This window comes from Micromonospora humida (genome assembly GCF_016901255.1).
Classification (GTDB): domain Bacteria; phylum Actinomycetota; class Actinomycetes; order Mycobacteriales; family Micromonosporaceae; genus Micromonospora; species Micromonospora wenchangensis.
On the sequence record NZ_JAFEUC010000009.1, the window covers coordinates 228,832 to 285,212 of the forward strand.

The window sequence follows — 56,381 nt, forward strand, 5'->3', positions numbered from 1 at the left end:
TGGCGGTGCAGGTGGCGCGGGCGTTGGGGGCGACCCGGGTGATCGGCACGGCGGGTCCGGCCAATCACGACTTCGTCCGGTCGTTGGGTGCCGAACCGGTCGCCCACGGCGACGGCCTGGTCGACCGGCTCCGCGCGCTCGCGCCCGACGGGGTGGACGTGGCGCTCGATCTGTTCGGCGGGGCGGCGCTGGACGTCTCGGCGGCGCTGTTGTCCCGGCCGTCCCGGCTGGTCTCCGTCGCCGACCCGGAGCACGTCACCCGGCTCGGCGGCAGCTACCTGTTCGTGGAGCCGTCCACGGCGGACCTGGGGTTGCTGGCCGCGCTGGTCGACGCGGGCCGGCTCACCGTCCACGTCGAGCGGGTGCTCCCGCTGGCCCGGGCCGCGGACGCGCACCGGCTGGTCGAGGCCGGGCACGTCCGGGGCAAGGTGGTGCTGGCGGTGTGGTCGGCGGCGGGTACGGCGGCCGACCGGGCACCGGCCTGACCCGCACCGGGGCGCGGCGTCCCGGGCCGGACGGGTGGGGCCGGTACCGGCGGCCGGCGGCGTGGTCAGCGGGTGCGGCGGCGGACCAGCAGGGCGATGCCCGCCAGGCCGAGCGTGATCACCAGCATCACGCCCACGTTGAGCAGCAGCAACCGCTGAAGTTCGGAGATCGCGTCGTCGATGTCGCGACCCGGGTTGAGGGCGTCGTCCGGAAGGGCCCGCTCGCCGCCACCCACGCCGCCGCTGACCGTGTCGAGCTGCGGCTCCAGCGGCACCCCGGCGGCGCGCAGCGTCTCGGACATGGTGAGCCGGCCGAGGAACCAGCCGGCGGTGGTCTTGCGCGCGTCGGGCTGCTTGGCCGGCCGGAAGGCCCGGGGACCGCCCTTGGCCAGCGGGTAGAGGTCGAACGTCTGCGTGGCGGCGTCCCCGGCGAGCACCACGATGGTGTACTTCGGACCGAGGTCGGCGGCCGTGGGGCCCTTGGCCTGGCCGGTGCGGCCGAACCAGCTGACCTGGTCGATGACCGCGACCACGTGGGTCGGGGCGGTGTCGCTGCGCAGGCGCAGCGGTTCGGTCAGCCCCACCCCGGTGATGTCCACCCCGGCGGGTGGCGTCTTCGGTGCCGCCCGGTGCGCCCCGGCCGCCTGCGCCGCCGGCCCGGTGCCGAGCACCACCGCCGTCGCCACGCCCACCGCGACCGCTGCCAGCAGCCGCCTCACCCTGTCGACCATCGCCGCCTCCTCGCCCCGTTCGATGGATGGCTGTGCTGCGGGTCACGCGCGGGCCGGTCGGCATCGGTGCGTGACCGGGCAGCGCCGGCCCCACCGCACAGACTTCCTGGAACATCGCTCGGATGCAGCTCTGGGAACAATATGTGGAACTATCTGCGATCCTGGAACGACCAATTTCTCAGCCGCGTGATCAGCGGGCGGATCGTACCTTTGCGGAGGGCTTCATGGGGGGCAGGGTCCCACGGCTGGTGCGGGCGGTGCCAGTGCTCGTCGGCGTGGCGCTCGGCGTGGCGTTGTTGCCGGCGTCGCCGGCGCTGGCACACAACTCGCTGACCGGGAGCAATCCGGCCAACGGGGCCAAGGTCGCCACCGCGCCGGCTGCCGTCGAGCTGCGTTTCCTGGCCAAACTCGATCCGGACAGGACGAAGATCACAGTGACCGGGCCGGACAACATCCCGGCCGCCGGTGGCGAGCCGACCTTTTCCGGCAGCCGGGTCAGGGTGCCGTTCGCCCCGGGCGCGGCTGGTCTCTACATCGTCGACTATCAATTGCCGTCCAGTGACGGCCACCCCGTCAAGGGGGAGGTGCGGTTCACCCTCACCACCGGCACCGCCGCCACGCCCCCGTCGCCGTCGGTCAGCCCGTCGGCCAGTCCCACCCCGTCGCCGACGCCGAGCAGCGCGGCACCCGGCTCCCCGTCGACCACCCCGGTCGCCGCCGGCACCGACGACAACGGCCGGGGTTGGCTCTGGGCGGCGGCCGGTGGCCTGGTGCTGCTCGCCGCGCTCGCCGCCGGCCTGTTCCTGCGCCGCCGCTCCACCCGGTCCTGACCGGGCACCGACGCGGGGCCCGCCGGTCACCGGCGGGCCCCGCGTCGATGTCGTGGTAGCTAGACCAGGCGGAGCCGGGCGGCGCGCAGCCGGGTCAGGGTGCGCTCCCGACCGAGCACCTCCAGCGACTCGAACAGCGGCAGCCCGACGGTACGGCCGGTGACCGCCACCCGGACCGGGGCCTGCGCCTTGCCCAGCTTGAGGCCGCGCTGGGCACCGACCACCTCCAGTGTCGACTTCAGCGACTCCGCGTCCCAGGACTCCAGCGCCGTGTAGCCGGCGACGGCCGCGTCGAGCAGGTCGGCCGCCCCCTCCTTCATCGCCTTGGCCCAGGCCGCCTCGTCGATCGACGGCTCGGCGAGGAAGAGGAAGTCGACGTTGGGCACGATCTCGCTGAGCACCGCGATCCGGGTCTGCGCCAGCGGCGCCACCGCGGCGAACGCGTCGGCGTCGAACTCCTCCGGCAGCCACGGCGGCGGGGCGATGGTGCCGGTGCCGGTCAGCCACGGCTGGCAGGCGGCCACGAACTCGTCGACCGGCAGCGCCCGGATGTACTCGCCGTTGAACGCGCGCAGCTTCTTCTCGTCGAAGAAGGCGGGGGAGGGGTTGACCTCGGTCAACCGGAACTCCTCCTCGATCACCGACCAGGGCACGATCTCCCGGTCGCCCGACGGCGCCCAGCCGAGCAGCATCAGGTAGTTGCGCATCGCGGCGGCGAGGTAACCCTCGTCCCGGTACGCCTCCAGGGCCACCTTGTCGCGGCGCTTGGAGAGCTTCTGCCGCTTCTCGTTGACCACCACCGGCACGTGCGCCCAGATCGGCGGCTTGACCCCCAGGGCGTCCCAGAGGAGCTGCTGCTTCGGGGTGTTCGGCAGGTGCTCCTCGGCCCGGATCACGTGGGTGATGCCCATCGTCATGTCGTCCACGACGTTGGCGAGCAGGAACACCGGGGAGCCGTCGCCGCGGGCGATGACGAAGTCCTCGATCAGCTTGTTCTCGAACGTCGGCTCGCCCCGGATCAGGTCGACCACCACGGTCGCGCCCTCGTCGGGGGTACGGAAGCGCAGCGCCCGCCCCTCGCCCGGTGGCAGGCCCCGGTCCCGGCAGAAGCCGTCGTAGCCCTGGTACTGCGAGCCGGTACGGGCCTGCACCGCCTCCCGGGTGCAGTCGCAGTAGTAGGCCCGGCCGGCGTCGTGCAACCGCTGGGCGGCGGCCCGGTGCTCACCGGCGTACGCCGACTGGAAGTAGGGGCCCTCGTAGGTGTCGCGGGCGATGCCGATCCACTCCAGCGCGGACAGGATGCCCTCGGTCCACTCGGGCTTGTTGCGGGCGGCGTCGGTGTCCTCGACGCGCAGCACGAACACCCCACCCTGCTGCTTGGCGAAGATCCAGTTCTGCAGCGCCGAGCGGGCACCGCCGACGTGGAACATACCGGTCGGGGAGGGGGCGAAGCGCACACGTACCGTCACGCCGTCCAGCCTACGGCCGGCCGCGACCGGCTTTCGCCAGGGGGCCGGGACGCCGCCGCCCGGCCCGCCACCGACGGGCGGCCCCGACCTGCGGGCGGCGGCGACCCGGACCGGACCGGCCGGGTCGCCGCCGGGGGTCAGCGCACGCCCCGGATCTTGAGGACCAGGGCGCTGCCGAGCAGGGTCACCACGGCGGTCACCGCGTACAGCGTGGGGTAGCCGCCCAGGTGGACCACGATCGGGGCGGACAGCGCCGGGCCGAGCACCTGGGGTGCCGAGTTCGCGATGTTGATCACGCCGAGGTCCTTGGCCCGGTCGGTGGCGCGCGGCAGCACCTCGGTGATCAGCGCCGCGTCGACCGACAGGTAGACGCCGTAACCGGCACCGAGCAGCACCGCGGCGACCAGCGCCATCGACCAGGTCGGCGCGACCGCCAGCAGCAGCGCGGCCACCGCCATCACCACCCCGGAGACGATCACGTAGACCTTGCGCCGGCCGGACCGGTCGGACAGCATCCCGGCGACCACGGCGGTGAGCATCATGCCGAGGGTGTAGAGCAGGATCAGCACCAGCAGGCCACCCTCGGGGTCGGGGTAGCGCACCCCGTCGGTGAGGAAGTACAGCAGGTAGAGGGTGCCCAGGGCGTTGCCGATCTGCACCAGGAACCGGGTGATCCAGGCCCAGGCGAAGTCCGGGTGCCGGCGCGGGTCGATCCACATCGAGGCGACCAGCGCGCGCAGCCGCAGCGGTGGGCGGTGTTCCCGGGGCAGCGGGTCGTCGGGGGTGAGGAACGCGAACGGCAGCGACAGCAGCAGCACCACCAACGCCATCGCGGTGTAGCCGGGCACGGTGCCGCTGACCAGGGCGGTGACCAGCACCGCGCCGAGCACCAGGCCCAGCGCCTGCGGGATGCCCACCCAGCCGGAGACCCCGCCGCGCTGCACCACCGGCACCCGGTCGGGGATGCCGGCGGTGAGGCTGGCCAGCATCGCGTTGAAGCAGACCTGGGCGGCGACCCAGCCCAGCGCCACCCCGGCGATGGTCTGCTGCCGGGCCAGCAGCACCAGCGCCAGCGCGCCGAGCACCGCGCCGCCCGCCGTCCAGACGTGCCGGCGGCCGAACTCCCGCCCGCCGACGCGCAGGCAGGTGCGGTCCGACAGCGCCCCGGCGAGCGGGTTGGCCAGCACCGCCGCGAGCGCGCCCAGCCCGGTGACGACGGCCAGCATCGCCTCCTTGTGGTCCGGCGAGATCCGTTCCACCTGCTGTGGCAGCAGCACCTGGATGGGGGTGAAGAAGGCCATCCACACCCCGAGGTTGGCCGCGAAGATCAACGCGATCCAGCTCCGCCGGACCGGGACGACCGGGTCAGCGAGCGCCGCCGGCAGCGAGGCCGGCGTCGGGTCGACGGTGGTCACCCCCGGCCGACCTGGGCCCGGTACCAGGCGTACGAGGACTTGGGCGTGCGGGTGCCGGTGGCGAAGTCGACGTGCACCAGACCGAAGCGCTTGGTGAAGCCCTCGGCCCACTCCCAGTTGTCCAGCAGCGACCAGACGAAGTACCCGGTCACGTCGACACCCTCGTCGATGGCGGCCCGCAGGGCGCGCAGGTGCCCGTCGAGGTAGCCGATCCGGTCCGGGTCGTGCACCAGACCGTCGGCGTCCGGGACGTCGTCGAAGGCGCAGCCGCCCTCGGTGATCTGGATCGGCGGCAGCGCGTCGCCGTACCGGTCGCGCAGGCCGACGAGCAGGGTACGCAGCCCGTCCGGGACCACCGGCCAGTCGAACGCGGTACGTGGGTAGCCCTCCAGCGGGACCAGTTCGAACGGCAGCGGGGAGTCCTCCTCGGGGGCGCGTACCCCGGTCGGGTTGTAGTAGTTGACCCCGAGCACGTCCAGCGGCGCGGCGATCACCGCGAGGTCGCCGTCGCGGACCACGCCCGGGTCGAAGCCGTCGGGGTAGCCCCGGCCCAGCAGCGGGTCGGTGAACAGGTGGTTGTGCAGGGCGTCGTACGCCGCCGCGGCGGCATGGTCGGCGTCGGTGTCGCCGTGCCGGACGACAGGCGAGTAGTTGTTGGCGATGGCCACCGGTGCGGTGCTGTGGGCGCGCAGCGCGCTCACCGCCAGCCCGTGCCCGAGCAGTTGATGGTGCGCGGCGGGGAAGGAGTCGAAGAGCAGGGTCTGGCCGGGGGCGTGTTCCCCGGTGCCGTGGCCGAGGCTCAGGTGGATGAACGGCTCGTTGAGGGTGATCCAGAGTTTCACCCGGTCGCCGAGGCGGGCGGCGGTCACGTCGGCGTACTCGGCGAAGTGGGCGGCGGTGTCCCGGTTGAGCCAGCCGCCGACGTCCTGGAGCGGCTGGGGCAGGTCCCAGTGGAACAGGGTGGCGACCGGGTCGATGCCGGCGGCGAGCAGGTCGTCTATGAGCCGGTCGTAGAAGTCCAGGCCGGCGGCGTTGACCGGGCCGGTGCCGCCGGGCCGCACCCGGGGCCAGGCGATCGAGAACCGGTACGCCGACACCCCGAGCCCGGCCAGCAGCGCGACGTCCTCCCGGTGCCGGTGGTAGTGGTCGCAGGCCACGTCGCCGGTGCTGCCGTCGATGATCCGGCCGGGGGTGTGGGCGAAGGTGTCCCAGATGGACGGTCCCCGGCCGTCGGCGGTGGCGCCCCCCTCGATCTGGTACGCCGAGGTGGACACCCCCCAACGGAAACCGGCGGGGAAACCGGGGATCGGTGCGGTCGTCATCCACCCTCCCAGAACGCGAAACGTGTTCGCACTCTAGGGCGCGAAGTCCGCGAGCGCCATAGGTGCGAGGCAATGCGGGCGCAAGGGTTGTCGGCGTGTCTTTTTCCGAACACGTCCCGGTAAGTCCGATTTAGCGCATAGAGTGCGGAATATCGCGGATGTCCTCAGTGGGGGAAGAACAGAATGATCCTCGTCGAACGCAGTGCGCACGTGACGGCGCCGGTGGAAGCGGTCTGGGAAGTTGTCCAACGGGCCGAGCAGTTGCCCGCCTGGTTGGCCGGGGTCCGGGCCGCCGAGGTCCTCTCGGGGGAAGGCTTCGGCCGTCGACAACTCGTCCAGGCCGGGCGCGGCTCGGCGCACGAGGCCGAGGTGATCGCCTACCAGGAACCCACCCTGATCGGCTGGCGGGAACGCGCCCGGGGTGCCGGGGCCCGCGCCGAGGCGCGCACCGAGATCTACGTGCAGCTCACCGCCGACGAGGAGGAGGGCGGCACCATCGTGCGGCTGATCGTGGTCCGCTGGCCGGCCGGCCCGGTCAAGGGCGCCCTGCTGCGCCTCGGGCTGCGCCGGGTCGGTGCCGACCTGGAGGAGTCGCTGGCCCGGCTCACCGACCTGGCCGCCGTCGGCTGACCCGACCCGGCGACGCGAAAGGGCCCGGCGCACCGCGCCGGGCCCTTCGTCGTACCTCGGGGACTAGCTGTCCCCGCCGGTCTCGCCGACCGGGGCGGCGTTGACGTCGTCGATCGCGTACTTCTTGGCGGCCTCGGCCGGAACACCGGCCGGCACCACGCCGCGCAGGGCGAGCTGCCGCAGCGTCGCCACCGCCACCGACTCGGCGTCGACGTGGAAGTGCCGCCGCAGCGCGTGCCGGGTGTCCGACATGCCGAAGCCGTCGGTGCCGAGCGAGGTGTAGTCGCCGGGTACCCAGCGGGCGATCAGATCCGGTACCGCGCGCATCCAGTCGCTGACCGCGACCTTCGGCCCGTCGGCGTCGGCCAGCTTCTGCTGGATGTACGGCACCCGCTGCTCCGCGCCCGGGTTGAGCAGGTTGTGCTCCTCGCAGAGCACCGCGTCGCGGCGCAGCTCCGTCCAGGAGGTCACCGACCAGACGTCGGCGGCCACCCCCCAGTCCTGGGCGAGGAGCTGCTGTGCCTTGAGCGCCCACTGCATGCCGGTCCCGGAGGCCAGGATGTTCGCCTTCGGGCCGTCGACCTGCGGGGCCGGCGCGTAGCGGTAGATGCCCTTGAGCAGCCCCTCGACGTCCAGCTCGGACGGCTCGACCGGCTGGTGGATCGGCTCGTTGTAGACGGTGAGGTAGTAGAAGACGTTCTCCTGGTCCTCGCCGTACATCCGGTGCAGGCCGCGCTCCACGATGTGCGCCAGCTCGAACCCGAACGCCGCGTCGTAGGCGACCACCGCCGGGTTGGTGGCGGCCAGCAGCAGCGAGTGGCCGTCCTCGTGCTGGAGGCCCTCACCGTTGAGCGTGGTCCGCCCGGCGGTCGCGCCGAGGACGAAGCCCCGGGCCATCTGGTCGGCCGCCGCCCAGAAGCCGTCACCGGTGCGCTGGAACCCGAACATCGAGTAGAAGATGTACATCGGGATCATCGGCTCGTCGTGGGTGGCGTACGCGGTGCCGGCGGCGGTGAACGAGGCGACCGAACCGGCCTCGTTGATCCCCTCGTGAAGGATCTGCCCGGTCGTCGACTCCTTGTAGGACAGGAACAGGTCCCGGTCGACCGAGGTGTACCGCTGGCCGTGCGGCGAGTAGATCTTCGCGGTCGGGAAGATCGAGTCGAGGCCGAAGGTGCGCGCCTCGTCCGGGATGATCGGCACCCAGCGCTTGCCGAACTCCTTGTCCTTCATGATGTCCTTGAGCAGGCGGACGAAGGCCATCGTGGTGGCCACCTTCTGCTTGCCCGAGCCGCGCTTGACGTCGGCGAACCGCTCCGGCCCCGGGATCGCCAGCTTCTTGTGGCTGGTCCGCCGGGACGGCAGGTAACCGCCGAGCTGCTCGCGCCGCTCCCGCAGGTAGGCCATCTCGTCCGAGGACTCACCCGGGGTGTAGTACGGCGGCAGGTAGGGGTTGTCCTCCAGCGCCTTGTCCGGGATGTCCAGGTAGAGGCGGTCGCGGAACAGCTTGAGGTCGTCAAGCGTCAGCTTCTTCATCTGGTGCGTGGCGTTGCGGCCCTCGAAGTGCGAGCCCAGCGTCCAGCCCTTGATGGTCTTGGCCAGGATGACGGTCGGCTGCCCGGTGTGCTCGGTGGCCGCCTTGTAGGCCGCGTAGAGCTTGCGGTAGTCGTGCCCGCCCCGCTTGAGGTTCCAGATCTCGTCGTCGGACAGATGCTCGACCATCTTGCGGGTCCGCTGGTCACGGCCGAAGAAGTGCTCCCGCACGTACGCCCCGGACTCCGCCTTGTAGGTCTGGTAGTCACCGTCAGGGGTGGTGTTCATCAGGTTGACCAGCGCGCCGTCGGTGTCCGCGGCGAGCAGCGGGTCCCACTCCCGGCCCCAGACCACCTTGATCACGTTCCAGCCGGCACCCCGGAAGAACGCCTCCAGCTCCTGCATCACCTTGCCGTTGCCCCGGACCGGGCCGTCCAGCCGCTGGAGGTTGCAGTTGATCACGAAGGTGAGGTTGTCCAGCTCCTCGCGCGCGGCCACGCCGATCGCGCCGAGCGACTCGACCTCGTCCATCTCACCGTCGCCGAGGAACGCCCAGACGTGCTGCTGGGAGGTGTCCTTGATGCCCCGGTGCTGCAGGTAGCGGTTGAACCGGGCCTGGTAGATCGCGTTCAGCGGACCCAGACCCATCGAGACCGTGGGGAACTCCCAGAAGTCCGGCATCAGCCGCGGGTGCGGGTACGACGGCAGCCCGCCGCCCGGGTGCGACAGCTCCTGCCGGAACCCGTCGAGCTGGTCCTCCGAGAGCCGGCCCTCCAGGAACGCCCGCCCGTACATGCCGGGGGAGGCGTGGCCCTGGTAGAAGATGTGGTCGCCGCCGCCCGGGTGGTTCTTGCCCCGGAAGAAGTGGTTGAAGCCCACCTCGTAGAGGGAGGCGGAGCTGGCGAAGGTGGAGATGTGCCCACCGACGCCGATCTCCGGCCGCTGCGCGCGGTGCACCAGCATCGCCGCGTTCCACCTGACGTACGCCCGGATCCGCCGCTCGATGTGCTCGTCGCCCGGGAACCAGGGTTCCTGCTCCGGGGCGATGGTGTTGATGTAGTCGGTGGTGGTCAGGGACGGCACCCCGACCTGCCGCTCGCGGGCCCGCTCCAGCAGGCTGAGCATGACGTACCGGGCGCGTTTGGTTCCGCGCTCGTCGATGACACCGTCGAGCGACTCGACCCACTCGCTGGTCTCTTCGGGGTCGATGTCCGGAAGCTGGCTCGGCAGACCAGCGGTGATCACCGGGCGCTTGCGTTCCGTAGCCACAGGCGTTCCCTCGGTTGTGTGTGGGATAGGTCTCTCCGCCATCCTGCCCTCTGGTGGCACCCGTCGTCACGTGTAGCTCCCCCAGACGCGACGCTGAACACAGGTACCCGCCGGTAACTTTGCGTGGGTGGCCACCCGGCCGCACTTCCGGGCCGCCCGGACACGGCACCGCCCGGAGGCCGGCCGTGCCCGGCACCCCGAACCGGCCGCCCCGGCCCCCGGGCCGGGGGCGGTGGCGCGACGGATGCGGCAGAATGCGCCGTATGCGCAGTGAGGTGATCACCGTCCGGACCGGTTCTCGACCCACCGTCGTCGACGTCACGGCCGAGGCGGAACGGTTCGTCGCCGGGCAGGGCGACGGCCTGCTGCACGTCTTCGTGCCGCACGCCACCGCCGGGGTGGCGATCATCGAGACCGGTGCCGGCTCCGACGACGACCTGCTGCGGGCCCTCGACGACCTGCTGCCCACCGACGACCGCTGGCGGCACCGGCACGGCTCACCCGGCCACGGCCGCGACCACGTGCTGCCCGCCTTCGTCCCGCCGTACGCGACGCTGCCGGTGCTCGGGGGCCGGCTCCAGCTCGGCACCTGGCAGTCGGTCTGCCTGGTCGACCCCAACGGCGACAACCCGTCGCGTCAGGTCCGCTTCTCCTTCCTCCCCGGCTGAACCGTCCCGGCCGAACCGCCCCGGCCGTCCCGGGCGCGGGCCGCTCAGCGCAGCCCGGTCTCCGTCTCGACCGTGTACCGGTCCCGGTCCACCGGCCGGGCGCGGGCGGTGGACGGCGGCCGGTCGTACGTCTGGTGCAGGCCGGGCACCCGGTCCTCGACCACGAACGACGCCCGGGGGTACGCCGGCGCGCCCGCCCGGCTCACGTACGGCAGCACCATGAAGTCCGCGCTGAGCTGTGCCGGGGTGATCGTGGTCCGGACGAAACCGCGCAGGTCGTTCTGGAACCGCAGGTGCGGGTTGGTGCGCAGCCAGGGGTGCGAGCCGCTGGCCGAGTCGAAGCCGTCGCCGCCCGAGGTGACCGAGGAACAGACCAGCTCGGTGCCGACCGTCCGCGCCGCCGGGTCGAGGTAGTCGAGCTTCAGGTCGGCCGCCCAGTGCGCGTGCACGTCGCCGGTGAGCACCACCGGGTTGCGGACCCCGGCGGCCACCCAGCCCCGGGTGATCCGGTCCCGGGAGGCCAGGTAGCCGTCCCAGGCGTCCATGCTGGTCAGCCGGGTCGGCCCCGGGTCACGGTCGCGGGCGGCGAAGAACACCTGCTGGGCGAGCAGGTCCCAGCGGGTGTCGGAGCGGCGGAACCCGTCCAGCAGCCACTGCTCCTGCGCCGTGCCGGTGATGGTGCGCCCCGGGTCGGCCGCCGCCGGGCAGTCCCGGTAGCCGTCCCCGCACGCCTGGTCGTCCCGGTACTGCCGGGTGTCGAGCAGGTGGAAGGTGGCCAGCCGCCCCCAGCGCAACCGCCGGTACAGCACGATGTCCGGACCGCGCGGCACCGAGGCCCGCCGCAACGGCATGTTCTCGTGGTACGCCTGGAAGGCGGCGGCCCGCCGGGCCAGGAAGTCCGGGTCCGGCTCCTCCGGCACCGCGCCGGCCCAGTTGTTCTCCACCTCGTGGTCGTCGAAGACCACCGCCCAGGGGGCCACCGCGTGCGCCGCCTGCAGGTCCGGGTCGGTCTTGTACTGGGCGTGCCGCTGCCGGTAGTTGGCAAGCGTCCGGGTCTCCGGCCCCTCGTGCCCGCGTGGCCGGTCCGGGCCGTACTCCCGGGCGTACTCGTACTGGTAGTCGCCGAGGTGCAGGATCAGCTCCGGCGCGCTCTCGGCCAGCCGCCGGTAGGCGGTGAAGTACCCCTGCTCGTAGTGGGAGCAGGAGACGAAACCCATCGCCAGCGTGGCGGGCAGGGACGCCGGGTCGGGTGCGGTGCGGGTGCGCGCGGTGGGGGAGAGGTGCCCCTCGGCCCGGAACCGGTAGAAGTACTCCCGGCCGGGCAGCAGCCCGGTCAGCTCGACGTGCACGCTGTGCGCCGACTCGGGCCGGGCGGTCGCCGTGCCCCGCTGGACGACGTGCCGGAACAGTTCGTCGGCGGCCACCTCCCACTGCACCTCGACCGTCCGGTCGGGCATGCCGCCCAGGCCGTCCTCGGCCAGCGGCTGCGGTGCCAGCCGGGTCCACAGCACGACCCCCTGGTGGTCGGGGTCGCCGGAGGCCACCCCGAGGGTGAACGGCCAGACCAGCGGCCGGTGCCGGGCGGGGACCGCCGGCCGGGCGGGACGCCCGTCGGCGGCGTCGGCGGGCGTGGACCGGCCGGCGGTCGCGCCGGCCGCGCCGAGCGCCGCGCCGGAGAGCAGGACGGTGCGTCGGGACAGTGCCATGGGAGCCTCCCCGGGGTCCGGTGCGTTCCTGACCCCGGCAGCGTCGCGACCCACGGTGGCCGTCAGGTGACCACCGGAGACCGTCGCCCCCTCCGGCAGCCGAACAGCGCCCGGCGAACGGGTGCCCGTCAGCCGACGCCGCTGCGCGAACCGGTCGGGTCGGTGTCCTGCCGGGACCGTCCACAGCGGGTGTGGTGGACCGCCGTATCCCGGTCGGGTCGTGTCTGAGTGGGCGAGCGTGGCCTCCGTCGGTAATGCTGATCGCGTGACCACCCCGCAAGATCTCGACGACCGGTTCCGGGAGACCCTGGGCGCGTTGCCCGAGCCCGAGCGGCGGCGTGACCCCGGGCGACCCGTCCGGCCCGGTGCCGCGCTGACCGGGCGGCAGCTGCTCGCCCTGTTCGACGCGCAGGTGACCAGCCGCCAGCTCGACCTGGCCGCGCGGTGGCTGCGCAGCTTCGACGAGGGCTTCTACACGATCGGCTCGGCCGGGCACGAGGCCAACGCGGCGGTGGCCGCCGCACTGCGCCCCACCGACCCGGCCCTGCTGCACTACCGCTCCGGCGCCTTCTACTGCCTGCGTGCCGCCCAGGCCGCCGGCGACTTCCCCAGCGGCGACGTCGGGGCCGGCGGGGATTCCGCGGCGGTGACCGGATACCCGGACGCCGACGACCACCCGCCGGCCGGTGACCCCGACGGCGTCCATGATCCGGCCGACACCCCTGACGGCGACAGCCGGCCGGCCGACGCCCCCACCGACGGCGGCCGCCCGGCGGTCGACGACGTCACCGGGCCCGCCGGAGCGCACCACAGCAGCCCGCCCGCCGCAGGTCCGGACACCGGCTCCCGGCCCGGTCACCCGGACGTGCCCGTTTCCCCGCAGGCCACGGGCCCATCGGCCGGGGCGTCGCACACCGTCGCCGCGCCGCCCGCAGCCCCGGACGCCGGCGGCTTGTCGACCGGCCTGCCGGACACCGTGGCCGCGTCGCCGGGAACCCCGGACGCCGCGGCCGCGCCGCACCGGGCTCCGGACGCCGCCGGTCTGCCGCCCATGGCCCCGGACGCCGCCGGCCCGCCGGGCGGGAGCGTGGACGCCGGTCCGCCGGTCGGGTCGGCCGCCGGTGCCGGGTGGGGCGGGGAGACCGGCCCCGGCTCCCCGGTCCACGACCCGCACCCCGCGGCGGTGCGCCCGACGGACGCGCTCGACGGCGTCGCCGTGCCACCACCCCCGGCCGGAGCGGTCGCCTACCGGGTGGGTGCCGACGGCACCGCCGAGCCGGTGCCCCGCCAGCGGCCCGCCCCGGTAGCCGTCCCCACCGGCCAGGCCGTCACGTCCGCCGCCGGTGCGCCCGACCCGGCGGGTGACCCGGCCGACGTCGGACCCGTCGTACCCGCCCCCCGCCCGGAGCCGGCGGTGGCCGACCCGGCGGGCGGCCCGGACCTGGACGGGTGGCAGGAGGCGTACGCCGAGGCGGCCCGGGACGTGCTGCGGGGCATCGTCGCCTCGACCCGGGACCCGATCGCCGGGGGCCGGCACAAGGTGTTCGGCCGCGCCGACCTGGCCGTGGTGCCGACCACGTCGACCATCGCCTCGCACCTGCCCCGGGCGGTCGGGCTGGGGCTGGCCGTGGAGCGGCTGCGCCGGATGGACACCGCCGGCCGGCGCGACGACCCGGACGGCCCGCCGCGCTCGCCGTGGCCCCGGGACGCCATCGTGGTCTGCTCGTTCGGCGACGCCTCGGTCAACCACGCCAGCGCCACCGCCGCCTTCAACACCGCCGGCTGGTACGACCACACCGGCCTGCGGATCCCGGTGCTCTTCGTCTGCGAAGACAACGGCCTGGGCATCAGCGTCCGGTCGCCTGCGGGCTGGGTGGAGCGGACCCTGCGGGCCCGGCCGGGGGTGCGGTACTTCGCCGCCGACGGCACCGATCCGGTGGCCGTGCACGCGGTGGCCGCCGAGGCCGCCGGCTGGGTGCGTCGGCACCGTCGCCCGGCGGTGCTGCACCTGCGTACCGTGCGGCTGTTGGGCCACGCCGGTGCCGACGCGGAGCAGGCGTACCGCAGCACCGCCGAGATCGCCGCCGACGAGGCACACGACCCGGTGCTGGCCACCGCCCGGCTGCTCGTCGAGGCCGGGGTGGCCACCGGGGAGGAGCTGCTGGCCCGCTACGACGAGCGGGGCTGGCAGGTGCGCCGGACCGCCGAGGAGGTGCTCGACGAGCCGAAGCTGTCGGCCGTGGCCGAGGTGGTGGCCCCGCTGTCGCCCCGCCGGCCGTCGCGGGTCGCCGCCGCCGTGGCACAGTCCGCCCAGCGGGCCGCCGGGCCGGACGCGGCCGGCCGGGCGGAGGCGTTCGCGGGCAGGCCACCGGAGCTGGCCGGCCCGCTGACCCTCGCGCAGAGCATCAACGCGGCGCTCGCCGACGGGATGCTCAGCCACCCGCAGCTGGCCGTGTTCGGCGAGGACGTCGCCGCCAAGGGCGGGGTGTACGGGGTCACCAAGGGGCTGCGGGAGCGGTTCGGGGCGGCCCGGGTCTTCGACACCCTGCTGGACGAGACGTCGGTGCTGGGGTTGGGGCTGGGTGCGGGGCTGGCCGGGATGCTGCCGGTGCCGGAGATCCAGTACCTGGCGTACCTGCACAACGCCGAGGACCAGTTGCGGGGCGAGGCGGCCACCCTGCAGTTCTTCTCCCAGGGGGCGTTCCGCAACCCGATGGTGGTGCGGGTGCCGGGGCTTGCGTACCAGGAGGGGTTCGGGGGGCACTTCCACAACGACAACTCGGTGGCCGTACTGCGGGACGTGCCCGGTCTGGTGGTCGCGGTGCCGGCGCGGCCGGACGACGCCGGCCCGCTGCTGCGGACCTGCCTGGCCGCCGCAGTCGTGGACGGCACGGTCTCGGTCTTCCTGGAGCCGATCGCGCTCTACCACACCCGGGACCTGTACGAGCCGGGTGACGGTGAGTGGCTGGCTTCCTACGCTGAGCCATCCGCCTGGGCCGCCGGCCACGCCCCGATCGGCCGGGCCCGGGTGTACGGCGTCGGCTCGGCCGAGGACGTCACGATCGTCACGTTCGGTAACGGGGTGCGGATGTCGCTGCGGGCGGCGTCGACCCTGGCCGACGAGGGGATCGGCTGCCGGGTGGTGGACCTGCGGTGGCTGGCCCCGCTGCCGGTGGCGGACCTGATCCGGGAGGCGTCGGCGACCGGACGGGTGCTGGTGGTCGACGAGACGCGGCGCTCCGGCGGGGTGGGGGAGGGCATTCTCGCGGCGCTGGTCGACGCCGGATACGTGGGGGCGGCGCGGCGGGTGGCGGCAGTTGACTCGTTTGTACCATTAGGTCCGGCTGCCCGTCAGGTGCTGGTCTCCGAGGATGCCATTACCCAGGGTGCCCGTACGCTGCTGGCACGGTAAATTCCGTTCCACCCGGTGCGCCACTTGCGCGACGGACCACAACTGTGTGGACTCTGCCTGACGGCGTCACCGCGACGCCGCCGGGCAGGGACGAGATGAGGAGGCACGCGACAGTGAGCGCGACCGCTGGTCAGGCCGCCGACGGGGTACGTCTCCTGGCGGACCGGTTCGGGATCGAACCGGGCATGGTCGTCATGGAGATGGGGTACGACGAGGACGTCGACCAGGATCTCCGGGACGCCCTGACCGACCGCTGTGGAGAACTGGTCGACGAGGACACCGACGAGGTGGTCGACGCGGTGCTCGTCTGGTACCGCGACGGTGACGGTGACCTCTTCGAGCTCCTCGTCGATGCCCTCGGTCCGCTGGCCGACGCCGGAGTCGTGTGGCTGTTGACCCCGAAGGCCGGCCGCGACGGGCACGTCGAGCCGAGCGAGGTCGCCGAGTCGGCGCAGACCGCCGGGCTCCAGCAGACCTCGACCCTCAACGCCGGCAAGGACTGGAGCGGCGCCCGGCTGGTGCTGCGCCGTGGGTCCAAGGGCCGCAAGTAGGCCGTACGTGACTGAGCAGTCCCACACCCCGGGCGTCGCCCGCGGGTGTGGCAGGCTGAACCCACCTCAGACTCGACCCACCAAGGAGTTCGCATGCCGATCGAGGTTGGTGCCGAGGCACCCGACTTCCTGCTGAAGGACCAGAACAACCAGGAGGTACGGCTCTCGGACTACCGGGGCAACCGCACCGTGCTGCTGGTCTTCTACCCGCTCGCCTTCACCGGCATCTGCCAGGGTGAGCTGTGCGAGGTGCGGGACAACCTCAACGACTACGTCAACGACGACGTGCAGGTGCTCACCGTCAGCGTCGACTCGGTCTACGCCCACAAGATCTGGGCCGAGAAGGAGGGCTACCAGTTCCCGCTGCTGTCCGACTTCTGGCCGCACGGGGCGGTCGCCCAGGCGTACGGCGTCTTCAACGACCTCGCCGGCATCGCCAACCGGGGCACCTTCGTCATCGACAAGGCCGGGATCGTCCGGTTCGCCGAGATGAACATGCCGGGTGAGGCGCGTGACCAGCAGGGCTGGCGCAAGGCCCTCGCCGACACGGTCGCCGCCTGAGCGGTCTCCGGGCACACCGTTGCGACGGGCCGGCGGCCGGCAGGTAAGCTTGCCAGCCACCGGCCCGCTCGTACGGGCGTTCCGGGCGCGTAGCTCAGTGGGAGAGCACTCGCCTTACAAGCGAGGGGTCGCAGGTTCGAAACCTGCCGCGCCCACCCTCCGACCAGCAACGACAACGGCCGTCGATCATCGGCGGCCGGATCGTTGAGCCGATGGGACACCGCCGGCAGGTCTTGCCGGAGGCGTCGCCGTGGCGGCTCCCGGCGGCCCGCATCCCGACGCCGGTCGGAGGTGACATCGTGAGCTACGCGCACGTCAACGGGCTGCGGCTCTGGTACGAGGAACACGGCGACGGCCCACCGCTGGTGCTGCTGCACGGCGGCTACGGCGCGGCGGAGCTGTTCGCCCCGATCCTGCCGGCGCTGGCCCACCGTCGCCGGGTGATCGCGATGGACCTCCAGGGCCACGGTCGCACCGCCGACGTGGATCGTCCACTGCGCTACGAGTCGATGGCCGACGACGTCGCCGCGCTGCTGCGGCACCTCGACCTGCCCGGGGCGCAGCTACTGGGGTACTCCCTCGGCGGTGGGGTGGCGCTGCGGACCGCCATCCAGCATCCGGACCTGGTACGCCGGCTGGTGCTGGTCTCCACCCCGTTCCGACGACAGGGTTGGTATCCCGAGGTGCTGGCCGCCATGTCGAGCCAGGACGAGCGGGCCGGCGAACGGATGCGCGGCACGCCCCCGCACCAGCTCTACACGCGGATCGCCCCCCGACCGCAGGACTGGCCGGTGCTCTGGGCCAAGACCGGTGACCTGCTGCGCCGCGAGTACGACTGGACACCGCAGGTGGCGGCGCTCGCCGTACCGACCCTGCTGGTCTACGCCGACGCGGACGCGATCCCGGTCGCCCACATGGCCGAGTTCTACGGGCTGCTCGGCGGCGGCCACCGGGACCCGGGAGGCGACGGCACCGCCCGCCCGACCTCCCGCCTCGCGGTCCTCCCCGGCCTCACCCACCAGGACATCCCCACCACCCCCCTGTTACCCCACCTGGCCCTCCCTTTCCTCACCCACCAACTCCACTGACCCCCGCCCTCTCTCTCCCCCCGTCCCCCCGCGCCCCCGCCCCCGCCCGCCTTCCGCCCGCGTGATCAAGAGGTTTGCGTCACGGAATCCGCGGTCGGTGACGCCAACCTCTTGGTCAACCGGCGGTCTGCGGGTGGTCGAGGCGGTGGCGCAGCCAGGGCAGCAGAGCGTCGGCCTGGGCCTGCTGGAAAGCGCGAACGGTGGGAATGTTGGGCGGCGGTGGGCGGCGCGCGCTGTCGGTGAAGAAGCCGGCCAGCCCGGCGTAGAAGCCGGTCAGGGCGGCCGGGTCGGCCCCGGAGGTGAGCGGCAGCCGGCGCAGCAGTGCCTCGGTGTCGTGCCCGCCGTGCAACCGTACGTTGACCAGCAGCAGCGCCGTGTCCAGCCAGGCGGGGCCCCGGCAGGCCCACGGCCAGTCCACCACGGTGACCGTGCCGTCCGGACCGATCAGCAGGTTGTCGGCCCGCACGTCCAGATGGCACAGGGTGTCCCCGGCCAGCCCGGTCAACCCCCGGTCGGCCGCCGCGCACAGCTCGTCCAGGTGCCCGGCGACCCACGGGTCGAGCCGGGAAGGCGGGTCGGCGGCGATCCGCCGCCAGCCGCCGAAATCGTGGGCCAGTCGTTCGGCGGCGGTCGGCGTGCCCGGCACCGGGTTCGGCGTGAGCGTCCCGGCCAGGGCTTCCAACGTACGCAGCGTCGCGTCGAGTTCGGCGTCCCGCCAGGGGGTGTACGGGTGCCGTCCGTCGACATCGGTCAGCACGAGCGCCACCCAGTCGCCGTCGTCGTGGCAACCGAGCAGCCGGGGCGTCGGCGCCGACAGGGGCAGCGCGGCCGTGTGCCGGGCCTCGGCACGGTGCATCCGGGGGCTGTCCGGGTTCTGCGCCGGGCTGACCGCCTTGACGAACGCCCGTCGACCACCGGCGGTCCGCACCCGGTCGGCGGTGCCCGGGGAGTACCCGCCACTCTGGGAGACCGCCTCGACCACCCGGTCCCCGATGATCCGCTCCACCGCCTGCCGGACATGCCCAGGCAGCTCGTCCCACCCGATCCTGCCCGCACCCGCGCTCACACCGGCCATCCCCCCACCCTGGCGAGCCCCCACACCCCGGGCAACCCGATTACCCCACCCACCCCACGCCCCGCCCCTCCCGCTTCTGCCCCTGCTCCCGCTCCTGCCCCTGCTCCCGCTCCTGCCCCTGCTCCCGCTCCTGCCCCTGCTCCCGCTCCTGCCCCTGCTCCCGCTCCTGCCCCTGCTCCCGCTTCTGCCCCGCCCTCCCACTCCGGTGATCAAGAGCTTTGCGTCAACAGCCCGGCCCAACCCGACGCGAACCTCTTGATCACCCCTCCACCCCCGTCGATGTCCCTGTTGACCAAGGGCTTTGCGTCAGCCAGGCGGGTCGGCCTGACGCAAACCTCTTGATCACCCGCCCACCCTCACCGCTGTGCCTGTTGACCAAGAGGTTTGACCAAGAGGTTTGGGCCAGCAAGACGGGGGTGGGTGGGAGTGTGGATCTAACGGTGTTTCCGGCCTGACCTGCCGGGCGTTGTGCCTGGTGAGGAGGCCGTGATGACCGCGACACTGAACGAGCAGACCGGACGCAGGAAGCGGCCCGAGCCGTCGGCGGAGGCGAAGGCCGCCGCCGAGCTGGTGCGGGCCGCGAAGGAGCAGGGCCTGTCGTTGACCGGCCCGGACGGGCTGCTCAAGCAGCTGACCAAGACGGTCCTGGAGACCGCCTTGAACGAGGAGATGACCGAGCACCTCGGCTACGAAAAACACGACCAGGCCGGCGCCGGCGCCCGCAACATCCGCAACGGCACCCGGCCGAAGACCGTGCTGACCGACACGACCGGACCAGTGCAGATCGACGTGCCACGCGACCGGGCCGGCACCTTCGAGCCGCAGATCGTCCGTAAGCGTCAGCGGCGGCTCTCAGGAGTCGACGAGGTCGTGTTGTCGCTGTATGCCAAAGGCCTGACGACCGGGGAGATCAGCGCGCACTTCGCCGAGATCTACGGGGCGTCGGTGTCGAAGGAGACGATCTCGCGGATCACCGACAAGGTCATCGAGGAGATGACCGACTGGTCGCACCGGCCCCTGGATGAGGTCTACGCGGCGGTGTTCATCGACGCGATCGTGGTCAAGGTTCGTGACGGGCAGGTCGCGAACCGGCCGTTCTACGCCGCGATCGGGGTCACCCTCGACGGGGACAAAGACGTCCTCGGGTTGTGGGCCGGTTCGGGTGGTGAGGGCGCGAAGTTCTGGATGAGCGTGCTGACCGACCTGCGCAACCGAGGCGTGAAGGACGTCTTCTTCCTGGTCTGCGACGGCCTCAAAGGGCTGCCGGAGGTGATCACGAACGTGTGGCCGGCCACGATCGTGCAGACCTGCATCATCCATCTGATCCGCAACACGTTCCGGCTCACCTCCCGCAAGTACTGGGACGAGATCAAGCACGACATCAAGCCGATCTACACCGCCGTCAACGCCACCGCCGCCCGGGCCGCGTTCGACGACCTGGCCGACAAGTGGGGTAACCGGTATCCGGCGGTGATCCGGCTGTGGGACAACGCCTGGGCCGAGTTCATCCCGTTCCTCGACTACGACGTCGAAATCCGGCGGGTGATCTGCTCGACCAACGCGATCGAGTCCCTCAACGCCCGCTACCGGCGGGCCGTGAAGACCCGCGGCCACTTCCCCAACGAGCAGGCCGCGTTGAAGTGTCTGTACCTGGTGACCCGGTCCCTGGACCCCACCGGAGCAGGCAGGACCCGATGGACGATGCGCTGGAAACCCGCCCTGAACGCCTTCGCCATCACCTTCAGCGACCGCTTCCCAGCCGCTGAAACCTACTAACCAAGATGCCGGAAACACCGTTAGCGAGACAGGCCCGGGTGGGTTGACGCAAACCTCTTGATCACCACCCCGCTCCGGTAGGTGTCCCCGGTGACCAAGAGGTTTGGGTCGGGAAGAGCGGGGTGTGGTGACGCAAAGCTCTTGATCACCGGGGCGGGAGAGCCGGGCGGGCCGGGCGGGGGCCGGGTGGGCCGGGCGGGAGCCGGGTGGGGGCGGAGGGGCGGGAGAGGGAGGGGAGGGCGGAGGTGGGGGCATGGGTGGGGTGGGAGGGGGAATGCGCGCCGGGACGTTCCTGGGGAGGAGTGACGGATGAGGGGTCCCACCGGATTGACCATCGGTGTGCTCGGCTCGTACGGCGGTCGGAACCTGGGAGACGAGGCGATTCTCACCGGTCTGCTGGCCGACCTGCGGGAGCAGGAACCGAATGCGCGGATCATCGTGTTCTCCCGCAACCCGGCGCACACCGCGCTCGCCCATCCCGACGTCGAGGCGGTGCCCTGGGAGGGCGTCAGCCGGGTCGACTCCGCCGAGGTGCTCAGCCAGCTCGACCTGCTGATCCTCGGCGGCGGCGGCATCCTGTACGACAAGGAGGCCCGCCGTTACCTGCGGGTCGTGCGGGTCGCCCAGGAACGTGGCCTGCCCCTGCTGACGTACGCGGTGGGTGTCGGCCCGCTCAGCGACGGGGTGGACACCGGCATGGTCCGGGAGACGCTGGCCGGGGCGACCGAGGTGACCGTCCGCGACCAGGAGTCCCGGATGGTGCTGGAGGAGGCCGGGCTGCTCAACCCGATCACCGTCACCGCCGACCCGGCGTTCCTGCTGGAACCGGAGGACTTCCCGGCCCGGCTGCTGCGTGAGGAGGGGGTGCCCGCCGGCAAGCGCCTGGTCGGGCTGAGTGTCCGGGAGCCGGGGCGGGCGGCCGAGCGGCTCGACGTCGACGGGTACCACCGGTTGCTCGCCCAGATCGGCGACTTCCTGGTGCAGCGGATCGACGCGCACGTGCTGTTCGTGCCGATGGAACGCGACGACATCAGGCACTCGCACGGGGTGCTGTCCCACATGATCGCCGCCGACCGGGGGCGCATCCTGCACGGCGACTACTCGCCCCGGCAGGTGCTCGGCCTGATGAAGCACTTCGACCTGGCGGTCGGCATGCGGCTGCACTTCCTGATCTTCGCGGCGATGGTCGGTACCCCGTTCCTGCCGCTGCCGTACGCCGGGAAGGTCTTCGACCTGGCCCAGCGGCTCGGGGTGCCGGCGCTGCGCGGCGTGGAACGCGAGGTGGAGGGTCCGCTGCTGGCGGAGGTCGACCGGCTCTGGGACGAACGGGATTCCCGCCGCGAGGCCACCGCCCGCCGGGTCGCCGAGGTGTGCGACCAGGCCCGGGGCACCTCCCAGGTCACCCGCGCCGTGCTGGACGGCCTGCGCTCGCGCACCCTGGCCCGGATGGCCGCCTGACCGGGCCGGCGGGTCAGACGGCCGGGCCGCGCCAGCGGTAGCGCCACTGGTCGCCAGCGGACTCCAACTCGTAGATCTGGGCGTCGAGAAGACCCTGCGGGCCGAGGTGATGGTGGGTCAGCGGGGGACGCTCGTTGCTGTCCAGCTCGACGTCGACCGCCTCGCCGTCAGCCGGGCCGTCCGCCAGGGGAATCCGTACCGTCGCAGCCATGCGCCCATCCTGCCAAGCCGGCCGCCGGCGCGCAGGGTTTGCCGGCGACAGCGGGTTCGCGGGGGGACAGCGGGACGACACGTTCGCCGCTACCGTCCGGTGATGACGGAAATCCGGATCGATCCGACGCTCGCCCCGGTGCTGGCGCGCACCGGCGACGAGCGGGCGGTGCTCGACGCGTTCCTCGACTTCCACCGGGCGACCGTGCTGCGCAAGGCACGGGGCCTGAGTGACGCCGAGGCGACCCGCCGGCTGGTGCCGTCGGCCACCACCGTGGCGGGCATCCTGCAGCATCTCGCCCTGGTCGAGCGGAACTGGTTCCCGTTCCTGCTCGATCCGACCCCCGGCGACGTCTTCCCGACCTCGGAGGAGGACGCGGCGGCCAGCTTCGCCCTGGCCGAGGGGGAGACCCTCGACCAGCTCGCCGACGCCTACGAGCGGGCCTGCGCCCGGTCCCGTGAGCTGGCCGCCCGGTTCCCGCTGGACCATGTCGTGGCGCAGCCGCAGCTCGGCGAGGTGTCCCTGCGTTGGATCATGGTGCACATGATCGAGGAGACCGCCCGGCACGCCGGCCACGCCGACATTCTCCGTGAGCTGACCGACGGCAGCACCGGCGCGGTCTGAGCGGCAGGGTCCGACCCTCGCCGCCTATCCTGACCCCTGGGCGTCGACGAGGGGGAACGAGTGCTGGTCGTCCACGGGGTGTGGCTGGTGGGGGCCGGTCTGGCGGTGTGGGCGGAGGATTCGGCCCGGCCGACGCAGGTGCCGCGTCGCCCCGGCCGGGCCCCGCGCGAACGCCCCCACCCCTTCGCCGCCGACCCCGGCACCCTGGCCACGCTGCTCGGTGACCGCCCGGCCGACACCGTGCCGCTCACCCTTCCCACCCGGGCGGGCGCGCCCCTGCACTCGCCGGAGCTGGTCCCGGCCACCGTCGCGGAACCGGCCCGTGGCCCGGTCACCCTCTCCGTCTGGCGCACCCCCGTCCTGCGGTACGCCCCGGACGACGCGTTCGACCTGCTGCGTACCCTCGACGGGCTCGACGCCGTGGTGGGGGCCGGCCTGCGGCACCTCGCCGAGCTGGCGGGTTTCGCGGTCGACCTGGTGGCCCGGGGTCGGCTGCTGCCCGGTGTGGCCGACCTCCCGCCCGGGGACGTGCCAGCGGACCGGCGCCCGACCGACCGCCCGGAAGCGGACGGGCCGCCGGACTGGCGGCTGGAAGAGGACGGTCCGGGGGACCGGCGGCCGGGCGGCGACGCGCCGGTGGACCGGCGGGCGTCCGGCCGGTCGACGGGCAAGGCGGTCGGGTGGGCGGTGTGGCGGCCCCTGCTGACAGGAGCGGACGCCGCCTGGGCCCGGTCGCTGGCCCTCGCCCTGCCCCCGGCGGTCCGCGCCGCCGTCGACCCCGGATCGCCCCCCGCCCGCCCGCGTCCCGGTGCCGGCCGGACGGCCGGGAAGCGGCCCGGCCCCGAGGGGGCGTCCGCCTCGGCGCTGCGCGAGGGAGGGGCACCGCCCGCCGGTGCCGGCCCGGCCGGTGGACCCGGCGTGCCCGCCGGTGCCACCGGCGTCGACGGGGTCGGCGGGCTGGTCGCCGACGTGCTGGACCTGCTCACCGATGCCGCCGCCCGCCGGGCGCTGACCGACGTCGACCTGCTCCGGGGTGGTCGTCGCGACGGGGTGACCGCCGGGTGGCTGGCGGCGCTGACCGGCCCGCAGCGGCGGTTCACCGCCGAACCGGACGGGTTGGCCACCCTCCGCGCCGAGCTGGACGCCTGGCAGCGCGACGCCGTCGGCGGCCCGGTCCGGGCGAGTTTCCGGTTGGTGGAGCCGGCCGACGACGAGATCGTCGACGCCCTGACCGTGGTCCCGGCCGACCCGTCGACGGTCGTCGGGCAGGGGGGCCGGTGGCGCATCGAGTTCGGTCTCCAGGCCGCCGACGAGCCGGGCCTGCACGTCGCCGCCGGTGACGTCTGGCGGCACCCGGAGCGGCTACCGGCGCTCGCCGGCCGCTGCGGTGACCCGCAGGAGACCCTGCTGGCCGAGCTGGGCCGGGCCGGGCGTCTCTGGCCGGAGCTGGACGGCGCGCTGCGCACTCCCGCCCCGGAGCTGCTGGAGCTGGACGTCGAGGGGGCGCACCGGTTCCTGCGCGAGGGCGCGCCGGTGCTGCACGCCGCCGGGTTCGGGGTGCTGCTGCCGTCCTGGTGGCGGCGGCCGGCGGCGCGGCTCGGCGCCCGGTTGCAGGCCCGCAGCCGCACCGCCCCGGGCACGGTCGCCGCGACCGGGGCGCTCGGGCTGGACGCGCTCGTCGACTACCGCTGGGAGGTGGCGCTCGGCGACGAGACGGTCGACGCCGACGAGTTGGCCGCCCTGGCCGCGTTGAAGACCCCACTGGTGCGGCTGCGCGGCCGGTGGGTGGAGCTGGACCCGAAACGGCTGGCCGCCGGCCTGCGGCTGCTGCGCAACTCCGGCGAGCTGACCGTCGCCGACCTGCTGCGGATGGGGTTGGCCGGGGCGGAGACGCCCGATGCCCTGCCGGTGCTTGCGGTGACCGCCGACGGCCCGCTCGGTGACCTGCTGGCCGGGCAGGCCGAACGGCGGCTCGTCCCGCTGGACCCGCCGCCGGCCTTCAAGGGCACCCTGCGGCCCTACCAGCGACGTGGCCTGGCCTGGCTGGTGTTCCTCCAGTCGCTCGGGCTCGGCGGGGTGCTCGCCGACGACATGGGGTTGGGCAAGACCGTGCAGTTGCTGGCCCTGCTCGCCGGGGACCCGCCGGACGCCGGACCGACCCTGCTGGTCTGTCCGATGTCGCTGGTCGGCAACTGGCAGCGGGAGGCGGCCCGGTTCACCCCCGGCCTGCGGGTGCACGTGCACCACGGCGCGGACCGGGCCCGGGACGACACGTTCGACCAGGCCGTGCACGCCGCCGACCTGGTGCTCACCACCTACGCGGTGGCCGCGCGGGACGCGGTCGCGCTGGCGTCGGTCGGCTGGCACCGGGTGGTGGTCGACGAGGCCCAGGCGATCAAGAACGCGGCCACCCGGCAGGCCGAGGTGGTCCGGGCGTTGCCCGCCCGGCACCGGATCGCCGTCACCGGCACGCCGGTGGAGAACCGGCTGGCCGACCTCTGGTCGATCATGCAGTTCGCCAATCCCGGCCTGCTCGGCCCGGCCAGCAGTTTCCGGCAGTCGTACGCGGTGCCGATCGAGCGGCACGGTGACGCCGAGGCGGCGGCCCGGCTGCGCCGGGTCACCGGCCCGTTCGTGCTGCGGCGACTCAAGACCGACTCCTCGATCATCAGCGATCTGCCGGAGAAGCTGGAGATGGAGGTGGTCTGCAACCTCACCGCCGAGCAGGCGTCGCTCTACCGGGCGATCGTCGACGAGATGCTGGCGAGGATCGAGACGAGCGACGGGATGGAGCGCCGGGGCCTGGTGCTGGCCACGATGACCCGGCTCAAGCAGGTCTGCAACCATCCCGCCCAACTGCTGCACGACTCCTCGCCGCTGGCCGGCCGCTCCGGCAAGCTGCAACGGCTGGAGGAGATCGTCGACGAGGTGCTCGCGGCCGGCGAGAAGGCCCTGCTGTTCACCCAGTACGCCGAGTTCGGCGCGCTGCTGCGCGGGCACCTGTCGGCGCGCTTCGGCCGGGAGGTGCTCTACCTGCACGGCGGGGTCGGCAAGGCCGACCGGGACGACCTGGTCACCCGGTTCCAGTCCCCGGACGGTCCGGCGCTGTTCGTGCTCTCCCTCAAGGCCGGCGGCACCGGGTTGACCCTGACCGCCGCCAACCACGTGGTGCACGTCGACAGGTGGTGGAACCCGGCGGTGGAGGACCAGGCCACCGACCGGGCGTTCCGGATCGGCCAGCGGCGGCGGGTGCAGGTCCGCAAGTTCGTCTGCGCCGGCACCGTCGAGGAGAAGGTGGCCGCGATGATCGCCGACAAGCGGGGGCTGGCCGCGTCCGTGGTGGGCAGCGGCGAGCAGTGGGTGACCGAGCTTTCCACCGGGCAGCTACGGGAGCTGTTCTCCCTGGAAGCCGGGGCGGTGGTCGAGTGAGCCCCGGGGGCGCCGGGGCGGAGGGCCCGTTCGTCGGGTTCGGGCCGCCGCGCCGGGTCGACGGCGGGTTGAGGGCGCGCAGCACCCGGGGCGCGATCGGGGTCTCCTGGTGGTCCCGGCGCTTCCTGGAGGTGCTGGAGTCGTTCGCGCTGGGCACCCGGCTCACCCGGGGCCGGGCGTACGCGCGCCGGGGTCAGGTGCTCCGGCTCGACGTGTCACCCGGGCGGGTCGAGGCGAGCGTGCAGGGGTCCCGGCCCCGGCCCTACCCGGTGACCATCGCCCTGCCGCCGTTTCCGGACGCGCTCTGGGGCCGGGTCGAACGGGAGCTGGCCGGGCAGGCGTTCTTCAGCGCCCGGCTGCTCGCCGGCGACCTGCCGGCCGAGCTGGAGGAGCTGTTCGCCGCTGCGGGCGCGCCCCTGTTCCCCCGGTCGGTGGGGGAGCTGACCCAGCGCTGCGGCTGCCCCGACGTCGCGGTGCCGTGCAAGCATCTCGCGGCGACGTTCTACCTGCTCGCCGAGGCGTTCGACGCCGACCCGTTCCAGTTGCTGCACTGGCGGGGTCGCAGCCGCGACGCGTTGCTGGGCCGGTTGCGCGTCCTGCGCGCCGACGCGGTCGGGTCGGCGCACGACACCGACGGTACGCCGGGGGCCTCCGCCGGCGGGCAGGTCACCGGCCCACCCGACCGGGCATCCTCCGGTGCCGGGCAGGTCACCGGCCCGTCCGACCGGGCACCGGCCCGCGTACCGTCGGTCGTGGACGGTGCGCAGGCCGGTGCGGCGGGGGCGGGCCGGGTGCTCGCCGACCTGCCCGACGTGCCGCTCACCGGGGCGGTGGACCGGTTCTGGGTGGCGCCGGTGCCGCTGCCTGACCGGCCGAGCGTCCTGGCCACCGGCCCGGAGCTGCTGCTGCGGCAGCTCGGCTCACCCGCGGCGGCGATCGGCGGGCCCGGCCTGCTGGAACGCCTGCGCCGGGCCTATCGGGCGTTCGACCCGGGCTGACCCGGCGCGCGGGTCATGATCGACACCAGTGGGGCGATGTCGGGGTGTCCCGTCGCTGCGATGCCGCACCATCGCGCCCCTGGTGTCGATCATGGCCGTGCGGGCCAGCGCCAACGGTGCCGGAAGTGCCACATCAGGCCGGTGTTGGCCGCCAGGACGACGACGCACGCCGCGCCGGCCGTCCGTCCGGCCAGGACGGTCATCGCGGGCAGCGACGCCCACAGGATGACCGTCAGCAGCATCAGCCAGCGCCCGCGTCGGGCCCGGATCCGATGGTCGAGTCGCGCGAAGAACTTCGGGTCGCTCTCCCGGAGCTGCCGGGTGATCTGTTCGAACCTGCGCTGATCCTCTTTGCTGAGCATGGCGGTGCCTTCCCCTCAGGCTTCAGCGGTTCGGCGGCTTACCCGCTGCGGCGGCCGGTCACGCCCTGCTCCTGCTGCTACTTTCGCCCCCGGGCGGCGTCGGCGGGCAGGGCCGGGGACGGGCCGCCCGAAACCGGGCCGGGCGGGCGCGGAGCACCTCAGCGTCGGCTTACCGGGGGCTTAAGTTTCGCTGTGCCGGTGAACGCCGCGCGCCGGGACACGTACCGCCAAAACGTTACGGCCGGGGCGCGGCCGGACACGTCGTCCCTGCTGGGGACGGTGCGGCCCGGCCGGGGCGGAACCACCCGCCCGGCGACGCCGCACAGCGGCACCTTAAGTGCCCCCGCCGACGGCCGTGACCTGCCTTGTCGGCAGCTCAGCCCTTGACTACCTTCCCGTGGCAACTCCTCCGGCAGCCGCCGCCGCACCCTCCGCCCCCGGTCGCAGCGGTACGGCGCATCGAAAGAAAACGGGACCGGTACATGGCCGACCAGAATGTGCCACCGCATCGACCGCACACCCCCGGCGGGCACACCCCGACGTACGAGATTCCGGCCGCGCCGTACGGGCCGCCGTCGGTGTCCCGGGGCCCACAGTGGGTGGGGCCCGAGGGGCTGGGTCGGCAGGCGTTCCACCAGCCGGCCGGCACCGGACTGCCCCACCTGGACGACGACGGCGACGACCGCGACCGGGTCGGCCGGCGGCGCGCCCTGGTCGCGCTGGGCGGCACCGCCGCCGTGGTGGCCGGCGGCGCGGCGCTGGCGATGAGCCCCCAGGTGCGCGGCCTGTTCGGCGACGACGCCGCCGGGGACGCCACCGGCGCGACCGCCACCGACGGCACGCCGGCCCGCCCCAGCGGCCAGCAACCCAGCACGGTACGCACCTACACCGAGCAGAACGAGAGCTACATGGGCTCCCGGGCCGGTGCGGCGCTGAAGAAGAACTCGCCCAGCGGCGGGCGTACCTTCTCCGGCCCGGCCGACGCGGCGGCGCGGACCCCGGTGACGGTCAAGACGGTGCTGGCCAAGGACCCCGTCCGGCACCTGGCCAGCCGGGCCACCTTCGGGGCCACCCCGACGGTGCTCGCCGACATCAGGCGGATGGGCATCGACGCCTGGGTGCGTCAGCAGCTCGACCCGGAGAAGATCGCGCCGAGCGCCGCCGAGCTGAAGCTCGCCGAGCTGCCCACCCTCAAGCTGACCAGCCAGCAGGTACGCGACCAGCGGGAGCAGCTCAACGAGCGGGGCGCGCAGCCGGAGAAGGAGATGGTCGACGGCACGCTGGCCCGGCAGATCTGGTCGCAGCGGCAGCTCTACGAGGTGATGGTCGACTTCTGGAACGACTTCCTGCACGTCGCGGCGGACTTCGACGGCGGTGAGGCGTACCGGAACTCGTTCGACCGGGACGTGGTCCGCAAGCACGCCATGGGCAGCTACCCGGACATGCTGGTGGCGGCCAACAAGCACCCGGCGCTGCTGCTCTACCTCAACCAGAACGACTCCCGGGCCGACGCGGTCAACGAGAACCTGGCCCGGGAGAACCTGGAGCTGTACTCGGTCGGGGTCGACGGCGGCTACACCGAGAAGGACGTCCGGCAGGCCGCCCTGCTCCAGACCGGCCGGGGCGTCGACGACGGGAGGTACGTCTTCCGCCACGACCGGCACTACCGGGGCAAGGTGAAGATCCTCGACTTCAGCCACCCCAACGACTCGACCGACCCGAAGAAGGCCGACCAGGTCATCGACGCCTACATCACCTACCTCGCGCTGCACCCGTCGACCGCCCGGTACGTGGCCCGCAGCCTGGCCACCCGGTTCGTCTCGGACACCCCGCCGAAGTCCCTGGTGGACCGGCTCACCCAGATCTACGTCGTCAACAAGGGCTCGGTGAAGCCGCTGCTGATGTCACTGTTCAGCTCCTCGGAGTTCTGGGCGGCGGTCGGGCAGAAGGTGCGCCGGCCGATGGAGTACCTGGTCGCCACCTACCGGACGCTGGGCGTCGCGCCGCAGGCCGGGCCGGGTTTCCGGCAGGGCGACAGCAGACGCACCGCGTTCGCCCAGGGGCTGCGCCAGATCCACGACAAGCTACGCGAGCTGGGCCAGTACCCGATGGGCCAGCCCACCCCCGACGGCTACCCGGACGTCTACGTCGCCTGGACGTCGGCCGGCACGATGGTCAACGGCTGGAACGAGGCCGCCGACCTGATCGCCGGCAACCGCACCCAGTTCACCTACACCCGGCCGGAGAAACTGGTGGCCAAGCCGCCGACCACCGCCGGGGCGTACGTGGACGCGTTGGCCCTGCGGCTGGTGCACCAGAAGTTGTCGACGCGGGAGCGGAACCTGATCCTGGGGGTGGCCGGGGTGTCCGCGACCGCCCGGGTCGACGCCACGTTCAACGGGGCGATCGCCGCCGTCGCGCGGGCGATCCTCGCGTCCCCCCAGCACCACCTGCGGTGAGGCAGACGATGGAGAAGCCGGTGACGCACCCGATGGAGAAGACCGTGCCCGCGTTCCCCCTGCACCCCGAGTGCCCCGACCTGCGCCGGCTCGCCGACGACCCGGCGCAGGCGCTGCTGCGCGCCGAAGCCGACCTGGTCGCCGCCGAGAACGCCGCCGAGGCCGACCGCTACCGCCGGCTGGAGGACCTGGAGGAGGCGCAGCAGGACGGGCGCGGGGTGACCCGGCGGACGTTCGTCGCCGGTGCCGCCGCCACCGCCACCGCGCTGGCCACCGCCCAGTTCGTCACCACCTCCGCGTCGTTCGCGGCGACGAGGACCGGCACCCTGATCCACGTCTTCCTCTACGGCGGACTGGACGGGCTGAGCCTGGTCGCCCCGGCCGACGACCCGGTGCTCGCCAAGGCCCGCCCCGACCTGCTGCTCGGCGGCGACTCGCTGGCCCTGGGCCGGGGCTTCGCGCTGACCAGCGCGTTCGCCCCGCTGGAGAAGTGGCTCAGGGCGGGTCAGCTCGGTTTCGTCCCGGCGGTCTCCGACGAGCGGCTGTCCCGCAGCCACTTCCAGGCCGCCGACGCCTGCAACCTCGGCGGTCTGCCCAGCGAGACCGGCGGCCGGGGCTGGCTGGACAGCCTCGTCGACTCCCTCGGCAAGGGCACCGCGTTCCGCAGCGTCGGCATCGGCAGCACCCTGCCCCGTTCGCTGGTCGGCACCAACGGCGCGCTGTCGCTCAACAGCGTCGGCTCGCTGCGGCTCAACGGCGACGACCGCTACCGGGCGGCCACCGAGAAGGCGATCCGGGGCCTGTTCACCGGGATCAACCACCCGGTCGAGGAGGCGGTGATCGAGGGGATGGGCGCGCTGTCCACCGCCCAGCAGCTCGCCGCCAAGCCCTATCAGCCGGCCGAGGGTGTGACGTACGAGGGCGTCGGGTACGCCTTCGGGCAGCTCGCCCAGCTCATCAAGGGCGGGGCGAACGTCCGGGTCGCCACGGTCGGGATGGGCGGCTACGACACCCACGAGAACCAGGGCACCCGCCCCGGCGGCCAGCTCCACCGCCGGCTCGGCGAGCTGGCGAAGGCGATGGCGGCCTTCTTCACCGACCTGGGCGACCGGGCCGCCGACGTCACCGTCATGGTGTCCAGCGAGTTCGGCCGTCGGGTCGCCTCCAACGGCGGCGGCACCGACCACGGCCACGGCGGGGTGGTCACCATCCTGTCCGGGCGTAAGCTCGCCGGTTCGCTGCTGGGCCGTTGGGACGGGCTGAGCGATCTGGACTCGGGGGACGTCCCCGAGTACAACAACATGTTCGACGTCTACGGCGCGGTGGCGCAGGGCCGGTTCGGGTTGACCACCGCCCAGGTCGACAAGATCTTCCCGCGTCGGAAGTACACCCCGATGAAGCTCTACGCGTGACCTACCAGGACCTGCCCGCCGCCGGTCGTCGTACCCGGGACCCGTCCCGGTACGGCGGCCGGCCGGCTGCGTCCGTACCCCCGCCGCCGGCCCGGCCCCGGCGTGGGTCCGCCGGCCGACGGCTGCTGTCCGCGCTGTTCTGGGTCGGCCTGGTGGCCGCGGTGCTGCCGTGGTGGCTCGACACCCCGGCCGGTTCGCTGACCGGCACCGCCGACGTGCTCACCGCCGCCGGCCGGGTCACCGGCCTGGTCGCCGGCTACCTGCTGCTGGTGCAGGTGCTGATGATGAGCCGCCTCGGCGTGCTGGAACGCGGGGTCGGCGGCGAGCGGCTGTCCCGGGTGCACCGGGACCTCGGCGCGACCCTGCTGGTGGCGGTGCTGGCGCACCTGTCGCTGCTGGTGGTCGGCTACGCGCGCACCCGGGGCAACCCGGTCACCGCCCAGGTGGGGCTGCTGCTGCGCGACTTCGACGACATGGTGTCCGCCTTCGCCGCGGCCGGCATCCTGGTGCTCGTCGGCGGCACCGGCATCCGGGCCGTCCGCCGGGCGCTGCCCTACGAACTCTGGTACCACCTGCACCTGACCAGCTACCTGGCGCTGCTGCTCGGCTTCGGCCACCAGTTCAGCAACGGCGCGCAGCTCTTCCCGCCCGGCCCGGTGCGCACCGGCTGGACCGTCGGCTACCTGCTGGTCGCGGCCGCCCTGGTGTGGGGTCGGCTGGTCGCGCCGCTGCTGCTCAACCTGCGGCACCGGCTGCGGGTGGCCGACGTGGTGGCCGAGAGCCCGGACACCGTCTCGATCTACCTGACCGGCCGCCGGTTGCACCAGCTCGACCCGCTCGGCGGGCAGTACCTGCGCTGGCGGTTCCTGGCCCGGGGCTGCTGGTGGCAGTCGCACCCGTTCTCGCTGTCCGCCGCCGCGAACGGCCGCTGGCTGCGGCTGACCGTGAAGGTGGTCGGCGGGCACACCCGGGACCTGCGTGACCTCGACCCGGGCACCCGGGTCTGGGTGGAGGGGCCGTCCGGCACGTTCACCGCCGCGCACCGCACCCGGGAGCGGGCCCTGCTGATCGCCGGTGGCAGCGGCATCGGCCCGCTGCGGGCGATGCTTGAGGAACTGCCCGCCGGAGCGGCCCTGATCTACCGGGCCCGCACCCCGGCCGACGTGCTGTTGCAGCACGAGCTGGACTGGCTGGCCCAGGCCCGGCAGACCTCCGTCTGGTACGTCATCGGCTCCCGCGACGACGCCGGCCCCCGCCAGGTGATGAGCCCGGACGGGTTGCGCCGGCTGGTGCCCGACCTGACCCGCCGCGACGTCTACCTGTGCGGCCCGCAGGGGCTGGTCGACTCCTCGGTGCGGGTGCTCCGGCAGGCCGGCGTGCCCCGCCGGCAGATCCACCTCGCCCCGTTCGAGCTGTAGGAGGGCACCTGACATGCGTCGCGCGTTGCTCGCGATCACCGGGCTGGCCGCCGGCACCACCGCCCTGGTGGTGCTCAAGGGCGCACCGCAGGACCGCCAGGTGGCCGTGGACCTGCCGGCCGGCGTACCGGTCGGCACGCCGGACCGTACCGGACCCGCCACCCCCGGCGCGACGCCGCAGCGGACCACCGCGACACCCGGGCCGACCGGCCGGCCCGACCCCACCGCCGGCCGCACCCCGGCCGCGCGGCGCACCACCCCCGGTGGGGACGCCGGCACCCGCCGCACCCCGGCCGCCGGCCGGACCACCGCGCCGAAGCCCACCACCCGTACGGTCACCGGCCCGGTGGTCTCCACCGAGTTCGGCAACGTGCAGGTGCGGATCACCGTCGCCGGCACGCGGATCGTCGACGCGGTGGCGCTGGAACTGCCCCAGGGCGGCCAGTCCGACCTGCGCAGCGACCGGGTCGATGCCGCCTACAGCGGCACCAGCGGCGACGTGGTGCGTCAGCAGGGCGCGAACCTGGACACGGTCTCCCAGGCGACCGCCACCAGCGACGGCTACCGGCGGTCGTTGCAGGCCGCCCTCGACCAGGCCCGCTAGGTGGGCGCGGCGTCGATTCGGCCCGGCCTGCGCCGGGTCGAGCAGGTCATGGGTACGGCGATCAGCCTGGACCTCGCCACCGACCTGCCCGCCGCCAGCCTGCGGGAGTTGGCCGACGACACGTTCCGCTGGCTGCGCGAGGTCGACGCCCGGTTCACCACCTACCGCGAGGACAGCGAGGTGCGCCGCGTCGACCGGGGGGACCTGCCGCTGTCTGGGGCGTCGGCGGACCTGCGCGCGGTGCTGGCCCGCTGCGCCGACCTGTGGGGCGACACCGACGGCTTCTTCGACGCGTACGCCACCGGTCGGCTGGACCCCTCCGGCTACGTGAAGGGCTGGGCCGCCCAGGTCGCCTCGGACCGGCTGGTGGCCGCCGGGGCGGTCGACCACTGCCTCAACGCCGGCGGCGACGTCCGGGTACGCGGGCACTCGTCGTCGGGGCGGCCGTGGCGGATCGGCGTGCGGCACCCGTGGGACGCGGACGCCACCTGCCTGGTGCTCACCGGCACCGACCTGGCCGTCGCCACCTCGGGCGTCTACGAACGGGGGCACCACGTGCTCGACCCGCGCCGGGGCGTACCGGCCCGGGGGTTGCGTTCGGTCACCGTGGTCGGCCCGGACCTGGGTGTCGCCGACGCGTACGCCACGGCGGCGGTGGCGATGGGCGTGGCCGGCGTCGGCTGGCTCGACCGTCTCCCCGGCCACCTGCACGCGGTGGTCACCGACGACGGTCGGCTGCTGCGTTCCACTGCCCTGCCGCTGGCCGACTGAGGCGTCGACATGGCGGGGTCACCTGCCGGTGGGGGAGTTCACCGGGTCGGACGGTGGGTGCCGGCCGGGCGGGAGCCGGTCGGCCGGGGGCGACCGGGGCGGGAGCCGGCCGGTCGGGTGTCCGACCAGCGGCGGGGCCGTCGCCGGTACGGCGGTTCGGTGCCGCCGGTGTGCCGCATCTCGTCCCTGGCCATGTCGTACCCCCGCTCCGGTGGCGCGTGCGCGCCGTCGTGGTGTGCAACGAGTCCGGCGGCGGCGGGGACGCTGGCGGGAACCCGACCCGGCCACGTCCCGCCCCGCCGCTGCCGGTCGGTCGGCGACCGGCGGGTCAGTGGCCGCGTCGGGGCAGCGGGAGCTGGCCGGGCAGCAGCTCCGGGGTCAGCGTCACCCCGTCGGCCCGCAACGTCTCGATCAGGGTGTTCTGCAACAGGTACGAGTCGGGCAGCCGCCAGCGGGCCTGCTCCGGGGCGACCGCCCAGCGCACCGTGCCCTCGGGCAGTCGGGTGGGGGGTGCCGGAATCCACGAGCCGGTGCCGTGCCGGACGACGTGGAAACAGTGTTCCAGCTCGGGGCGCAGCGGGTCGCCGGGGCGGACCAGGAACATCCAGCGTCCGGTCGGGGTCACCACCACCGGGCCCCGGACGCCCGGACCGGCGGGGTGCCCGGGTACGGCGTCGAGCAGTCGCCGGCCCAGGTGCGCCGAGACCTCCAGCACGTCGAAGGCGCGGCCGGTGGGCAGCAGTACCCCGTGCGGTCGGCTGCGCCACCAGGTGGCCACCCGGGCCGGGTCGGTGCTCGCCCCCCGCTCCCAGTTCTCCAGCGCGGGATGGCAGCCGACGGTGGGACAGCCGGCCCGGCCGCACACGAACCGGCTGCGCGCCAGGCAGGCGCCGGGGGTCACCTCCCAGCCGTGCACCGCGTACCGCACGGCGATCCGGCGCAGCCGGACCCGTTCGATCGGGGCCAGCTGGGCGACCCGTGGCCCGACGTTCCCCCACATGTCCCGTGCTCTCCTCTGGCCTCGACCGGTCACCGCCACCCCTCACGTCGAGCGCCGTCACTGTCGTGATCCGGGCTCGTTGACACCTGACGAACGACTCGTGCAACTTGCACGAAGGTATGAGAACTGGCTGTACGTGTGACGTACACGCTGTGCGACCAGCGGCAACCTGGGCGGACGGATCGAAGGCGCCCGGTGTGGTCGGCCGGAGCCCGGCCGGACGACCCGGCAGGGGGAGGAACAGGAGAAGATGGACGAGCTTCCGATCGGGCGACGGGTGGCCTACTGGCGCGGGCGACGAAAGATGTCCCAGCAGGTCTTCGCCGACCGACTCGGCAAGTCCAAGAGCTGGGTCGACAAGGTCGAACGCGGGGTCCGCCGGCTGGACAAGTTCTCCGTGCTGTACGAGATCGCCGTGATCCTGCGGATCGACGTGCAACTGCTGCTCGGCAAGGACCCGGAACGGCGTACCGACGCGTTGAGCTGCATCGACCAGTTCGAGGTGCAGGAGATCCGGGCCGCCCTGGAGCAGTACTCCTCGATGACCGCGTACTTCGACGGGGTGTCGTACCCGCCGCCCCTGGCCGACCTGCGCAAGGCCGTCACCCACGCCTGGCTCACCTACCAGTACGGCCGCTACGCGATGCTCACCCGGGCGCTGCCGAAACTGCTGCGCGACGCCCAGGCCGCCGACGCCGGCTACGGCGGCGAGTCGGGGCGGGAGGCCGCCCACCTGCTCGGGCAGGTCTACCAGATCGCCTCCTCGGTGCTGCGCAAGCTGGGCGAGTGCGAGCTGGCCTGGCTGGCCGCCGACCGGTCGATGGCGGTCGCCCAGCGCGCCGACGACCAGCTCCTGGCCGGTGTCGCCACGGCCCGGGTCTGCAACGCGCTGGTGGCGATGGGTCGGGCCCGACCCGCCCTGGAGCTGAACCTCAGCATCGCCAACCAGCTCGCCCCCGGCGGCATGAACGACAGCACGCCGGACCGGCTCTCCGTCTACGGCATGCTGCTGTTGCAGGGGGCGATGGCCGCCGCCCGGTTCGGCGACTCCGACGCCGTCGAGGATCTGTTGTACGGGGCGAACGAGGCGGCGCTGATGCTCGGCAGCGACCAGAACCACTACTGGACCTCGTTCGGCCCGACCAACCTGGAACTGCACCGGGCCGCCGCCGCCGTGGAGCTGGGCGACGGCGGGCGGGCGGTGGAGATCCACCAGCGCATCCCCGAGCCGAGCTTCAACGGGCTGCTGCCCGAGCGGCGGGCCCACCACCTGCTCGACCTGGCCCGGGGCTACACCCAGCTCGGTGACGTCGCGATGGCGGGGGAGATGCTGCTGCGCGGCGACCGGCTCGCCCCGTCCGAGATCCGCTGCCGACCCATCGCCCACGAAGTGATGACCGACGTGCTGCGTCGCACACGGGGTGCGTTGCCCGCGCCGATTGCGGAGTTGGCTGAGCAGATGGGAGTCGGAGTATGAACACGGCGGCGGCCGGATGAGCGGCAGCCCCCACCAGAGCAGTGAGCACCGCGGAGTGCTCTACGTCATCGCCTGCGGTTCGCCGCTGGCCCGTCACCTCGATCGGCTCGTAGGCCTGGCCCAGGACGACGGCTGGGAGGTCTGCGTCGTCACCACCCCCGACGGGGCGAAGTTCGTCGACCGGGCCGCGCTGGCCCGGCAGACCGGGCACCCGGTGCGTACCCACTACAAGAACCCGGGCGACCCGGACCTGCTGCCCGCCGCCGACGCGATGCTGGTCTGCCCGGCGACCGTCAACACGGTCAACAAGTGGGCGGCCGGGATCACCGACACGCTGGCGCTGGGCCTGCTCGTCGAGGGGCAGGGCCGGGGTGTGCCGGTGGTGGTGGTGCCGTTCACCAACGTGGCGATGGCCGCGCACCCGGCGTTCCAGACCGGCCTGCGACGGCTGGGCGAATGGGGTGCCACGGTGCTCTTCGGCGACGACGTCTACCCGCTGCACCCACCCGGTACGGGGGAACGGCACCTGCACGCCTTCCCCTGGGAGGCGGCGGTGGCGGCCCTGCCCGGCCGCTCCCGGGCCACCTCGGCCGCCTGACCCGTCGACGGGCGTGGGCGTGACCGCCACCGTGCGCCGGTAAGCTGACCGGCCGTGAGCACAACCGCGTCCCCGCCGTCCGTCGCCGATGTGGTTGCCGAGCTGGATCGGCGTTACCCGCCCGCCTGGGCCGAGGAGTGGGACCGGGTCGGTCTGGTGCTCGGCGAGCCCACCGACCCGGTCCGCCGCGTCTACGGCACGGTGGACGTCGTCCCCGAGACGGTAGCCGAGGCGCTCGCCGCCGGTGCCGACCTGATCGTCGCGCACCACCCGCTGCTGCTGCGCGGCGTCTCCTCGGTCGCCCCGACCACCTGGAAGGGGCGGATCGTGCACGACCTGATCCGCGCCGGGGTGGCCCTGTACGTCGCGCACACCAACGCCGACATCGCCGCGCCGGGCGTATCCGACGCGCTGGCCGCCCGGTTCGGGTTGACCGGCCTGCGCCCGCTGCAACCCTCCGCGCCGGGTTCGGCGTCGGCCGGCGGTGGCCGGGGCATCGGCCGGGTCGGTGAGCTGCCCGCCCCGCTGACGCTCGCCGCGTTGACCGAACGCGCCGCCGCCGTCCTACCGGCCACGGTCTGGGGGGTTCGCGCCGGGGGCGATCCCGCGCGTATCGTGCGTACCCTCGCGGTCAGCGGCGGCTCCGGCGACGGCTTCCTGGCCGCGGCGACCGCCGCCGGTGCGGACGCGTTCCTCACCTCCGACCTGCGGCACCATCCCGCCGGTGAGCACCTCGCCGCCGGTGGGCCCGCCCTGCTGGACGCCGCACACTGGGCGACCGAACGACCCTGGCTGGACGACGTGGCCGCCCACCTGCGGGCCGGCTTCGGCGTCGAGACCGTGGTGTCCGACCTGGACACCGACCCGTGGACCGTGCACGCCGCCGCACCCACGACGGACGACAAGGAGCCCCGACCGTGAAGGCTGAACCCCAGGTCCAGCGCCGCCTGCTCGACCTCCAGGCGATCGACACCACCCTCGCCCAGCTCGCCCACCGCCGCCGGTCGCTGCCCGAGCGGGCCGAGCTGGAGGGCCTGGCCCGGGAGCTGTCCGCCCTGGAGGACGAGCGGGTCCGCGCCCAGGTCGCCGTGGACGACCTGGACCGGGACATCGCCCGCCTGGAGAAGGACATCGACCAGGTGCGGGCCCGCAAGAGCAAGGACGAGGCCCGGCTGGCCAGCGGCAGCGGGCCGGCCCGGGAACTGGAGGCGCTCCAGCACGAGCTGGTCTCGCTCAACCGCCGCCAGGGTGACCTGGAGGACGCCGAGCTGGAGCTGATGGAGCAGCGGGAGACGGCGCAGGCCACCCTCGACGGGATCGAGGCCCGTCTCACCGAGGCCCGGGACCGGCGGGCCGCCGTCGAGCAGCGCCGCGACGAGAACCTGGCCGCGATCGCCAAGGAGGAGGAGTCCAAGCAGGGCGCCCGCAAGCCGCTCGCCGCCGACCTCCCCGCCGACCTGGTCACCCTCTACGACAAGATCCGCGAGGACACCGGCCTCGGTGCGGCGCTGCTCACCGCGGGGCGCTGCGGCGGCTGCCGGTTGGAGCTGTCCGGCGCCGACCTGGCCCGGATCCGCCGCTCGGACCCGGACGAGGTGGTCCGCTGCGAGGACTGCCGCCGGATCATGGTGCGTACCAACGAGTCGGGGCTGTAGCCCGGTGGCGGTGCGCGCGGTCGTCATCGAGGCCGACGGCGGGTCCCGGGGCAACCCCGGGCCGGCCGGTTACGGTGCCGTCGTCCGGGACCCGGCCACCGGTGAGGTGCTGGCCGAACGGGCCGAGTCGATCGGGACGGCCACCAACAACGTCGCCGAGTACCGGGGTCTCATCGCCGGGCTGGAGGCCGCCGCCGAGCTGGGCGCGGCCGAGGTCGACGCCCGGATGGACTCGAAGCTGGTGGTCGAGCAGATGTGCGGCCGGTGGCAGATCAAGCACCCCGGCCTGCGTCCGCTCGCCGCCCGGGCCGCCGCGCTGGTCGACCGCTTCGAGTCGGTCCGGTTCAGTTGGATCCCCCGGGACCGCAACCGGCACGCCGACGCCCTCGCCAACGCCGCGATGGACACCGCCGCCGGCAGGCCCTCCCGGTCGGCGGCGGGTTCGGCCGGCGGTGAGCCGCCCCGGGAGGTGGCCGGTGCCGACTCGCCCGGCCGGGCGCAGGCCCGCGAGGTGGCCGCCCGGGCCGCCACCAGGTCCACCGGCACCGACCCGGCGACCGCCAAGGCGTCCTGGGAGCCGAGGCCGAGTTTCACCGCCACCCGGCTGATCCTGGTCCGGCACGGGGAGACCGAGTGGACCGTGCAGCACCGCTACGCCGGCCGCGCCGACGTGCCGTTGTCCGAGTCCGGTCAGGCCCAGGCCCGGGCCACCGCCACCCGGGTGGCCGCGCTTGCCCCGTCCGTCGCGGCCGTGCTCAGCTCCCCGCTGTCCCGGTGTACGGCCACCGCCGAGGCGATCGCCACCGCGCTCGGCGGTCTGCCGGTACGCCCGCAGGACGACTGGATCGAGTGCGACTTCGGCGACTGGGACGGGCACACCTTCGCCGAGGTCCGCGACCGGTGGCCCGGCGAACTGGACGCCTGGCTCGCCTCGACCCGGGTCGCCCCGCCGGGCGGTGAGTCGTTCACCGAGGTCGGGCAGCGGGTCGACCGGGCGATGGTGGCGCTGCGGGAGGCGTACCCCGGTGAGACCGTGGTGGTCGTCTCGCACGTCTCGCCGATCAAGCTGGCCCTGCGCGACGCCCTCGCGGCCGGCGACGCCCTCCTGCACCGGCTCTACCTGGACGCGGCCGGTATCTCGGTGCTCGACATGTGGCCCGACGGGGGCGTCGCGGTCCGTTCCGTCAACGACACCGCCCACCTCCCGGTCCGCTGATTCCGGATCGTCCCCCGAACCGGCCCGGGATTCCCGGGCCGGTTCGTCGTCGGTCGATGCGTCACGCCCCTCGTCATGCCGTTCGGCGCAGCCGGAACGCCGTTCGGCGCATCGTCAAGCGCCAATTGATCGTGACCGGCCGCACCGGGTCGTAGCGTCCGGCCGTTACTGGCCGGAACGACTACCGGAGGTAGGTCAGATGACCGCTGGCGAACCGGAGACGCCGAGTACGGCGTCGTCCAGGGCGAAGGACCACAGCCCCTGGAACTGGTTGCTCTTCGTACCGATCGTGGTGCCGCTGATCCCGGCGCTGTTCAACGCGGACTCGCCCCGGGTCTTCGGCTTCCCGCGCTTCTACTGGCTGCAACTGGTCTGGATCCTGCTCGGGGTGGCCACCACCACGCTGGTCTACCAGATGACCAAGAAGCGGGGAACCCGGTGAGCGCGAGGAGTGAGCCGGTTTTGCGAGCCCCGCAGTCGCGAACGAAAGAAGCTCCGGTGAGCGCGAGGAGTGAGCCGGTTTTGCGAGCCCCGCAGTCGCGAACGAAGGTGGTCTGCTGATGTGGCGTGATCATCTGACCGAGATCATCGTATTCTCGGCGCTCTTTCTGCTGGTCAGCGCGATGGGTTTCGTGGCGGCCCGGTGGCGGGCGCCGAAGGACATGGCGCACCTCGACGAGTGGGGGCTGGGCGGGCGCAGCTTCGGCGGCTGGATCACCTGGTTCCTGGTCGGCGGTGACCTCTACACGGCGTACACGTTCGTGGCGGTGCCGGCGCTGATGTTCGGGGCGGGTGCGGCCGGGTTCTTCGCCGTGCCCTACACGATCGTCATCTATCCACTGGTGTTCCTGGTGCTCTGCCGGCTCTGGTCGGTGTCGCACCGGCACGGGTTCGTCACCCCGGCCGACTTCGTCCGCCGCCGGTTCGACTCGCCGGTGCTGGCGCTGCTGATCGCGATCACCGGCATCGTGGCGACCATGCCGTACATCGCGTTGCAGTTGGTGGGCATCGAGGCGGTGCTCAAGACGATGGGGGTCACCGGGGACAGCGCGGTGGCGCGGCACCTGCCGATCATCATCGCCTTCGCGATCCTGGCCGCCTACACCTACCAGTCCGGCTTGCGCGCCCCGGCGCTCATCGCGTTCGTCAAGGACAGCCTGATCTACGTCGTGATCCTGGTGGCGGTGATCTACCTGCCGTACAAGCTGGGGGGTTGGGGTTCGATCTTCGACGCGGCGGACGCGAAGTTCGCGGCCTCGCCGAACCCGAACGACGGCATCCTGCTCAACGCCAACAACCAGCTCCAGTACGTCACCCTGGCGTTCGGTTCGGCGCTGGCGCTGTTCCTCTACCCGCACAGCATCACCGGCGTGCTGGCCAGCCGGAACCGGGACGTGATCAAGCGGAACATGTCGGCGCTGCCGGCGTACAGCCTGCTGCTCGGCCTGATCGCCCTGCTCGGTTTCATGGCGATCGCGGCCGGAGTGAAGCCGCTGCCGGGGGCGAAGGAGGGCACCGTCGACAGCAATACGGTGGTGCCGGTGCTGTTCGACCAGCAGTTCCCGGACTGGTTCGCCGGGGTGGCGTACGCGGCGATCGGCATCGGTGCGCTGGTGCCGGCGGCGATCATGTCGATCGCGGCGGCGAACCTGTTCACCCGCAACATCTACAAGGAGTACCTGAAGCGGGACGCCAGCCCGGCGCAGGAGGCGAACGTCTCGAAGATCACCTCGCTGGTGGTGAAGGTCGGCGCGGTGGCCTGCATCGTCTTCCTCGACCCGCAGTTCTCCATCGACCTCCAGCTCATCGGCGGTGTGATCATCCTTCAGACGCTGCCGGCGGTGGCGCTGGGCCTCTACACCCGCTGGTTCCACCGGGGCGCGCTGATCGCCGGCTGGGCGGCCGGCATGGGGCTGGGCATGTGGATGCTCTACCAGATCCCCAACCCGGCGTCGAAGCGCGCGCACTTCGGCGGGTCGGCGTTCCCGCTGTCCGACTTCGGCTTCGACACCAAGAAGACGATCTACGTGGGCATCGTCGCCGTGCTGGTGAACCTGGTGGTGGCGGCGCTGGTGACGCTGGTGCTGCGGGCGGCGAAGGTGGCCGAGGGCGTGGACGGCACCACCCCCGAGGACTACTTCGCCGACGAGGGTGACCCCCGCGTCACCCCCGGCCCCGACCGCGACGCCGACTCGGCTCGCGAACCGGTCGCCTGACCCCGCCGTCCCCTCCCTCCCCGCTGCGCCCCCGCCCCGCTCCGCCCCTCCCCACACCCGTCCCGCCCGCCCCGGTGATCAAGAGGTTCGCGTCAACATTCCGCTGGAAACTGACGCGAACCTCTTGATCACGCGACCGGCCCGGCCGTCAGGCCACCCGCCGGCCGGTGGGAGGCGATGGGGGTCGGTGATCAAGAGGTTCGCGTCACCCGTCGGGCGTGCAGGTGACGCAAACCTCTTGATCACCGGGGCGGGGAGGGGAGCCGGGGGCGGGTGAGGGTGGGGGAGTCGGGGTGGTTGGGAGGGGACCGGGGCGAGGGAGTGGCGGGGCGGGTGGGCGGGGTCAGCGGCGGCGGGTGCGGGAGTCGAGGGCCTGGTTGAGCCGGCCCAGCAGGGTGGCCAGGGTGTCCCGGTCGGTGGAGGACCAGTCGGCCAGGATGTCGCCGTAGAGCCGGGTCCGGGCGGCCTGGACGGCGGCCATCCGGTGCAGGCCGGAGGGGGTGGGAGAGATCACCGTGCCCCGGCCGTCCGCCGGGTCGGGGGCGCGGGCGATCAGTCCGTCGCGTTGCAGCGCCGAGACCTGCCGGGTGACCGTGGAGCCGTCCAGGTTGAGCCGGGCGGCCAGCGCCGAGACGTTCTGCGGGCCGGTGGCGTCCAGGTGGCGCAGGATCACGTACGCCGCCCGGTCGAGGACCCGGTGCTCGGCGCTGCCGGTGGCCCGGCGGGTGGCCTCGCCCAGCCGCATCAACAGGGCGACCTCGGTCTCGATCCGGCCGAGGGTGGCCTCGCCCGACTCCGTTCGCTTCGCCTGGTCGTCGCTCATAGCTGTATGATACAACAGAATTACCTGTACGATACAGCTATATGCGGCTTCGGCCCGACAGGAGGCGGAGTGGACCGGCGAACCGAGCCCCACCGCAGTGCCATCTACGCCACCACGCTGGTGGCCTTCCTCGCCATCGCCGGCATCGCCGTGGTGGACCCCATCCTGCCCGTCATCGGCACCGCCATCGGCGTCACCGCCTGGCAGGTCGAACTGCTGTTCACCGCGTACATCGCGGTGATGGCCGTCGGGATGATCCCGGCGACCCTGGCCAGCGGACGCTTCGGCTTCAAGCCGGTGCTCGTCACCGGCGTCTCGGTGGTCGGCCTCGCCGCCATCGCCGCCTCGTTCAGCAACGACATCGTGCAACTGTCGGTGCTGCGCGGTGTGTGGGGGCTGGGCAACGCGATGTTCTTCGCCACCGCCATGGTGGTCCTGGTCAACCTCGCCAATGACCGGGAATGGGTGGTCGGCCTCTTCGAGACCGCGCTCGGCCTCGGCTTCGCCGTCGGCCCGCTGATCGGTGGCCTGCTCGGCGAGATCAGCTGGCGACTGCCGTTCTTCGTCTGCGGCGTGTTCATGGTGTTCGCCCTACTGGTGGCCGCCCGCAAGCTCCGCGAGCCGACCCACCGGCAGCCGCCCGTACGACTGGGGCAGATCTTCGCCACCTACCGCCGGCCGGCGTTCATCACCCTCTGCGTGGTCACCGCCGCCTACAACTTCGTCTTCTTCGTGGTGCTCGGCTACACGCCGCTCTTCCTCGGCCTCGACGTCATCCCCCTCGGCCTCGCCTTCACCGGCTGGGGCCTCGGCCTGGCCGCCGGCATCCTGCTCATCGGCCACCGGTTGGCCCACCGGATCGGCGCGGTGCAGACCGTCGGGGTGGCCCTGGTCGGCCTGCTGGCCTGCATGGTCCTCTTCGCCACGTCGGCCGGCACCGCCGAGTCGCTGGTGGTGCTCGTCGTCGCCGGCCTGTGCATGGGCATGGCCAACGCCAACCTCACCGACCTGGCACTCGGCCTCGGCTCCGCCGACCGGCGGGTCGCCACGGGCGCGTTCAACCTGGTCCGCTGGGGTGCCGCCGCACCCGCCCCGATCCTCGCCGGCAAGCTCGCCGAACACGGGCTGGCGCTGCCGTTCTGGGTCGGGGCCGGGGTACTCGCCGTCGGCCTGCTGGTCTACCTGGCCTGCGCGCACCTGATGGCCGCCGGCTACGGCGAACGGCTGCTCTGGTCCCGCTGGAACCGGGCCGCCCGGCGGGCCGAGCACGAACCCGTCGGGGAGGCGTACTGAGCGGCCCCGGGGTCGCTCAGCCCAGCGCCCGCCAGAGCAGGTAGAGGCCGATCGCCGTACCGAAGCAGACGATCAGCGTCCGGAGCACCACCGGTGGCAGGCGGCGGGTCACCCGCGCCCCCACGTACCCGCCGAGCATCGTGGCCGGCGCGACCACCGCGACCGCCGCCCAGTTGACCGGCCCGAACAGGGCGAATACCACGAGCGTGGTCAACCCCACCACGGCCGACAGCAGGTTCTTCACCGCCGACACCCGGGCCAGCGTCGCGTCCAGCACCAGGGCCAGGCCGGCCACCAGCATCACCCCGAGCGCCGCGCCGAAATAGCCGCCGTACACCGTGCCGACCGCGACCATCGCCTGCACCGTGAGGGTACGGCGGCGCGGGCCCAGGTCGGCCGGATGCCCGACCAGCCGGCGCAGCGGCCCCTGGAAGGCCAGCACCGCCGTCGCCCCGAGCACCAGGAACGGCACCACCAGGTCGAACGCCCGCGCCGGGGTCGCCAGTAGGAGCAGACAGCCGACCCCCGTGCCGAGCACCGCCGTCGGCAGCAACGGCCACAGCGTCCGCCGGGGCGGCAGATCCATCCGGCTGCCCGCCACACTCGCCGCGTAGCCCGGGAAGACCGACACCGAGTTGCTGACGTTCGCCGCCACCGGCGGGATGCCCACCGCGATCATCGCCGGGAAGGTGATCAGCGAACCACCGCCGGCCGCCGCGTTCACCGTGCCCGCGGCGAGACCGGCGACCATCAGCAGTACGGCATCGGAGAGCTCCATGGGGCCCAGAGGCTAGTACGCCCTGATCAGAGCGTTTGCACCGCGTCGACCGCTTACCATTTTCGCCTCCGGCGCGGCGCGGACCGGGGTGGAATCGGGGTTGGCCGCTGCGTCGTTAGGATGGAGACGCGACGGACGAGTCGACCGGGCGGTCGCGTCGGCGGGCTACGGCCCGCCGCCGAGGAACGTCCGGACTCCACAGGGCAGGGTGGTTGCTAACGGCAACCCGGGGCGACCCGCGGGACAGTGCCACAGAAAACAGACCGCCGCCCCCACTCGGGGACGGTAAGGGTGAAACGGTGGGGTAAGAGCCCACCAGCACCCCGGGTGACCGGGGTGGCTCGGTAAACCCCACCCGGAGCAAGGCCAAGCAAGGGCCGTCACCGCAAGCTGACGACCCGGCGCAGACGCTTGAGGGCTGCCCGCCCGATGTCTGCGGGTAGGCCGCAGGAGCCTGTCGGCGACGGCAGGCCGAGATGGATGGCCGCCGCCGGTGCGGGCCCCGCGAGGGGTACGCGCCGCGCACAGAATCCGGCGTACAGGTCGACTCGTCCGTCGCCCACCAGCTCAGAGCCGTGATCAAGGCTCTGAGCTGGTTCTATGTTCGGGCGTCGATGGTCGTCCTTGGTCATCGTTAGGTGGCGTTTGACGGCCCGGTGACGGCCCGGACGGCCCAGAGACGGCCCAGGATTCCTTGACTCGGGGGTCAGTTGGACCCGTCTGCGGTGGCCTGCCTGCGGCTCGGTGGCGGCCTGGTCCTCGTCGACGGCGGACGGCGTGCGGGATGAGCCGGGTACGTCCTGGTGGTCGAGCTGCTGGCGCGACCCGGCTACCCGGTGGCAAGCCAGTCCCGGGGTTGGACTGGTGCGGCAGCCGGAAGCCCCGACCACGCGACCAGGCCGACCCGACGGCTTCCGTCACGGCCTTGCTGGACCTGGTGCCTCTGGTTGGTGGGGCGGTGTCCCGGCGGCTGTCGGCGGCTTACCGCCCCGGTGCCGTAGGCGTCCGGGGCGGATTGCCGCCGGCCGGGCTTGCCGCCCCGCACCGCGCGGAGCGCGGTGCCTTGATCCAATACAGAACAATTCAGCAGAGGGCTCCCTCATGGGTAATGTCCCTCAAGGGTAACTAACGGATCGCGCCGCGTTCGTCTTCGCCGGGAATCGCATAAGACGTGTGTCCTAACGTCCTACTGTGAATGTCGAGTGATCGTCGCAGCTTGCTTCCAACCAATTAATAAAATCGATCCACCGAGATTCCCACAGGTTTATCAACTCAAGCACCTCCTCATGGGTGTAGTTGCGCCCAACTTCGTCGGGCGTTAGGCGCCCATGAGCTATGCCGTTACGTAGATCAACGATGGTGTTGAGTTGTGGCCACACTTCCTTGAGGATGGGCCCAGGATCTCCCAAGTCGAATAGCTCACAGAAAAGCCCAACTTGGGAGGCCTTCATAAAACTACCATCGTGAGGAAAAAGGCTTGTGTTGATATCTCTGGCTCGACTTTCGGTGAGAGCTTGCACCACCTTCGGTCCTTGTCGTCTCCAGAGCTTGTCTTTGCTTGAGCCTGCCAAGCTTTGGAACGCCTCGTAGGCCAGAAAGAGCCGGAGGCCCGGCTTCATTCTCCGTGCAGTGGCCCGAGACTTCGCCACGAACTCAAGTAATGTTCGGCAAAGACTTGTTAAAAGGTGTTCGTAGGCAGCAAAGAGTAGGAGTATCGAAAGTCCTCGTAGTTCGCGGGATACATCCCCACTGCCCTCGCTGCCCCCGTGGGCAGCATCGAGGAGTCGGCGCGATGTTGCAATTCGCTCCCTGAATGCTCGCCGATGAGTTTCGCAATCCAGCTTAGGCTTCAAGGAACCTGTCCCTGCAGAACTCAATCCGTCCCGCCACTCGGTTCCTTGTGTTAGTGGCCCCAGTGACAAACGAACGTAGTTTATCGCTCGACAGCCAAGTAGGGTCTTTAATCGCCGGCAAATTTGCCCTCTGGGTAAGCGCAATGGCGGCACCCACCGAGACGCCCTCGAAGAGGTTAACTGGAGTGGTTCCTTTTCGGCTCTTCAGCCCTAGAGGGAAGCACTGTGCGAGATAGGAGAATGTCTCCTCGAATATGGCGCTCCGCTTCGCGGCTTCTGCACTCGTCTGGCAAGCGATAGTAAACTCATCCAGAAAGTCCTTGACAAGGTGGTCGAAGTTTTTGTAGTTCTCTAAGTAGGCAAAGAACCTCAGAACGTACTCCTCCGGTGTGCCGTCATTCTCGCTGCCCTTCTGCAATCGGACCACTGTGCGGAAATCGACGTTCCGGGAAAGGGTACGCAAGAGGTCAATGAACTCACCGCGGAAGACGCACTCACGCACCTCTTGATGAGAGAGTCGAATTCCGCCGGTATTTAGACGTTCGAATAAGTCGAACCGGACGCGAATCTCACTCTTATCGTTTAGAACGACAACCTTGAGTGGTCGGTCTTCGAATAATGATTGAAGGTCGCCTGGGAGTTCGCTGAATGTCCGGCCATTGAATGTCTCTAGCTTGTCAAGGTCGTGGAGTGCTAGGGGTGAATCCGAGAGGCGGATTCGCGATCGGGCATTAGTGTTTCCTGCAAAATTTACGAGCGTGGTCACCCTTTGGAGGCCGTCAACGACCTCCCAGCTATTTACGCGATTAGCTTCGGCGTTGGTTGCCATAAACAAGGGAGGTACGGGGATTCCCAAGAAGATCGATTCGACTAGTTTCGACTGCCGTGCGTGATCCCACTGGAACTTCCGCTGATATGAAGGTGCGACATCAATACGACCTTTTTCGATTCTCCTTAGGATTTCGTCCACAGTGACATCGTAAGTGTCAAAATCGACTTCACGTCTCTGGTCGTCCAGTTCGGTTCGCTGGTCCTGGGCCGTGCTTTTCAACTAGCGATCTCCGATCTTCCTGCCTGCATTCTTCTACTCTTGGCCTGCCGCGCCTTGCAATGGGCGGCTATAAATGCAGATAACTGATTCGGTGTTGCCATTTACTTGCAAAACTGAACGAACTTCTACAAGGGGTGATCCGGTTTCGACATCAAAAATTGCAGCCAACTCTTCGTCTGCTGGGACATGACGTGGACTTGAGGGAATTGATGTCGTCTCGAACTCATCCCCTTGCTCCAATGGAAAAGCAACGTAGGTTCCGCGCCCATGTGCTGTAGCAACCAGCCGCTCCTCCCTTAAAGAGGCTATGGCCTGGCGAACCGTGCCACGACTAGCACGAAACTCGGCGGTAAGCGAGGCCTCGGTTGGCAAGAGGCTGCCTGGCGGTATGACACCGCTCTCGATGCGCGACCGCAGTTCATCAGCGATGGTGCGGTAGCGGGGTTGTCTGTGGTGCGGGGTGGGCACCCGCTCACCGTACATGGCACTTGTCTTACCAAGTGCCATGTAAGCGACGCATCTTAACGTCTAGACAACTCGTCCACTTGTAGATACGTTTCCTGGTGTGCGGCCGGGGTGACGGCTCGTGTCAGGGGTGGTCGCGGTGTCGGCCCTGGCCGCACCTATGCGCGGCGTCCTGTGGGACCGGTTGCGGTAGCCGCGTAGACAAGTTGGCTCGGCGATACCCGACCCGTCCGGCGTCGGACGGTGCGCTGTGCCTTCATCCGGGCCGGCGGTCGGCCACAGACACGCTTGTGGTCGGCCGCCGGTTCCTCGTCTACCTGTGGAGGTGCGATGTCCGGCTCTCATCGTCGACGCGGTTGGTTGTCGTCCTGGTGGCCCCGCCGACGTACGCCGATCCCGACCACCAGCAGCGACACGCAGTCGGCGTCGTCCGGCGGATCGGTCGTCCCTGCGCCGTGGTGGTCGGTTGGTGTCACGCGGGAGCTGCCCGTGTTGCGGTATGCGCCGTTGATGACGGTGGCGCAGGCGCACCGGGGGCACGGCGGGCGGTGGACACGATGACCCGTCCGAGCAGGCCGGCTCCGGTCGCGAGTCACCCGGACTGGTGCACGCCGGAGCGGTGCGGCTATCTGGTGCCGCCGGTGATGGCGCACATGGCTCGTCGTCATCGTGGCCACATGCTTCGGGTCGGTGAGAAGCGGGCGAGTGGGCTCGTCGTCACGTACCTGATCAGTGCGGAGACTCCCGGTGCTCCGCTGGTGTGTGTGCACGCGTCGTGTCGGGCGGGGAACGCTTGGGCGGAGTTGTCGCTGTCGGAGGCGGCCGAGCTGGTGGAGCAGTTGCGCGGGTTGCTGGTGCAGGCCGGCGGGCAGGGGGCCGGCGATGAGTGACGGCTTTCCGATGATGAACCGGCGGTTGCCGGCGTCGCCTCGGCCGGTGGTGTGTCCGCCGTGGTGTCGGGGTTGTGGGCCGAACGATCCGATGCACCGGGGGTACCTGGCCACGATCGGGCGGGAGGGGACCGGGTGGGTGAGTCTGCAACTGCTCATCGACCGGTTCACCCGCCGCGAGCCGGCGATCAAGCTCGACGCGACCCACTACGGCACCACGCAAACCGTGCTCCTGACGCTGACCCACGTCGACCGGCTCATCGAGGAACTGACCCACGCCCGACACGCCATGCAGGCGCAGGCGGGGCGGCGCGGGTGGACGGGAGAGACGCGGTGAACGCCAACTTCCGGCGGGGTGCTGGGGCGCGTGGTCCTGGTGGGCGTCGTGGGCAGGCTCCGCGAGCAGGGGCGGTGGTGGTGCCGGCGGTGCCGGAGCGGCCGGCTGGGGGGACCACCTGGCAGACGTTGGAACGTCTAGGGGGTACGGTGACCGGTGTGCATGGCCGGGACTGGCGCCCTCGCTACCTGCAACTCGCGGAAGAGTTGCGGGCGAAGATCATGAGCGGGGAGCTTGCCCCCGGCACGCTGATGCCCAGCGAAACCGAGCTGGCCGAGTCGTCCGGGCTGTCCCGCACGAGCGTCCGTAATGCCATCCGGCAGCTCCGGGAATGGGGTCTGGTCCGGGCGGAGCAGGGGCGCGGCACCTACGTGCGGGCACCCCGCCAGCGGGTACGCCGCCGCAACACCGAGCGGTACCAGTGGGAGAAGGACCGGGTCCTGCTCGACGAGGACGAACGGTTGAAGACCGGCGCGACCGAGCACGACACCGGCCTGACCGTCGATGACCTCAAGTTCCACGCCGAGTACACCCGCGTCGACGCCAATGACGAGATGGCGGCGGCCCTCCAGGTCGAGCCGGGCACGCCGCTGCTGCGCCGGGTCTACTGGACATCGTCGCGGCACGAGAACGCGCCGCTGACCGTGTCGTACTCCTACCTCCCGTATGACCTGGTCGCCGCGAACCCGGACCTGCTCGACGCCAGCAAGGAACCCTGGCCCGGCGGCACGCAACACCAGCTCTACACCCTCGGCATCGAGCTTGACCGCATCGACGACGAGATCCGCGCCCGGCCACCGTCACCGGATGAGGCCGAACTGTTGGACATCGACCCGGGCGTCTCCGTGCTCACCGTGCGCAAAACCTCCGTCGACACCACCGGCCGGGTCGTCGAGGTCGCTGACGTGGTGATGCCGGGTGACCGGACCGAGCTTGTCTACTCCCACAAACTCCAGCGGTGGAAAACTTGACGCAGCTCGTCTCGGTCATTACCCCGGTCCACGCGCCCAGCATCGAGTACCTGGCTGGCGCGTACGCATCGCTGGTCAAACAGGAGATGCCGCCGGGGTGGGACTGGCAATGGCTCGTCCAGGAAGACGGACAGACCGGAGCCCTGGCCGACGTCCTGCCCGACGACCCCCGGATCAGCCTCGGCACCGGCCGACCTGGTGGGCCTGGTGTTGCCCGGACCCTTGCACTGTCCCGGGTTGACGGCGACCTCATCAAAGTTCTCGATGCCGACGACCAGTTGACCCCCGGCGCGCTCGCGCGGGACATCGCCGCGTTCGACGCGCACCCACAGATCGGGTGGACCACCTCGCGGGTACTTGACCTGCTTCCCGACGGGTCGACCGCCGGATGGGACAAGGACCCGGCCGGCGGGGTCATCGACCGGGGCGCGGTCCTGGCCTTCTGGCAGGCCAACGACTACCGGGCATCCGTCCACCCGGCAACTCTGTGCCTGCGGCGGGATCTCGTCTTCGCCCTCGGCGGCTGGATGGCCCTGCCGGCATCCGAGGACACCGGCCTCCTCCTGGCCGCCAACGCCGTCACCGCCGGCTACTTCACCCGCGAATACGGCCTGCTCTACCGCAAATGGCCCGGCCAGGTCACCAGCCAAGCCGCACACCGCGAACCCGCCGAATACCAAGCACGGATGAGGATCATCGAGGCCAGAGCCGCCGCCCTGGCCTCGATGGTCCCGCACGGCTTCGGCGGCAACGCCACCATGTAGCCCGAGGCCGCCGCCTTTGGTGGTTCCACCTTCGAAGCGGCATAGGTCAAACCGAGGGCTGGAGCATCACCCGTTGGGCAATAGTTCCCGACTGGTCTTTATCGCTCCTCCTTCTGCCCTGGCGACTGTTCGAGTTGGAGTTCACGTTTGCGCTGCTCGTCGCGCAAGCGCTCGACATTCTGTGCGAACAGGCGCAGCCTCGACGCTTCCTTTCCGTCGCCGTGTTCTGCATATTCGTTCAAACGGAACTGTGTGGCGTTGTAGTGCTTCTCAATTTCATCGGCAGTCAGTTGCAAGTTGTAACCGCGCTCGCGGAATTTGAAGTAGGCGGCCAGCCCTGCGGTGATGCTGATGAAGGCGGTGAGACCTGTTGAAACCCAGCTCAACGGGTGCTCCCCGGCCATGACTGCCGTGGTGGTGGAGGCGACTACGGAGCCGATGATGATAATGGCTTGAACGGTATTGTGTGCCCTGAGGTTTCGAGTAGCGCGGGTGCGGAACTGTGCAACAATATCCTGCGACGCCTCCCGATACAGTCGGAGCGACTCCAGAGACTCTGATGGTATTCGAGTGGCGGCACTCTGGCGATCATGCCCGAGGTTGCGCACCATCACATCGAACTCAATTATCTTGCGGCGGTTTTTGAGGACAAGCCAACCCACGCCAATGCACAGAACCAACAGTGCAATCAGCCCGACATAGCGGGTTGTGACGGGCTTTTCGTGCCATAGCCCGACAACTACCGAGTAGGCAAGTAGTGCAATTAGCGCGAAGCTGGAAATCAGGATTAGCCAGTATGCGAACTGGGCGGATCTGGCCGTGCGGAGCTGATCGATTGCCAGTTCGTAGTTCTTGCCGATTTCTCGGTATCTCTCCTGAGCCTCGAAAGCGCTGACAGGCCGCGCCTCCGTCTCATTGTGTCGGGCTTGACTCTGCGGGTCATCAGGGGTGGTCACAAACACTCCGCACATGGTCGGACGCTGACAGTAAGGGCCGGCCAGTCTCCCTCGTGCATAGTTCGAAAAGCAAGGTTCTGTCGTATTGATGTCAATTGGTTCGTCCGGCAGTCGACATGTCGACCAATCCGCAGGGGGCCGCGAAGCTTGTTGACTTGTCTGCCAAGTGGCGTCTACCTTGGAGTCTCCACTTGGCAGACATGCCAACAACTTGGAGGTTGAGCGATGGCTCTGCGTGGCGGTACGAGGTTCGCCGTGCGTTGTGAGGACGTCTTCCCGGCGGGGTGCGCCCTGGTTCCCGAGTCGCTGGGTGAGGTCGAGGACTACGACGAGAAGACCGGGCGGCGTAGCCCGGCGAAGGACAAGCTGACCGGTCAGCGGGTGTGGCAGGTGCGGGTGATGGACCTGGATCCGGAGCTTGGCAAGCGGTCCCGGGAGACGACGGTCAAGATCTCCGCTGACTACCAGCCGGTGCCGCCGACGGGTGCGCCGTTCGAGGCGGTGGAGTTCGAGGGCATGACGGTCACGCCGTACGTGACGAACAACAACCGGATGGCGTACTCGCTGCGGGCGACCGGGATGCGCGCCCCGGCGGGTGTGGCGAAGAAGGCGGCGGCGTAGCCGCTGAAGGTTGGGGGGCAGGGCTGTCTGGTCTTGGCGGACGGCAGCCCCGCCCCCTTGGTGTCTCTTCCCCCTGCTCTGTCGAGAGAGGTAGTGACGTGTCCAAGCGTAGGCGTTCGGCTGCCCCGGCTTCGCCTCGGTGCGAGGTGTGTCAGTCCCGGTTCGACCCGGCCACCGGTGCCGACGGTCGATGTGCCGGGTGTGTCGGGCAGCTCGTTCTTCCGTTCCCTCCGGTCCGGGATGCATCGGGCCGGTTCGTGTCCCTGCGGGGTGGGCGATGATGCGCCGGCCTCGTGGCGGGGTCGTGATGGTGACCGCCGGGGACCTGATGGTGGTCCGACCGAAGCGGTTCGTCCTGCCGATGTGGCTGGTCGTGCTCGGCCTGGTGCTGCGCTGGACCGCCCGGTTCTGCTGGTGGTGCCTGCGACACCCGGTCACCGTGGGCCTGGCCGTGGCCGCCGTCGTCCTCTACGTCGAGCACGGCTGGCCGGGCCTGGTGGTGCCGCTGGTCCTGGCGTCGGCGGTGTCGGCGCTGTGGCGGTGGCGCGATGAGACGTCCTGGTGGCGGTGGTGCGCCGGGCCGCTGCTCGGCCGGTTCCGTCAGGTCGTCGTCTACCGGCGGGCCTGGCCCGAGGCGATGACCCTGTGCGGCCTGGCCGCAACGTATGACCATCTGCCGGTCCTGCCGCAGTTGCTGCGGGTGCGCTCGGATCAGGCCCTGGACGTGCTGACCGTGCGCATGGTCCGGGGGCAGACCCCGGCCGACTTCCAACAGGTCACCGCGAACCTCGCGTACGCCTTCGGCCGGCGGCACGCCCGGGTCTACTCCGAGCGGCCCGACACCCCGCCGACCCGTACCGGCTACTCGGCGCTGCCGCTCGGGTGGGTCGACCGGCTGCGGTTCCGGGACCGGCCCACGCTGGTGTACCTGGTGCTCGTCCGTACCGATGCGCTGCGGCCGGTGGTGCCGCCGTTCGACACCCCGGCCGTCCCCGACTTCACGGCGCTGCCGTTGGCGCGGCGGGAGGACCTGGGGACCTGGTCGCTGCACCTGCTCGCCACCCATGTGCTGATCGGTGGGGCCACCCGCTCCGGGAAGGGCTCGGTGCTGTGGTCGCTGGTCCGCTCGCTGGCCGGTGGCATCACGTCGGGCCTGGTGCGGCTGTGGGTGATCGACCCCAAGGGCGGGATGGAGTTCGCCATGGGCCGGCCGCTGTTCGCCCGGTTCGCCTGCAAGTCGTTCGAGGCCATGGCGGATCTCCTCGACGAGGCCGTGACCGTGATGCGGGAGCGTCAGACCCGACTCGCCGGCACCGTGCGGGTGCACACGCCGACCGAGGCTGACCCCCTGGTCGTGGTCGTCATCGACGAGATGGCCGCACTGACCGCGTACCTGCAAGACGTCGACCTGCGTAAGCGCATCGCATCATCGCTGGGGCTGCTGCTGTCGCAGGGTGCCGGGGTCGGGGTGCTGGTGGTGGCCGCGTTGCAGGACCCGCGTAAGGAGGTGTTGCCGTTCCGGGACCTGTTCCCGACCCGCATCGCCCTCGGCCTCACCGAAGCCGCTCAGGTTGATCTCGTGCTTGGTGACGGTGCCCGCAACCGGGGCGCTCTCGCGGATCAGATGCCCCGATGGGCCAAGGGCGTGGGGTACGTGATCCTCGACGGCACCCCGGAACCGATGCGGGTCCGGTTCTCCTACGTCAGCGACGACGACATCCGCGACCTGGCCCAGCGGTACCCGGCTCCGGCCGAGGCGGCGGACATCCTCGCCCAGGTCGGCCGGGAGTCCACCCCGGAACCGGTCCGGCCGGCCCTGCCCCGGCCCCGACGTGGGCCACTGCTGCCCGACGCGCTGCGCACCATCCTCGACGCCGACCAGGGCGAACCCCGATGACCGGCCCCACCGACGGCCGGCGCTTCTACCGGCTGCGTACCCCCGAACCGGTCACCGCCGTGTCCGTCCGCGTCGACCCCGACCGACCCGACCCGTACCCCGTCTATCTGGCGGTCGGTGCGGGCCGGCGGCGGATGTCCCTGACCCCCGATGAGGCGTGGGCGCTGTGGCGGTGCCTCTCCGAAGCCGTCGCCACCCTCGGCACCCCTCCCGACTACATCCGCACCGACATCCGACCTGCCCGGAGGTAACCGCCATGACCACCCTCGCCCGCGTCATCAACCGGCTCCGGCGTCCGCTGCGCATCCGGCTCGTCGGCCCCGCCGACCAGACCGCCGCCGCCCTGCACGGCCTCGCGCACATGGTCAACCGCCGCCCCGACATGGCCGACCGGCGCATCCGCATCGACCTCACCATCCGCGAGAAGCCGATGCAGGAGTGGCGATGACCGCACGCACCGAAACCGCCGTACGCCTGGTGATCCTGCTCGCCATCGGCACCATGGCCGGCGCTGCCGCCTTCACCCACGTCCACGACCTGTCCGTCGCCCACGGCCAACCCGACTGGATCGGCTGGGCCAACGCCGTAGCCGTCGAACTGATGACCATCTACCTCGGCCTGGAACTCCGCGCCCGCCGCCGTGCCGGTCGACCCGTCGGCCTGGTCGGCTCACTCCTGGTCGCGTTCGCGCTGCTCTCCCTCGCCGCCCAGGTCGCCGAAGCCGAACCGTCGGTGTGGGGCTGGACCGTGGCGGCCGTGCCCTCCCTGGCGTTCCTCGCCCTGGTCAAGGTCGTCCTGTCCAACGCCCCCGCCGTGCCGCCGGCTCCCGCACCAGACCAACCCCCAGGCGACTGGTACGAGGTGCCCGAGCAGACCACCACCGACCCGGAACCCCAGCGTCCGGCCGACCCCGTCCAGCCGGCTGCCATCTCTGCTCCGGCGGCGGTGCTGCCTCCGCGTGTCGTTCCCTCGAACCGGCCGCACGTCGTCGGGATCATCCGATGACCGCCCCCACCCTGCCGGGCCTCGAACCCGTCGCCCCGACCTCGGCTGTTGCTCCTCGGCCGGGGTCGCGGGCGGCCCGCATGGCGCTTCCTCGCTCGGTCGATGTGCTCAAGGAGATCGCCGCCGAGTACGGCGTCTGCGTGCGTCCCCTCGCCATGCGCCGCACCGATCTCGACACCGGCCTGACCGAAGTCATCGACCTGCCCTGTGGGGCCACCCGGGAAGACAAGTGCGCCCCGTGCGCCAAG

Annotated in this window: 52 protein-coding genes, 1 tRNA gene, 1 other RNA gene and 1 pseudogene (2 of these 55 only partly in view); 39 read left to right on the forward strand and 16 right to left on the reverse strand. The window is 71.8% G+C overall.

Features of this window, described 5'->3' with window-relative positions; genetic code table 11:
• On the forward strand, positions 1–485 hold the 3' portion of the coding sequence (locus tag JQX11_RS19675; RefSeq protein WP_204926404.1) for an NADP-dependent oxidoreductase. Its footprint begins 481 nt before the window's first position; only the last 485 of its 966 coding nucleotides appear in the window; its start codon lies off the left edge, out of view; the stop codon is at positions 483–485.
• 65 nt (positions 486–550) lie between these two features.
• Here the strand turns inward: JQX11_RS19675 and JQX11_RS19680 are convergent, their stop codons facing one another.
• Positions 551–1,216, reverse strand: a complete 666-nt coding sequence (locus tag JQX11_RS19680; protein WP_204926405.1) for a hypothetical protein — start codon at positions 1,214–1,216, stop codon at positions 551–553.
• A 224-nt stretch (positions 1,217–1,440) separates the two neighbouring features.
• Here JQX11_RS19680 and JQX11_RS19685 point away from each other — a divergent pair, with 224 nt between their 5' ends.
• Complete coding sequence (locus tag JQX11_RS19685) at positions 1,441–2,046, forward strand: copper resistance CopC family protein (RefSeq protein WP_204926406.1); 606 nt, start codon at positions 1,441–1,443, stop codon at positions 2,044–2,046.
• A gap of 59 nt (positions 2,047–2,105) precedes the next feature.
• Here JQX11_RS19685 and gltX read toward each other — a convergent pair whose 3' ends face one another.
• The 3 genes from gltX to JQX11_RS19700 form a co-directional block, all read right to left on the reverse strand.
• Positions 2,106–3,515: a glutamate--tRNA ligase gene (gltX, locus tag JQX11_RS19690; protein WP_307826256.1), complete on the reverse strand. Its 1,410-nt coding sequence runs from the start codon at positions 3,513–3,515 to the stop codon at positions 2,106–2,108.
• 137 nt (positions 3,516–3,652) lie between these two features.
• Positions 3,653–4,930: an MFS transporter gene (locus JQX11_RS19695; protein ID WP_204926407.1), complete on the reverse strand. Its 1,278-nt coding sequence runs from the start codon at positions 4,928–4,930 to the stop codon at positions 3,653–3,655.
• Positions 4,927–6,252, reverse strand: a complete 1,326-nt coding sequence (locus tag JQX11_RS19700; RefSeq protein ID WP_204926408.1) for a GH1 family beta-glucosidase — start codon at positions 6,250–6,252, stop codon at positions 4,927–4,929. Before JQX11_RS19700 ends, JQX11_RS19695 begins: the two co-directional genes overlap by 4 nt.
• 183 nt (positions 6,253–6,435) lie before the next feature.
• Here JQX11_RS19700 and JQX11_RS19705 point away from each other — a divergent pair, with 183 nt between their 5' ends.
• Positions 6,436–6,882: an SRPBCC family protein gene (locus tag JQX11_RS19705; RefSeq protein WP_088644846.1), complete on the forward strand. Its 447-nt coding sequence runs from the start codon at positions 6,436–6,438 to the stop codon at positions 6,880–6,882.
• A gap of 63 nt (positions 6,883–6,945) precedes the next feature.
• On the opposite strand, the gene aceE is transcribed toward JQX11_RS19705, so the two are convergent.
• On the reverse strand, positions 6,946–9,684 hold the full coding sequence (aceE, locus tag JQX11_RS19710; RefSeq protein ID WP_204926409.1) for a pyruvate dehydrogenase (acetyl-transferring), homodimeric type: 2,739 nt from the start codon (positions 9,682–9,684) through the stop codon (positions 6,946–6,948).
• A 263-nt stretch (positions 9,685–9,947) separates the two neighbouring features.
• Between aceE and JQX11_RS19715 the strand changes: the two genes are divergently transcribed.
• The gene (locus tag JQX11_RS19715) at positions 9,948–10,352 is read left to right on the forward strand and encodes a YjbQ family protein (protein ID WP_204926410.1); all 405 of its coding nucleotides are present in this window, start codon (positions 9,948–9,950) and stop codon (positions 10,350–10,352) included.
• Positions 10,353–10,396: 44 nt separating this feature from the next.
• Here the strand turns inward: JQX11_RS19715 and JQX11_RS19720 are convergent, their stop codons facing one another.
• Entirely contained in the window at positions 10,397–12,058 is a 1,662-nt protein-coding gene (locus tag JQX11_RS19720; RefSeq protein WP_204926411.1) for an alkaline phosphatase D family protein, read from the reverse strand.
• A gap of 265 nt (positions 12,059–12,323) precedes the next feature.
• Here JQX11_RS19720 and JQX11_RS33700 point away from each other — a divergent pair.
• The 6 genes and pseudogenes from JQX11_RS33700 to JQX11_RS19750 all read left to right on the forward strand — a co-directional run.
• A pseudogene (locus tag JQX11_RS33700) lies at positions 12,324–12,869 on the forward strand (transketolase); the annotation flags it as partial.
• Positions 12,870–13,109: 240 nt separating this feature from the next.
• A complete protein-coding gene (locus tag JQX11_RS32620) occupies positions 13,110–15,470 on the forward strand; it encodes a thiamine pyrophosphate-dependent enzyme (RefSeq protein ID WP_372444615.1) in 2,361 nt (786 codons plus the stop codon).
• A gap of 113 nt (positions 15,471–15,583) precedes the next feature.
• Positions 15,584–16,021 carry a DUF3052 domain-containing protein gene (locus JQX11_RS19735; RefSeq protein ID WP_067315614.1) on the forward strand — a complete coding sequence of 146 codons (438 nt, stop codon included), beginning with the start codon at positions 15,584–15,586 and terminating at the stop codon, positions 16,019–16,021.
• Between the two features lie 93 nt (positions 16,022–16,114).
• Positions 16,115–16,582, forward strand: coding sequence for a peroxiredoxin (locus JQX11_RS19740; RefSeq protein ID WP_204926412.1), 468 nt, complete (start codon positions 16,115–16,117; stop codon positions 16,580–16,582).
• Positions 16,583–16,665: 83 nt separating this feature from the next.
• Positions 16,666–16,737: transfer RNA gene (locus JQX11_RS19745), tRNA-Val, on the forward strand.
• Between the two features lie 144 nt (positions 16,738–16,881).
• Positions 16,882–17,670, forward strand: a complete 789-nt coding sequence (locus tag JQX11_RS19750) for an alpha/beta fold hydrolase (protein ID WP_204926413.1) — start codon at positions 16,882–16,884, stop codon at positions 17,668–17,670.
• A gap of 115 nt (positions 17,671–17,785) precedes the next feature.
• On the opposite strand, the gene JQX11_RS19755 is transcribed toward JQX11_RS19750, so the two are convergent.
• On the reverse strand, positions 17,786–18,745 hold the full coding sequence (locus JQX11_RS19755) for a phosphotransferase family protein (protein WP_204926414.1): 960 nt from the start codon (positions 18,743–18,745) through the stop codon (positions 17,786–17,788).
• Positions 18,746–19,234: 489 nt separating this feature from the next.
• Here JQX11_RS19755 and JQX11_RS19760 point away from each other — a divergent pair, with 489 nt between their 5' ends.
• The gene (locus JQX11_RS19760; RefSeq protein ID WP_204926415.1) at positions 19,235–20,521 is read left to right on the forward strand and encodes an IS256 family transposase; all 1,287 of its coding nucleotides are present in this window, start codon (positions 19,235–19,237) and stop codon (positions 20,519–20,521) included.
• 309 nt (positions 20,522–20,830) lie between these two features.
• Entirely contained in the window at positions 20,831–21,979 is a 1,149-nt protein-coding gene (locus tag JQX11_RS19765; protein ID WP_204926416.1) for a polysaccharide pyruvyl transferase family protein, read from the forward strand.
• A 13-nt stretch (positions 21,980–21,992) separates the two neighbouring features.
• Here JQX11_RS19765 and JQX11_RS19770 read toward each other — a convergent pair whose 3' ends face one another.
• Entirely contained in the window at positions 21,993–22,190 is a 198-nt protein-coding gene (locus tag JQX11_RS19770) for a DUF8847 domain-containing protein (protein ID WP_204926417.1), read from the reverse strand.
• 102 nt (positions 22,191–22,292) lie between these two features.
• On the opposite strand from JQX11_RS19770, the gene JQX11_RS19775 reads away from it, so the two are divergent.
• From JQX11_RS19775 to JQX11_RS19785, 3 genes are read left to right on the forward strand one after another with little or no spacing between them, the layout of a single operon-like run.
• Positions 22,293–22,814, forward strand: coding sequence for a DinB family protein (locus JQX11_RS19775; RefSeq protein ID WP_204926418.1), 522 nt, complete (start codon positions 22,293–22,295; stop codon positions 22,812–22,814).
• 60 nt (positions 22,815–22,874) lie between these two features.
• A complete protein-coding gene (locus tag JQX11_RS19780) occupies positions 22,875–26,243 on the forward strand; it encodes a DEAD/DEAH box helicase (protein ID WP_204926419.1) in 3,369 nt (1,122 codons plus the stop codon).
• Complete coding sequence (locus JQX11_RS19785; protein ID WP_204926420.1) at positions 26,240–27,241, forward strand: SWIM zinc finger family protein; 1,002 nt, start codon at positions 26,240–26,242, stop codon at positions 27,239–27,241. Before JQX11_RS19780 ends, JQX11_RS19785 begins: the two co-directional genes overlap by 4 nt.
• A gap of 89 nt (positions 27,242–27,330) precedes the next feature.
• Here JQX11_RS19785 and JQX11_RS19790 read toward each other — a convergent pair whose 3' ends face one another.
• Positions 27,331–27,603, reverse strand: a complete 273-nt coding sequence (locus JQX11_RS19790; RefSeq protein WP_204926421.1) for a DUF3040 domain-containing protein — start codon at positions 27,601–27,603, stop codon at positions 27,331–27,333.
• Between the two features lie 482 nt (positions 27,604–28,085).
• Between JQX11_RS19790 and JQX11_RS19795 the strand changes: the two genes are divergently transcribed.
• The 5 genes from JQX11_RS19795 to JQX11_RS19815 are packed head-to-tail and all read left to right on the forward strand — an operon-like array spanning position 28,086 to position 34,267.
• Positions 28,086–30,062 (forward strand): DUF1800 domain-containing protein, encoded by a 1,977-nt coding sequence (locus tag JQX11_RS19795; protein ID WP_204926422.1) that lies wholly within the window; start codon positions 28,086–28,088, stop codon positions 30,060–30,062.
• 20 nt (positions 30,063–30,082) lie between these two features.
• Positions 30,083–31,474, forward strand: a complete 1,392-nt coding sequence (locus tag JQX11_RS19800; protein ID WP_307826258.1) for a DUF1501 domain-containing protein — start codon at positions 30,083–30,085, stop codon at positions 31,472–31,474.
• Positions 31,471–32,892, forward strand: coding sequence for a ferredoxin reductase family protein (locus tag JQX11_RS19805; RefSeq protein ID WP_204926423.1), 1,422 nt, complete (start codon positions 31,471–31,473; stop codon positions 32,890–32,892). The genes JQX11_RS19800 and JQX11_RS19805 overlap by 4 nt, the downstream gene beginning before the upstream one ends.
• A 13-nt stretch (positions 32,893–32,905) precedes the next feature.
• Positions 32,906–33,496 carry an FMN-binding protein gene (locus JQX11_RS19810; protein WP_204926424.1) on the forward strand — a complete coding sequence of 197 codons (591 nt, stop codon included), beginning with the start codon at positions 32,906–32,908 and terminating at the stop codon, positions 33,494–33,496.
• 48 nt (positions 33,497–33,544) lie between these two features.
• Positions 33,545–34,267, forward strand: a complete 723-nt coding sequence (locus JQX11_RS19815; RefSeq protein WP_204926425.1) for an FAD:protein FMN transferase — start codon at positions 33,545–33,547, stop codon at positions 34,265–34,267.
• Between the two features lie 328 nt (positions 34,268–34,595).
• Here the strand turns inward: JQX11_RS19815 and JQX11_RS19820 are convergent, their stop codons facing one another.
• Positions 34,596–35,267 carry a bifunctional DNA primase/polymerase gene (locus JQX11_RS19820; protein WP_204926426.1) on the reverse strand — a complete coding sequence of 224 codons (672 nt, stop codon included), beginning with the start codon at positions 35,265–35,267 and terminating at the stop codon, positions 34,596–34,598.
• Between the two features lie 250 nt (positions 35,268–35,517).
• On the opposite strand from JQX11_RS19820, the gene JQX11_RS19825 reads away from it, so the two are divergent.
• The 7 genes from JQX11_RS19825 (at position 35,518) to mctP (ending at position 42,429) form a co-directional block, all read left to right on the forward strand.
• Positions 35,518–36,744 (forward strand): helix-turn-helix domain-containing protein, encoded by a 1,227-nt coding sequence (locus JQX11_RS19825; RefSeq protein ID WP_204926427.1) that lies wholly within the window; start codon positions 35,518–35,520, stop codon positions 36,742–36,744.
• A gap of 16 nt (positions 36,745–36,760) precedes the next feature.
• The gene (locus JQX11_RS19830) at positions 36,761–37,342 is read left to right on the forward strand and encodes a flavoprotein (protein WP_088644828.1); all 582 of its coding nucleotides are present in this window, start codon (positions 36,761–36,763) and stop codon (positions 37,340–37,342) included.
• A gap of 90 nt (positions 37,343–37,432) precedes the next feature.
• Positions 37,433–38,263 carry a Nif3-like dinuclear metal center hexameric protein gene (locus tag JQX11_RS19835; protein ID WP_204926499.1) on the forward strand — a complete coding sequence of 277 codons (831 nt, stop codon included), beginning with the start codon at positions 37,433–37,435 and terminating at the stop codon, positions 38,261–38,263.
• Positions 38,260–38,997: a zinc ribbon domain-containing protein gene (locus tag JQX11_RS19840; RefSeq protein ID WP_204926428.1), complete on the forward strand. Its 738-nt coding sequence runs from the start codon at positions 38,260–38,262 to the stop codon at positions 38,995–38,997. Before JQX11_RS19835 ends, JQX11_RS19840 begins: the two co-directional genes overlap by 4 nt.
• A gap of 4 nt (positions 38,998–39,001) precedes the next feature.
• Complete coding sequence (locus JQX11_RS19845) at positions 39,002–40,213, forward strand: bifunctional RNase H/acid phosphatase (RefSeq protein ID WP_204926429.1); 1,212 nt, start codon at positions 39,002–39,004, stop codon at positions 40,211–40,213.
• A 199-nt stretch (positions 40,214–40,412) separates the two neighbouring features.
• Positions 40,413–40,655 carry a DUF3311 domain-containing protein gene (locus JQX11_RS19850; RefSeq protein WP_204926430.1) on the forward strand — a complete coding sequence of 81 codons (243 nt, stop codon included), beginning with the start codon at positions 40,413–40,415 and terminating at the stop codon, positions 40,653–40,655.
• Between the two features lie 118 nt (positions 40,656–40,773).
• A complete protein-coding gene (gene mctP, locus JQX11_RS19855) occupies positions 40,774–42,429 on the forward strand; it encodes a monocarboxylate uptake permease MctP (protein ID WP_204926431.1) in 1,656 nt (551 codons plus the stop codon).
• Positions 42,430–42,772: 343 nt separating this feature from the next.
• Here the strand turns inward: mctP and JQX11_RS19860 are convergent, their stop codons facing one another.
• The gene (locus JQX11_RS19860) at positions 42,773–43,252 is read right to left on the reverse strand and encodes a MarR family winged helix-turn-helix transcriptional regulator (RefSeq protein ID WP_204926432.1); all 480 of its coding nucleotides are present in this window, start codon (positions 43,250–43,252) and stop codon (positions 42,773–42,775) included.
• Between the two features lie 69 nt (positions 43,253–43,321).
• On the opposite strand from JQX11_RS19860, the gene JQX11_RS19865 reads away from it, so the two are divergent.
• Positions 43,322–44,545 (forward strand): MFS transporter, encoded by a 1,224-nt coding sequence (locus tag JQX11_RS19865; protein ID WP_204926433.1) that lies wholly within the window; start codon positions 43,322–43,324, stop codon positions 44,543–44,545.
• Between the two features lie 16 nt (positions 44,546–44,561).
• Here JQX11_RS19865 and JQX11_RS19870 read toward each other — a convergent pair whose 3' ends face one another.
• Positions 44,562–45,323 (reverse strand): sulfite exporter TauE/SafE family protein, encoded by a 762-nt coding sequence (locus JQX11_RS19870; protein ID WP_204926434.1) that lies wholly within the window; start codon positions 45,321–45,323, stop codon positions 44,562–44,564.
• A 136-nt stretch (positions 45,324–45,459) separates the two neighbouring features.
• On the opposite strand from JQX11_RS19870, the gene rnpB reads away from it, so the two are divergent.
• Positions 45,460–45,878, forward strand: an RNA gene (gene rnpB / locus JQX11_RS19875) — RNase P RNA component class A.
• Between the two features lie 623 nt (positions 45,879–46,501).
• On the opposite strand, the gene JQX11_RS33620 is transcribed toward rnpB, so the two are convergent.
• The 3 genes from JQX11_RS33620 to JQX11_RS19890 all read right to left on the reverse strand — a co-directional run bounded on the left by JQX11_RS33620 (position 46,502) and on the right by JQX11_RS19890 (position 48,695).
• A complete protein-coding gene (locus tag JQX11_RS33620) occupies positions 46,502–47,245 on the reverse strand; it encodes a HEPN domain-containing protein (protein WP_372444613.1) in 744 nt (247 codons plus the stop codon).
• Positions 47,166–48,146, reverse strand: coding sequence for a DUF262 domain-containing protein (locus JQX11_RS19885; protein WP_204926436.1), 981 nt, complete (start codon positions 48,144–48,146; stop codon positions 47,166–47,168). The genes JQX11_RS33620 and JQX11_RS19885 overlap by 80 nt, the downstream gene beginning before the upstream one ends.
• 114 nt (positions 48,147–48,260) lie before the next feature.
• The gene (locus JQX11_RS19890; RefSeq protein ID WP_204926437.1) at positions 48,261–48,695 is read right to left on the reverse strand and encodes a GntR family transcriptional regulator; all 435 of its coding nucleotides are present in this window, start codon (positions 48,693–48,695) and stop codon (positions 48,261–48,263) included.
• Between the two features lie 674 nt (positions 48,696–49,369).
• On the opposite strand from JQX11_RS19890, the gene JQX11_RS19895 reads away from it, so the two are divergent.
• From JQX11_RS19895 to JQX11_RS19910, 4 genes are all read left to right on the forward strand, one after another.
• The gene (locus tag JQX11_RS19895; RefSeq protein ID WP_204926438.1) at positions 49,370–49,582 is read left to right on the forward strand and encodes a hypothetical protein; all 213 of its coding nucleotides are present in this window, start codon (positions 49,370–49,372) and stop codon (positions 49,580–49,582) included.
• 139 nt (positions 49,583–49,721) lie between these two features.
• A complete protein-coding gene (locus JQX11_RS19900; RefSeq protein ID WP_307826259.1) occupies positions 49,722–49,919 on the forward strand; it encodes a precorrin-4 C11-methyltransferase in 198 nt (65 codons plus the stop codon).
• A gap of 149 nt (positions 49,920–50,068) precedes the next feature.
• On the forward strand, positions 50,069–50,890 hold the full coding sequence (locus JQX11_RS19905; RefSeq protein WP_204926440.1) for a GntR family transcriptional regulator: 822 nt from the start codon (positions 50,069–50,071) through the stop codon (positions 50,888–50,890).
• Complete coding sequence (locus tag JQX11_RS19910; protein ID WP_307826260.1) at positions 50,878–51,654, forward strand: glycosyltransferase family 2 protein; 777 nt, start codon at positions 50,878–50,880, stop codon at positions 51,652–51,654. Before JQX11_RS19905 ends, JQX11_RS19910 begins: the two co-directional genes overlap by 13 nt.
• Positions 51,655–51,752: 98 nt before the next feature.
• On the opposite strand, the gene JQX11_RS33470 is transcribed toward JQX11_RS19910, so the two are convergent.
• The gene (locus JQX11_RS33470) at positions 51,753–52,616 is read right to left on the reverse strand and encodes a DUF4231 domain-containing protein (RefSeq protein ID WP_307826261.1); all 864 of its coding nucleotides are present in this window, start codon (positions 52,614–52,616) and stop codon (positions 51,753–51,755) included.
• 219 nt (positions 52,617–52,835) lie between these two features.
• On the opposite strand from JQX11_RS33470, the gene JQX11_RS19920 reads away from it, so the two are divergent.
• The 6 genes from JQX11_RS19920 to JQX11_RS19945 all read left to right on the forward strand — a co-directional run.
• Positions 52,836–53,231: a transcriptional regulator gene (locus JQX11_RS19920; protein WP_104113758.1), complete on the forward strand. Its 396-nt coding sequence runs from the start codon at positions 52,836–52,838 to the stop codon at positions 53,229–53,231.
• A 280-nt stretch (positions 53,232–53,511) separates the two neighbouring features.
• Complete coding sequence (locus tag JQX11_RS19925; RefSeq protein WP_232378173.1) at positions 53,512–55,128, forward strand: FtsK/SpoIIIE domain-containing protein; 1,617 nt, start codon at positions 53,512–53,514, stop codon at positions 55,126–55,128.
• The gene (locus JQX11_RS19930; protein WP_067305988.1) at positions 55,125–55,379 is read left to right on the forward strand and encodes a hypothetical protein; all 255 of its coding nucleotides are present in this window, start codon (positions 55,125–55,127) and stop codon (positions 55,377–55,379) included. Before JQX11_RS19925 ends, JQX11_RS19930 begins: the two co-directional genes overlap by 4 nt.
• Positions 55,380–55,384: 5 nt before the next feature.
• Positions 55,385–55,576 carry a hypothetical protein gene (locus JQX11_RS19935; protein WP_145921118.1) on the forward strand — a complete coding sequence of 64 codons (192 nt, stop codon included), beginning with the start codon at positions 55,385–55,387 and terminating at the stop codon, positions 55,574–55,576.
• On the forward strand, positions 55,573–56,133 hold the full coding sequence (locus JQX11_RS19940) for a DUF2637 domain-containing protein (RefSeq protein ID WP_204926441.1): 561 nt from the start codon (positions 55,573–55,575) through the stop codon (positions 56,131–56,133). Before JQX11_RS19935 ends, JQX11_RS19940 begins: the two co-directional genes overlap by 4 nt.
• A protein-coding gene (locus JQX11_RS19945) for a replication initiator (protein ID WP_204926442.1) crosses the window boundary here: on the forward strand, positions 56,130–56,381 show its 5' portion. 1,500 nt of this gene lie beyond the right edge of the window; 252 of the gene's 1,752 nt are visible here — the first part of the coding sequence; it begins with the start codon at positions 56,130–56,132; its stop codon lies beyond the right edge, outside the window. Before JQX11_RS19940 ends, JQX11_RS19945 begins: the two co-directional genes overlap by 4 nt.

Coding starts and splice junctions, on each gene's coding strand:
- JQX11_RS19680 (WP_204926405.1), bottom strand. CDS start 1,216: ATGGTCGACAGGGTGAGGCGGCTGCTGGCAGCGGTCGCGGTGGGCGTG.
- JQX11_RS19685 (WP_204926406.1), top strand. CDS start 1,441: ATGGGGGGCAGGGTCCCACGGCTGGTGCGGGCGGTGCCAGTGCTCGTC.
- JQX11_RS19700 (WP_204926408.1), bottom strand. CDS start 6,252: ATGACGACCGCACCGATCCCCGGTTTCCCCGCCGGTTTCCGTTGGGGG.
- JQX11_RS19705 (WP_088644846.1), top strand. CDS start 6,436: ATGATCCTCGTCGAACGCAGTGCGCACGTGACGGCGCCGGTGGAAGCG.
- JQX11_RS19715 (WP_204926410.1), top strand. CDS start 9,948: ATGCGCAGTGAGGTGATCACCGTCCGGACCGGTTCTCGACCCACCGTC.
- JQX11_RS19720 (WP_204926411.1), bottom strand. CDS start 12,058: ATGGCACTGTCCCGACGCACCGTCCTGCTCTCCGGCGCGGCGCTCGGC.
- JQX11_RS32620 (WP_372444615.1), top strand. CDS start 13,110: ATGGCCCCGGACGCCGCCGGCCCGCCGGGCGGGAGCGTGGACGCCGGT.
- JQX11_RS19740 (WP_204926412.1), top strand. CDS start 16,115: ATGCCGATCGAGGTTGGTGCCGAGGCACCCGACTTCCTGCTGAAGGAC.
- JQX11_RS19755 (WP_204926414.1), bottom strand. CDS start 18,745: ATGGCCGGTGTGAGCGCGGGTGCGGGCAGGATCGGGTGGGACGAGCTG.
- JQX11_RS19760 (WP_204926415.1), top strand. CDS start 19,235: ATGACCGCGACACTGAACGAGCAGACCGGACGCAGGAAGCGGCCCGAG.
- JQX11_RS19765 (WP_204926416.1), top strand. CDS start 20,831: ATGAGGGGTCCCACCGGATTGACCATCGGTGTGCTCGGCTCGTACGGC.
- JQX11_RS19770 (WP_204926417.1), bottom strand. CDS start 22,190: ATGGCTGCGACGGTACGGATTCCCCTGGCGGACGGCCCGGCTGACGGC.
- JQX11_RS19775 (WP_204926418.1), top strand. CDS start 22,293: ATGACGGAAATCCGGATCGATCCGACGCTCGCCCCGGTGCTGGCGCGC.
- JQX11_RS19790 (WP_204926421.1), bottom strand. CDS start 27,603: ATGCTCAGCAAAGAGGATCAGCGCAGGTTCGAACAGATCACCCGGCAG.
- JQX11_RS19795 (WP_204926422.1), top strand. CDS start 28,086: ATGGCCGACCAGAATGTGCCACCGCATCGACCGCACACCCCCGGCGGG.
- JQX11_RS19810 (WP_204926424.1), top strand. CDS start 32,906: ATGCGTCGCGCGTTGCTCGCGATCACCGGGCTGGCCGCCGGCACCACC.
- JQX11_RS19815 (WP_204926425.1), top strand. CDS start 33,545: ATGGGTACGGCGATCAGCCTGGACCTCGCCACCGACCTGCCCGCCGCC.
- JQX11_RS19820 (WP_204926426.1), bottom strand. CDS start 35,267: ATGTGGGGGAACGTCGGGCCACGGGTCGCCCAGCTGGCCCCGATCGAA.
- JQX11_RS19825 (WP_204926427.1), top strand. CDS start 35,518: ATGGACGAGCTTCCGATCGGGCGACGGGTGGCCTACTGGCGCGGGCGA.
- JQX11_RS19830 (WP_088644828.1), top strand. CDS start 36,761: ATGAGCGGCAGCCCCCACCAGAGCAGTGAGCACCGCGGAGTGCTCTAC.
- JQX11_RS19850 (WP_204926430.1), top strand. CDS start 40,413: ATGACCGCTGGCGAACCGGAGACGCCGAGTACGGCGTCGTCCAGGGCG.
- mctP (WP_204926431.1), top strand. CDS start 40,774: ATGTGGCGTGATCATCTGACCGAGATCATCGTATTCTCGGCGCTCTTT.
- JQX11_RS19860 (WP_204926432.1), bottom strand. CDS start 43,252: ATGAGCGACGACCAGGCGAAGCGAACGGAGTCGGGCGAGGCCACCCTC.
- JQX11_RS19870 (WP_204926434.1), bottom strand. CDS start 45,323: ATGGAGCTCTCCGATGCCGTACTGCTGATGGTCGCCGGTCTCGCCGCG.
- JQX11_RS19895 (WP_204926438.1), top strand. CDS start 49,370: ATGCTTCGGGTCGGTGAGAAGCGGGCGAGTGGGCTCGTCGTCACGTAC.
- JQX11_RS19920 (WP_104113758.1), top strand. CDS start 52,836: ATGGCTCTGCGTGGCGGTACGAGGTTCGCCGTGCGTTGTGAGGACGTC.
- JQX11_RS19925 (WP_232378173.1), top strand. CDS start 53,512: ATGCGCCGGCCTCGTGGCGGGGTCGTGATGGTGACCGCCGGGGACCTG.
- JQX11_RS19930 (WP_067305988.1), top strand. CDS start 55,125: ATGACCGGCCCCACCGACGGCCGGCGCTTCTACCGGCTGCGTACCCCC.
- JQX11_RS19935 (WP_145921118.1), top strand. CDS start 55,385: ATGACCACCCTCGCCCGCGTCATCAACCGGCTCCGGCGTCCGCTGCGC.
- JQX11_RS19940 (WP_204926441.1), top strand. CDS start 55,573: ATGACCGCACGCACCGAAACCGCCGTACGCCTGGTGATCCTGCTCGCC.